This window comes from Kordia aestuariivivens (assembly GCF_014397005.1).
In the GTDB taxonomy this organism is placed as follows: Bacteria; Bacteroidota; Bacteroidia; order Flavobacteriales; family Flavobacteriaceae; genus Kordia; species Kordia aestuariivivens.
Map to the genome: position 1 here is coordinate 1 of NZ_JACGWS010000023.1, position 54277 is coordinate 54277.

Genomic DNA, 54277 nt, shown 5'->3' on the forward strand with positions numbered 1-54277 from the left:
AACTTACAACATTGCGTGCGTCTTGCAGACTTCTCAATGTTGAGTTAGAACTATTGATTCTTGAGATCCCGTTATGCAACGGGATTAATTCAACTTACAACATTGCGTGCGTCTTGCAGACTTCTCAATGTTGAGTTAGAACTATTGATTCTTGAGATCCCGTTATGCAACGGGATTAATTCAACTTACAACATTGCGTGCGTCTTGCAGACTTCTCACTATTGAGTTAGAACTATTGATTCTTGAGATCCCGTTATGCAACGGGATTAATTCAACTTACAACATTGCGTGCGTCTTGCAGACTTCTCAATGTTGAGTTTCATTAAGGTAAAAGAGGAGTTTTGCAACTCCTCTTTTGAATAGTCTAAATGCAAGATTACCTAAACCTAATTTAAACTATAGGTTAGTCCGGAATGTGTTTTGAGTATTGTATTTCTGATAAATTTATATCGTAGATACTATTTTCTATAACTGTCATTTTTAAAGCAATTCCAGACATTCCATTTGTATATAGTGTTCCACTATATCCAGAGGTTAATGCTGCTGAATATGAAGTTCCGTTTACATATAGTATTTCATTGTTATAAGTGAAAGGAATATTTTCGCCTGGTGCGGCAATATCTACAGAAATGGTTCCTCTGTTAGAGAAAGCTGCCAAGCCAGAATTACTGTTTGGCGAATTAGCTACATCCCACACAGATGCATTGGGATTGTTATATCCAGAATTTCCATTTCTTAATGCGGCAATTGCCAAGATATTTTCACTTTCATAGGAAGAAGGAAAGTGTGGTGTTGTATCATTATTAAACCCTTTGTTTCCTGCAGATGTTACTACCAATATATCTACTGCTTCGTCTATGAACTTTTCTAGCAATTCACGATTATGATGATCCCAACCAAAACTCATGTTGATTATATTTACATCTGGTTTATTTGCTGCAAATTGGAATCCGCATAAGGCATCAAAATAGCGAATGTTTCCTGTTTCGTCTGCCACTTTTACGGGTAATATTTGGTAATTTATAGTTGCTTGTTCAAATTTAGAAGCAATTAGTTTTGAAACAATCGTTCCATGCCTTCCCTGATGATCATCGTATGGATTGTTATTATCTCTCACAAAATTCCAACCAAACAGTTCGGTGTATCCATTATTGTTACAACCATTTTGATCACTATTGTATAAAAAAGGTTGTGTAAAACCTTCGTAATCATACATGATCCCTGTATCTAAGACTGCCACGGTTACGCCTTGATTGGTTGCAACACGTTTGAGTAATCCATCATCAGTACTTGCGATACCTGCAAAATCGACAAACATAGTTTCACTTATTTTAATGTTTGGATTAAGTTCTGCACCTTCAATTTCTTCATCTGATTTAGCTGTTGCCTTTTTCTCTTCCAAACCGCCACCACTAGACTGTTGTTTACTAAAAACCCAAAGTTCTAAGTTTGGATCAGCGCATTCGCATTTTTTATATTCTAAAATATTGTATTGGGCTCTTTTTATTATTTTTTCAGCTTCCGTAGTTCCTTCTGGATATAAGATAACCAGTTCGTTCCCTACTTCGTTTGCACTTGACGCGCCTCCTTTTTGTGTAATTTCTTCTTTTGCAATTTCAGTTTCTTCGGTATTGATTGCTTCTTTTTGACAACTAACAAACGTCATCAATAGCAATGCAAAACAGTATACTACTACTTTTTTCATAATTCTTTACGTTTAAATTAATTAATGTAATAATGGTTTAGGTATGATAAAAATTCCAGCCAACCGAAATTGGCTGGAATTCTCTTGCATTATTTATATATGTTTACTCTATAATAACTTTCTTAGTGATGGTTTCTTTGTCTGTAGTGATCACGAAGAAATACATTCCTTTGCTTAATACAGATTTACCATTCCAAGATATTGTAATTGATTGATTTTCAATACGATTTTCATTGAAAGTTTTGATTAGTACTCCATCAAAACGATATACTTTTACAGTAAATGGCGTTTTGTCGTTTCCTGAAATTTCAATGTTCATATTACCGTCATTTGGATTCGGCGAAATCTTAGCAGACGTTTTCACGCTAGTACCTGGGCCTGGTTCTTGTGGTCTTGTATCACAACTTCCACATGCTAAATCAGACCAAACAATTTCGTCCTTACATTTAACTCCAACTCTCCAGCTAAAGCATCCTGATTGGTTGATGAATGGTAATTGGAACGAAGTTCCTGTAACTTCCCATCGACTTGAAGTCGGGTTAGCACCACCTCTACAACATGCAGGATCGTCCCAATTTACTTCTACAGTATATGTTTGCGTAGCATCACCTGTCCAAGTTAGATTTGCTCTTCTACAGTCGTATTGTAAGTTTGTAGGTACTCCACATGGATCTTCACATTCGTAGAAGAAACAGTCTTGGTACACACATTCTTTTCCATACTCTATATTTGTAGCTGTAAAACAAACTGGTCCAGCCATTGGTAATGGAAATGCTCTCATAGCTCCAAATCCACCATCTGACCAACTGAATGTATCATAAATACTTAAATCAATTGGATCTCCGTTAGCATCTACCAATTCTATGAATACAATTCCTAATTCACACGGATCACAATCTTCACCATCAACACGAGCGTTCATATACGCATGTAAAAGATCTAATTCATCTTGCAACTGACTTACAGCCTTCGATTCTATTGATTTTTCCATTCTTTCTTTTATAGACGCTTCATACGTTAGTAATTGATCATCTGAAGGACATTCTAGTACTTTGATAAAGATATCTTCATCACAGCAATCTTCAAGGTATGTGATTATATACTCACATCCATTTGGATAGGTAATGGTTGCTTGCCAATGTTCTCCTGGAGATGCATAAATCCAATCTGCAAGAATATTTTCATTTACCGCAGTATCTAAATTATCCCAAGAGATAATAACTCCACCAGCTGAGGTAATAGGTGTTCCGTCTGCACTCAGTACATGTATTGGCCACTGATCAGCAGTACATACTACTTCTGGACAGTTTGGATGTTGCCAATATGGAACAATTTCAGGTTCGTCATCACAACAAGTAGAAATTACAATATCATCAATACTCATTTCTGATTGGCTTGTACCATCAGAAGCATTTGCCATGAATGGGAATATCCATAAATGAGTATAATCTGCATCTGGTGTAAATTTAAGTGTTACATTTTGCCAATTGTTTAGATAATCTCCCATAGTATTTTGGAAAATAATTTGTCCATTAGGCGTTGCAGTAACATTTCCTGGGCTATTTGTAGCCACTAAATTTACAGTTGCATTATTTGCTACATTAGGATCTCCTGTATTTCTATCATCTGTAAGAAGTCTGAAACAAATATCATACGTTACACCTTCTTCGAAGTTAAAGTTAGCTTCAATAGCTTCTCCACCGCCGCCATACGACCACATCCAAGCAAAACGATCTACTCCATGTAATGAAGGAGAACCAGCTACTGCTGTCCAATCTACCACACAACCGTCTCCGAATGCTGTACTTCCTGTACAAGATGCGTTATCAAAGTTTCCGTTAGATAATAAGTTATTATCTGCATCACAACAGTTTTCATGTGTACAAGGAGTTACATTAATCGTTACCGTTTCATTAAAAGGATCATCACAAGTATCAATACCTGCGATATCTACAGTAAATGAATTAGTTCCTCCTGGCTGTACACAAAATACACCTGCAGAAGGACTTGTAACATTCCCATTGCTTGTGTAAGTTACAGACGAAACATCGCCATTTGCAGCTACCGTTACACATTGGAAAAGACATTCTTCAATTGTATAAGAACCTGGAGATGTAATTGGTGCTCCGTTAATTGTATAAGAAACTTCTGCTGTACAATTACCTTCACATTCATCTATACAATCTGCATTGGCAACAGTATTTCTGATAACATTTCCTGGTTGCGTTCCAAATCCATTACTCATAGGAAAAGTACCATGCCCATAGCTATCAAAATAACTCATAATAGTTGGTGTCACGTTTGTGATTCCTGGCGCTGTAAAACAAGGTTGTGGATTGTTTGGCGTTCCACTTGGTAAAACACTTCCGTAATCATCAATCTGTGTACTGTTTCCATTCCAAACACAATCATGTGTATGTCTTGATCCTAGATTGTGACCAATTTCATGTGTTACTACTTTTACTTGACGAGAGTACGTTGGGTAACTCGCAAAAGATGGAAATAATGAAGTATGTCCATACGATGCATTTTCACTACATAATCCGTTAACAAACGCTACTCCACCTGCAGAACTACTTCTGTAAGTTAGTAAATGAGCCAAGTCGCCATTATAAGCCGGTCTCGTTGTTCTAAATGTAAATAAATTTGTCACAGAAGATGAACTTGTATATGGATCTTGTGTATCCCATACAAAGATTTCAGAAATTTCAACATTGACACTTTCATTTAGATAGATGGTTGCTGTTTGATTGAACAATCCTATTACAAAATTTTCAACATCAGCTGTATTACTACTAAAGTGCTGATAAATATCATAATCTACTTCAAAGTATATTTTAATACACTTATCCATAGAGTCACTTGGGTTAGAAGTCATTATATCTCCAACAGTATATGGTAAAGCATCTCCACCACCAGCATCTACTTCATCACAAGCAAACGATTCGTTTTGTACATTTTCTGAATTGAAAATGATATGCGAATCTTTATTTCTTAATTTTCCAATGTTGTAAGATCCTTTTCCTTCTATGGAAACAGTTCCCATCATTTGAGAATTAAAAAAACTAACTGCAACAATACTTGTACTTTCTTTCCCTCTAACAATTCCTCGATAATGCTTTGCAATATCATTTTTAGAATGCTCTTTTCCAGAAAGTGTGGTAACTGTGTAATCGTAAAAAGATTGAGAAACTTCTACAAGATCAACAACCACTGAGAAGTTTGTCTCTAATGGAAGTGTCATTGAAATCGCTCTCTTTTTCTGATTGGCTAAGGAATTTTGGAAAAAATCCTGATTGTACATAAATAAGGAAACTTTTGAAGCGTCCTTGAGACCTGTTAATTGCTCTTTGTTTTCCTGTAGTTGTATAAGACTACTAACATCTGTAAATGATGTTCCTTTTGCCTTAGTATTGACTACTTCTGCAGCCACAGGTTTTAACGTTTGAGCAACCATGAATGTCATTCCAAATAATAGGAGCAACATTGAAACATAAACTTTTTTCATAATTAAAATGTTTGGTTTTTGGTTATCCCTACTCTATTTTGGTTAAAGGCTTTTCGGGTTTCCGCCCATGAAATGAATTAATTCATGAGATAGTTCCGCCCAAGATGTTTTGTTACCCGATTTATTTCATTAAATTTAGAACTGCCTTTTGCAAACCCTATTTTTATGTCAAATGATGCTTATTTTATTGAAGGTCTTCGCTCTGGAAAAGAGACTGTATTGCAAGAAATATATGATCAGTTTTTTTCAAAGGTTAAAACGTTTGTTTTACAAAACAAAGGGACTATTACTGATGCCGAAGATGTTTTTCACAACGCCCTAATACAATTGTATATCCGTCTAAAAAACAGGCAACTAGTAATTAAATCTTCTTTTGAAGCGTATCTTTTTACTACTTGCAAAAACCTTTGGCGAAGAGAATTAAATAAAAAACGGGTAACAAAATCCAATGTTGTTGAACTTGAAGACAAAGAAACAGAAAATGCTTATGCATTGCTAGAGCAAGAACAGTGGGAATTGTATATTGAAAAGTTTCAATTACTCTCTGAAAATTGCAGAAAAGTATTGACATTATTGTTTGGTGGTACTTCGTATGAAGAAATCGTGGAAACGTTTTCGTATGCATCAAAAGTAGTTGCTAGACAACGTGTTTTTAAATGTAAAGCTAAATTAACCAAGCTAATTAAGGAAGACACTAAGTTTTCCAAAATAAAGAAATTATGAGTTTTGATGACCAAACCTATTCCCGAATTGCGTCATATTTGAACAATGAGATGAATGAAGCTGAAAAAGCTGCCTTTGAAGTCCAACTTGAAAATGACGCCGAACTTGCTTCGTTTGTTGATACGTTTTCGACACTAGAAGGTGTGTACAACGAAGACAAATGGACTGTAAAAAGTAATGCAACAATTGCAGAAGTGAAAGCACTTGCCAATGCGTTTAGAGCCGATGATGTTGCTGATGTATCTAAAAAGATTCGTGCTATTCAGCAACACACAACAAATCAAGAAACAACTTCAAGAAGCAGAAAGTCTTACTTCTATTATATTTCATCTGCTGTTGCGATCGCCGCAGTATGTACGTTGTTTTATTTCTCGTTTATGCAATCTATCACCGCAGATGATGCGTTTGAGCAATACCACGATTGGGCGAGTTTACCTTCGTTTCAAACAAAAAGTGACACCAACAACAATCTAGCGAAAGCGAGCACTTTATTTCAAGAAGAAAAATACCAAGAAGCTTTATCAATTTTTACAACATACGCACAAGAAAGTGCCACTTACAATCCGCAAATACAATTGTATATCGGAGTTTCACACATGGAACTTGAGAATTATCAAGAAGCTCTTCAAACATTTAACCAATTACAAAACAGTAATACCGTAGATGATCATAAAGCATATTGGTACACAGCTTTGACGTATTTGAAACAAAATGATGCTGAAAATGCTAAAAAAGTATTGAAGACTTTAGTTGAAAATCCAAGCAATTATAATTACGAAAAAGCCAAAGAATTGCTCAAAAAGTTAAAATAATACAAAAATCTTCCTCATTTTTATAAATTTCGATAACATATTCGGTTTTTTATAGGTGATACTCATCCATACACTTGTAAGAAAATAAAAAAAGCCTTTAATTTGAGTAGACCAAAACTTGAATTACTTAAAAATTATGAATAAAGAGCTCTTAGAAAAAAAGTTAAAAGAAATTGATCAAATTATTAAATCGAAATATAAAGAAGAAACGCAAATAGGAGTTTTAGCAGGACTCGCTGGTGTTTCGTTATTTCAGTTTTATTATTCCAAATATCTTGATATTGACGATCACGCTGATATTGGTGTAGAAATGTTAACCGATTGTATTGATAAAATTAATGAAGGATATAGTTATCCAACATTCTGTACAGGAATTGCAGGAGCAGGTTGGGTTTTAGATCATTTGGAGCAAGAAGAATTTATGGATGCTGATAATGACGATTTACTTCCTGAGTTAGACCAGTATATTCACACATTTATGGTGACTGATATGAAAAATGGAAATTACGATTTCCTTCATGGTGCCATTGGATATGCTTTTTACTTCTTAAATCGATACCGAAATACAAAATCAGACGAATTAAAAGCTAAATACGTCACGTTCCTTAATGAATTTATGGAATTGCTAGAAGGCTTGTCTGAAGATGATGGCGATGGAAAAACTAAATGGGAATCTGAATTAAGCATCGAAACCAAAGAAAGAGGATACAATTTGAGTCTTTCTCATGGAATGTCGAGCATTGTCGGAATCTTAACAAAACTCCATGTATACGACGATTTCAAAGCGAAAGCTGAGCCAATGTTAAAAGGCGCTATCAAATACATCATGAGTCATAAAAGTCCTGAAGAAAAGCCATACTCTATCTTTCCAAGTTGGGTAACTGATGAAAAAGAAGCTGAAAACGGGCAAAGCCGTTTGGCATGGTGTTATGGTGATCTTGGTGTTGGGATGCGTTTTTGGTATGCTTCAAAAACATTAAATGATAAAGAATTAGGAGCTACTGCACTTGAAGTACTAAAACATTCTGCTGCAAGAATCAAGCAAGAAGATAGTTTGGTAAGAGATGCGGGAGTTTGTCATGGTTCGTACGGAAATGCACAAATGTTCTTACGTATGTACCGAGAAACTGGTGAACAAGAATTTAAAGATGCTTTTGAATTTTGGATGCAGGACGGAATCGACAGAGGAATCCATGAAGATGGATATGCAGGATACATGCAATGGAAAGGTGTTGATAAAAGTTGGGCGCCAGAAACATCACTGCTCGAAGGAATTGCAGGAATTGGACTTTCCATCCTTGATTATTTAGCAGATTACAATACAAATTGGGATGAATGTTTAATGATAAGTTAACAAGAAACAGATGAGTAAAAATCCATATAAGAATTTTTCAAAATATATATTACGAACACCGCTTTTCTCATTCACTTCCTATCAAGAATTGACAGCCAAAAAAGAAATCTCAGAAGAAGATTTTAGAACGGTTTGTACAAATCCTATTGTGAGAGAAGCATTATTTTTAGCTTCGCCTTCTTTATTTGAAGAAATAGACAGATGGCTCAACGGCGAAATGGACGATGCTAAAAAAGAACAAAAACTACGTTATTCTATCTTAAAATATATCTCAAGAATGTCTTCCAGGTGTACACCATTTGGATTATTTGCAGGATGTTCGGTAGGTGAATTTGGCGAAGAAACAGATATCAAACTCAAAGGTTCGGATCAAAATAAGCGTCATACGCGACTAGATATGAATTATTTGGTAGCACTTTCGCAAGATTTGATAACGAATAAAAAAATTAGAGAGCAATTATTATTCTTTCCAAACTCAAGTATTTATAAAGCCGGACCGCAATTACGTTATATAGAATATAAATATTTTAACAGTAGAAGACATCACCATATTGTTGCGGTTGATGATACGGAATACTTAGCCATCGTTTTAGAGAAAGCTTCTCATGGAGCTTCTTTATCACAACTAGCAGCTTTATTAGTTGATGATGAAATTTCAATGGAAGAAGCTACAGAGTTCATTGAAGAATTAGTATCAAGTCAGTTGCTAATTAGTGAACTAGAACCTTCGGTTTCTGGTCCTGAATTCTTAGATCAAATTTGTAATGTATTGGAACGCTTGCAAGGTGTTGAAGATATATTGGCAGCGTTGAAAGAAGCCGATAAAAAAATTACTAAAATTGATCAATCTATTGGGAATAATCCAAAAGTATACTTAGAATTAAGTGAATTTTTACAGCAATTAGATACTGATTTTGAGTTGAAGTTTATGTTCCAAACCGATATGGTGTTGGAAAACACAAAAAATACACTAAGTCAAACTGTTGTTGATGACATTCAAAAAGGATATGCATTATTAAACCGATTGACGTTTCCACAATCAACAACAACGCTTACGAAATTTAGAGATGCTTTTCACGAACGTTTTGAAGAACGTGAAGTTCCGCTTTCGACGGCTTTAGATGTTGAAATTGGAATTGGCTACAAGCAAGATCAAGGTGCTGGAGACGTAAATCCGTTAGTAGATAACATTATGATTCCAGGAAGGCAATCTAAAAATCCTGTCATGGAAATTCGTTGGTCTTCTATCAATTCATACTTTCAAGATAAACTGATTGAAGCTTTTAAAAACGACGATTATATTATTAAGATTGATGCAGCCGATTTTAAAGATTACGACCTCAACTGGAACGATCTTCCAGATACAATGTCGTGCATGATTGAAATTTTAGAAGATAAAGACGGCGCACAGAAAATTAAGTTTAGCGGTGGTGGCGGATCTAGTGCAGCAAACTTATTAGGTCGTTTCTGTCATGGTGATCCTGAACTTTTCAAGTATACACAAGAAATGGTGGATATGGAAGCAGAGATGAACAAAGACAAAATCTTAGCCGAAATTGTGCATCTTCCAGAATCGAGAGTTGGAAATATTTTAATGCGTCCAGATTTACGTAAATACGAAATTCCGTATTTGGCAAAATCGATCAAAGACGAAGAAGATCAATTGCCAATTGACGATTTAATGGTTTCTGTAAAAAACCACAGCAAAGTATTATTGCGTTCTAAAAAAAATAACAAAGAAATCGTTCCGCATTTAACCAATGCACATAACTATTCTGCAAATTCATTGCCTATTTACCACTTCTTATCAGACATGCAAACGCAAGGAATTAGAAGTGGCGTTGGTTTCGGATTAGGACCTTTTGCCAATGAATATCCGTTTTTGCCACGTGTTGAGTTTAATAACTTAATCTTACACGATGCTACTTGGAACTTAAAGAAAAGTCACATAGAGCCATTAATAAAAAGTAAAAATGACAATGATAAACTAACGGAAGCGATACAAGCATTGCGCGATAGCTTAAAAATTCCGCAATATGTAATGCTTGCCGATGGTGATAATGAATTGCTTATCAACTTTGGAAACCTTACTTCTACACGCATGTTACTAGACACTGTAAGCAAGCGAGGCTCGTTTAAACTTACCGAATTCCTATTTAGCGAACGCGGTGTTGTAAAAGAAGGAGATGAATATTACACAAACCAAGTAGTAGTTTCATTTTATAATGAAGAAAAATTAACTCAAAGCAAGCAGCCCAATGAATAACGAAATACAAAGAAATTTTATTTTAGGAGATAGTTGGCTGTATTATAAAATTTATACAGGACCAAAAACCTCAGATGCTGTGCTAACGGAAATTATAAAACCCATAGCAGAGCAGCTTATAGAACACGGAATTATTGACAAATGGTTCTTTATACGATATGCCGATCCAAAACATCATGTGAGAGTTCGTTTTCACTATACAAAGCCTGAAAATATTGGAATGATCATTAACGGATTGTATCCAAAATTTAAAGAATTTATCGATCAAGATTTAATTTATAAAATTCAGATTGATACGTATCAACGAGAAATTGAACGTTACGGAATCAACACCATGGAATTGGGTGAAGATTTGTTTTACCATGATAGTAAAATGATGGTAGACTTCATTGACATGATTGAAGGTGATGAAGGTGAAGAATTGCGTTGGTTATTTTCTATCAGAGCCATGGACTCACATTTATCAAGTTATAAATATACCGATGATGAGAAGTTGGAGCTCATGGATCGTTTAAAAACTGGATTCGGAAATGAATTTGGAATGTCGCGCCCGTTAAAAAAGCAGTTAGATGATAAATTTAGAGCGGAGCGTAAAAAAATTGAAGAATTTATGGTATTTACCGCTGAGGAAAATCCAGATTACGAACCAATTTTAGACGTTTTAACCGAGAAAGAAGAAGGAATTGTAGATATTGCTGCTGCCATTTTAAAGCACAACGAAGACGGAACGTTAGTTATGCCGCTTAACGACCTTATGGGGAGTTACATGCACATGCTCATGAATCGTTTATTCAAGTCTAAAAACCGTATTCACGAAATGGTGTGTTACGATTTCTTATATCGCTATTACAAATCAATGATTGCGCGTAAAAAGCACATGAATAAAGCCAAGAAGAAATAGTATTCTTAACATATAATTATAAGAAAAGCAACAATATCCTAGTTTTAAATTACGTTATATGAGTGTATAAATTAAAACTTTATAAATTATGAAAAAACAACATTCAAAACTACGTTTAGCAAAAAAAGTAATTTCTACTTTGAAGACACAATCAATTAAAGGTGGTACTAACACAGGTACATTAAGAACTGTAGGGGTTAATGATTCAAACGATAATTGTTAATATTAATTTTTAATAATCACAAAAAAGTCTAGCAAATTGCTAGACTTTTTTTTGTTACAACCCTTTTGTACTAAAGGAATCGTCTTTTACCGCGCATATTTTTTTTCTACACATAAAACCGTTATACTTGTATAAACCGATTCGCCCAAACATTTCAATAATGCGTCTTAAAAAACCATCTTTTTCAACATTTTATTTTACATCAGTTGCGATTCTATTTTTATTTTCGCTTTCGCTGAATGCACAAACCGATTCTTTACAAGGAAAATCGTATAAAGAGTTGATTAAATTATATCAAACTGTTTTATTTTCAAATCCATCTGATGCAACAGTATACGCAACAGAAGCAAAACGTGTTGCCCAACAAAAAAACGATCAAGGAAAAGTAGCAGAAAGTTTATATTGCATTGCATTTTCAACCTATTACCTTGCTGAATACGATGCGTCTTTACATGCTATCGAGCAATCCATACAGATTTCAAAAAAGCGAAACAACTACTATTTGCTATTTGAAAATTATAATCTTAAAGGAAATATTCTTTCCGATTTGGAAAAAGAATTTGAAGCTCTTGACGAATATCTTTTAGCTAAAAAATATGCGGATTTAACAGGCAAACCTATTCACTCCATTACCGTATCTGTTAATATTGCTCACCTTAAAAAATCGCATAATAATCCCCAAGAAGCACTTGTTATTTTAAAAGAAAGCTTAGCACTACTTGAAAAAGTAGCTGATGGAAATAGAGAAAAATTGAGGTACAAGCGGATTATATTAATGAACATTGCAGATACGTATCTAAGAATGAAAAACATTACTGATGCGGAGAACTACAATAATTTAGCAATGGAATCGTGTGTTGGAGCACAAACTAATCTCGCTTGCCTAATTATCTTAATGAATGATGGCATTATAAATTATCAAAAGAAAAACTACGATAAAACGATTATCATTTCTAAAAAAGTAGAAAAAGGTTTTATAGAGCTTAAAAATGAAAATCAACTTGTAACACCTTATTTTTACTTGGGAAAAAGCTATTTTCAGAAAGAGGAATATACAGAAACCATTACCTATCTTGAAAAAGCGTTGGCTATTGTCAGTGAAAATAAAATGGCCTTTTCTGATCAAAAAGAAGTGCATCAACTATTACGTAAATCATATATCAAAGTTGGTGATGAAAAGAAGGCAGAAGAACATTTTAACTATTATGACCAAATTGACCGCAAAGATGACAGTATTAATACTCAACTAAATAATACGATTTATAAAAAATATGAAATTGACCCACTAAAAGAAGAAATAACTTCTTTAGGAAATGACAATCTTAAACAACAAAAACGAGCAAAATACCTATATGCTTTATTAGGTGTATTGGCGATCACTTTTATAGGATTTTTTATCTGGTTTAAACAAAAGCAAAAACAGAATAAAAAACGTTTTCAAGAATTATTAGTAACTATTGAAAAGCTAGAACAACCTAAAGAAAAAATAACTTCAGATGTGTTGGCAAAAGAAAATTCCAATCCTGTAACGGATAAAAATGCACTACAAATTTTAAAAGATTTAGAAATTTTTGAAGAAAAAGAATTGTATTTACGACAAGATTGCACGTTGAGTTATGTTGCCAAAAAACTAAAAACAAACACTTCCTATTTATCAAACGTAATTAATACCTATAAAGAAAAATCATTTAAAGCATACCTATCAGAATTGCGTATCAATGCAGCATTAATTAAACTTAAAAATGACAGTAAATTACGTTCATATACTATCAAAGCGATTGCGAAAGAATTTGGTTTTAAGCGTTCAGAAACCTTTTCAAGAGCATTTAAATCCCAAACAAGCATGTACCCGTCATATTACATCAAAAACCTTCAAAATCAGAAAGATACATAAGTGATGTTTTATAAAATGTCACAAGCATCGTTAAGAAGTTAGCTATTTTTTTTAGATATTTAGATTGTTAAACTAAAACAAATAATTATTATGAAATCACTAAAATTAAAAAAAGTAAAAATTTCAAAAATAAATAATCTTCATACAATATTTGGAGGAGGAGATACAGTAGGAGCAAACCCTCAAAGGACTGTAACAATTGACGCTGCTTGTCTCAAGACAAGAGATGCTGATGATACAGATTGTAACACGGTAACCAATAATGGGACATTAAAAACCGCTGGCACACCTACTAATACTGGAATTGAGTAATTAAAACAATCAAGCCAATATACTGAAAAGCCCTCATATTATAAATGAAGGCTTTTTTTTGTTAATTGTCCCGTCCTGAAATAAGTCGATTTTGTGTCAACTTATTTCAGAACGACACATGCAGCCCTTTTATACTAGATGAATTGTCTTTTACCGCGCTTATTTTTTTTCTACACATAAAACCGCTATACTTGTATAAACCGATTCGCCCAAACATTTCAATAATGCGTCTTAAAAAACCATTTTTTTCAACATTTTATTTTACATCCGTTGCGATTCTATTTTTATGTTCACTTTCGCTAAATGCACAAACCGATTCTTTACAGGGGAAATCGTATGAGGAGTTAGTGACGCTTTTCGATGCAACCATACGTGAAGATGCTTCTGAGTCTAGATCGTATGCCACAAAAGCATACCAACTAGCCAAACAGGAAAATGATTTAGAAAAAATGATGCGAGCAAAATACAATATTGCGCGCTCCAATTATGCTATGGCTGAGTATACAACATCTATTAAAAATCTTGATGAGGTTATTCATATTGCCACAGGGCTAAAAAATAATTTATTACTATTCAGAAGTTATAACTTAAAAGGAAACAATCTATGTGAGCTAAATAAAAACAATGAAGCTTTTGACGAATATTTGGAAGCTAGAGAATATGCTAAACTTACAAAAAATCCTATACACATATCTTCGGTTGCTATTAATATTGTACTCATAAAAAAAATACACAAAGATTATCAAGAATGCATTGATATCTTATTAGAAAATTTACAGCTTTTAAAAAATTTAGATGATCCGAGTGAAGAAAAAATATATAATGAACGAATTATTTTATTGCAGCTTGCTGACACATATCTTAGAATTAAACAACCTCAAAAAGCTGAAGATTACAATAAACTAGCCTTAGCAATAACTCCTAAGGAAGAATTTCCAAATACTTACTACTTTATTTTAATGAATGATGCCATTATTCAATATCAAATAAAGAACCACCAACAAAGTATAGACATCTGTAGAGAAATAGAAGGTTATTATATTAGCACAAATGAAACTTCTAGATTAATGACACCTTATCAATACATAGGAAAAAATTATTATGAGCTAAAAGAATTTCCCAAAGCAACTAACTATTTAGAAAAAACTATTGCTATTTCTGATCAGTTCAAATTAGATTTTTCCGAACGAAAAGAAATATATCATTTTTTACAGTTGTCACATACACAAATAGGAAATAAAGAAAAAGCATCAGAATATTCAATTAAACAGTATGAATTAGATGAAAAAAATGACAGCCTTGATATTTCATTAAATAACAGAATCAATAAAGAGCATGATATTATTCCGCTTCAAGAAGAAATAACTTCTTTAGGGGATGACAATCAAAAACAAAAAAAACGAGCAAAATATTTATATGCAATATTAGGCGTGTTGGGTATTACTTTGATAGGATTTTTCATTTGGTTTAAGCAAAAACAAAAACTGAATAAAAAGCGTTTTCAAGAATTATTAGTAACGATTAAAAAGTTAGAACAACCGAAAGAAAAAACAATGCTTGAAGTAATTGCAACAGAATCTTCCAATCCTATAACCGACGAAAATGCCTTGCAAATTTTAAAAGATTTGGGGAAATTTGAAGAAAAAAAATTATACTTACGACAAGACTGCACACTAGGGTATGTTGCCAAAAAACTAAAAACAAATACTTCTTATTTATCAAACGTCATCAACACCTACAAAGAAAAATCATTCAAAACATACCTTTCAGAGTTGCGCATCAATGCAGCATTGATTCAACTTAAAAATGATTCTAAATTACGTTCGTATACCATTAAAGCCATTGCAGAAGAGTTTGGTTTTAAGCGCTCAGAAACCTTTTCAAGAGCCTTTAAATCACAAACAGATATGTACCCATCACATTACATCAAAAGACTTGAAAATCAGAAAGATACATAAGTGACGTTTTATAAAATATCAGTAGTATCTTTTAAATATTCGCTTTTTTTTTCAGACATTTATATTGTTAAATTAAAACAAGAATTATTATGAAATCACTAAAACTGAGAAAAGTAAAAATTTCTAAAATAGGAAATCCCCATATCCTATTTGGAGGAGCAACCAATGGTTGCCCAACGACGACCCCACCGCCTATATCGGTGGATGAAGAATGTATCAAGTCATTACGTAATGAATGTGATACCGTAACTAATACACTCCCTACTCAACGAACGAGTGCTATTGGAGGTGATAATACTGACAGTGGTGATTAAACAACATCACCAATATAATTTTAAAAAGTCTTCTGCTAACTACGGAGGACTTTTTTGTTAATTAACATTTTATTTATAAAGTCGCTGCGGTTTCTTCTTATCTTTATAAGTGTATAAAGTTTCCCAAATGCCTAATGTTGTATTTTTTATTAACTAAAAAAAATAGATCATGAAAAAACAAAAATTAGGATTGAACAAATTAAGCTTGACCAAGTCAAGAATTGCAGAATTAAACACATCAAATGTAGTTGGTGGAACCAGAAGAAGAGAAACTACCAATCCACAATGTATTATTACAGGTATTTATGATGGTTGCGAAGTAACGGCAAACGAATGCCAAACAAACATTGCTTGTACAAATAATAACTGTGGCGGCGGTTCTGGAACAACAACAGATCAAACACAACAATTTATTTCTTGCTATGAAGCATGTTAATCTAGTATAATTTCCCCTAAATTCTTTGAACTGTATTTTTTATTAACCGAAAAATATAGATCATGAAAAAACAAAAATTAGGATTGAACAAATTAAGCTTGACCAAGTCACGAGTTGCAGAATTAAACAAATCAAATGTAGTTGGTGGTGGTGAATCTACAAATCCACAATGTATCTTTACAGGATATTTAGATGGATGTGATGTTACCGCAAATACTTGTACTGGCGGCGGTGGCGGAACTAACAATTGTGGCACTAATGACCCAACATGTAATACGCAAGCTATTTTATCTTGTTTATTTGCTTGTTAAACAGCAAAATACTTTAAAACAAAAGCCTCAAACAGTAAGGTGTTTGAGGCTTTTTTTAACTAATATAATTATATAATCATGAATTTATTTTCTGCTGAATACTTCTCGCAATTGATAGAAAATTCGTTGCATTACGGTTAATTCTTCCACCACAATTTCTGCGGTTCCTTCCATTTCTTGTTTAAAATCGATCGGTTTTTCAAAAGAACTATTTAAAGAATCTACTTTTAAATAGGCAACATACATTGCAGGTCCACCTTGTGTACTCAACTGCGGAACACCCGATATATTGATGATTTCTCCTGATAAACTTCCCCATTCTTGATACGGATAACTATCAAGCTTGATCAATACACTTTGTCCTATTTTTATTTTTCCCGAATTCTGTACTGGAAATGATACTCTTCCTATAATTCCTTGTATTTCATCTGGAATTACGGTAAACAAATCTTGTCCAATCGTTACATTTTGGTATTGTGACCAAATATCAAATACAGTAACTTCTCCTTTGATAGGCGATTTCAATAAAAATTGTTGTTCCCACTGTAAAATTTGATTTTCTAAATCTTGCTTGGCTTGTTCTAAGTTTTGATCGGTTGATATTGCCGAACTTTTATCACCTACAGAAGCTTGACGCAAACTGTTTTGTAACCCAAGTATTGAGTTACGATCATTTTCTATACTAGATAGTAAACCTTCATACGCACGTTGTGAACTTAAGTATAAATTTTCCTGATCTTTATATTCACGTTCAGAAACACTTTGGTTGGCAAACAATCGCTTAAACTTTTCGTATCTCTTTTTTGAGTTTGCTAATTCTGTTTTGTAAAACCCTAGTTGATTTTGACTGTTTTGTAATCGATTCCGAACTCTACTTAATTGCAAACGTATGTTTGTTGCTTGATTTTTGTCTTCGTTGAAGATTGCATAATTCAAATACGTTAAGTATTGTGCTCTAAACGCATTGTAAACCGATTGTACTTGCCCCAATTTTAATTTTGAAGGGAATGTGTCATTCAACGAATCAAAGTCGTTTTTATTAGGTATAAAATCGGCTAACTTTTTTTTGAGTAATTGTACATCGTCAAAGTTGGCTGTATTTTCAATAACCGCCAACACTTGATCTGCTTCTACTTTTTGACCCGCTTCTACAAAAATACTCGTCAGTTTCCCAGAAGCTTTCGCCGTTAAATGTGCTGGTGGATTTTCAGAAGTAATAGTCACTCGCGCTGGAATGATATCATTGTAACTAAGCATAGCCGAACCCGCAATGAAAATAACAATAATTATTAATACTACTGAGATTCCCCATTGGATTACCCAATTTGGTGCCTGCCCCAAGATTTCCTTCACCTGATCCGATCTTTCGTCGAGATCATTGATCTTTCTGCGTAGTTCTTGCGCTTTCTTCTCCTTCTTCTCTTCCTTTTTTCCCTTTTTTTCTTCTTCTTTCTTCGCCATATTAGTTTCCTAGCTCTAATTGATTCTTTACTAATGTATAATATGCTCCACGTTTAGCGGTCAATTCTTCGTGACTTCCTAGTTCAATGATTTTACCTTTGTCTAGTACAATAATTTGATCTGCATTTTTTACCGTACTCAAACGGTGTGCTACCACAACTACTGTTTTCCCTTTATAGAATTCCTTTAGGTTTTCCATAATTACTTTTTCATTATTTGCATCTAAAGCACTCGTTGCTTCATCAAAGAAAATATACTTTGGATCTTTGTATACCGAACGTGCAATTAAAATACGTTGCTTCTGTCCTCCAGAAACATTTACACCACTTGACCCAATTTTTGTATTGTACCCTGAAGGTAATTCTTCAATGAAATCTTCAATATTGGCAACTTTCACCGCATGAATCAAACGTTGCTTGTCTATAATTCCTTCAGAATCAGATTCCGTTATGTTTCTGGCAATTGTATCTCCAAATAAGAAACCATCTTGCATTACTGATCCACACGATTTACGCCAAACTTTGGTACTGATATCTTTTAAATTGCTACTTTTTCCAATAGAAATTGAACCTTCGTTAAAGTCATAGAATTTAAGTAATAACTTAATTAACGTCGTTTTTCCACTACCACTGGCACCAACAATGGCGGTTACTTTTCCTTCCGGAATGTCCACATTCAAATCGTCTAAGATTAATGGCGAACTTTTTCCTCCATAACGGAAACTTGCATTGGTTAATGTAATTGTTTTGTCTTCTGGAAGTTCTTTAATATTATCTTCAAAACGATCTTCTTCATCATCTTTATTGTGAATTTCAGATAAACGCTCTAAACTAATTTTTGCATCTTGTCCAGATTGAATGAACGTAATAAAGTTGTTGATTGGTAAGTTTAACTGCCCAATGATATATTGCACCGAAAGCATCATCCCCAACGTAAATAATGGATCGTCAATTACAGCAGTTGCCGCGATAAAGGTTATTAAGATATTTTTTAATTCGTTAATAAATCGTCCACCTGTATTTTGTGTTTGCGAAAGTGTCAATCCTTTAATGGAGATTTTGAACAATCGTACTTGAATTGCTTCCCATTCCCAACGTCTTCTACGTTCCGAACCGTTTAGTTTAATTTCCTGCATTCCAGAAATTAATTGGTATAAACTACTTTGGTTGTCCGAAGACTGATCGAATCGTTTGTAATCGAGTTCGGCTCTCTTTTTCATGAACAGTAACGTCCAACCGATATATAAGGCAGATCCAATAAAGAATACTGCGAATATTTGCATGTTGTAGTAGGCTAATACAGCTCCAAAAATAACCATGTTAAAAGCAGAAAACAGTGTATTTAATGTTGTAGACGACAAGAAACTCTGAATTCTGTTGTGATCGTAAATACGCTGAATAATATCTCCTGTATTTTTAGAATCGAAAAATGCAATAGGCAATCGCATCAACTTGATTAAGAAATCGGAAATCAGGTTGATGTTTATTCGACTCGTCATGTGGAGCAGAATCCAACCTCGAATCAATTCTACGGTAGTTTGCGATATAAATAGCGTTAATTGGGCAATTAATATCAAGAATACAAAGTTTTTATTCTCATAATTAATACCATAATCGACCACGGACTGCGTTAAGAACGGAAATATAAGTTGCAGCAAACTCCCGACCAGTAGTCCTAATATTAACTGAACTATATATTTTTTATACGGTTTGAAATACCAGAATAGGAACTTAAAGCCATATTCTTTCTTTTCTTCTTTCTCTAGTTCATAAAACTCTGGCGTTGGCTCTAATAATAATAAATAGCCTTCTGCATTTTCAGGATCGGCACTACTACCTATCCAACCTTTTATGAAATCTGCTTTTGAATATTTTACAAGTCCGTGCGCAGGATCTGCAACGTATACTGTGTTTCTTCTTATTTTATAGACTACAACGAAGTGACGCTGTCTCCAGTGTGCAATACATGGATATGGAACTTCATCTACCAAGGTTTTAAAATCAACACTCACGGCTAGTGTGTGCAATCCTATATCTTCAGCAGCTTCGGCAATTCCTCCTAAAGAAACTCCTTCCCTGGTAATGTTTGCTTTCTTTCGTAGAAAGTCAATTGTATATGCACGTCCAAAATGTTTTGCAACCATACGTAAACATGTAGGCCCGCAATCCATTTGATCTAATTGTCTATAAAAAGGAAATTCTCTTTTTACCATTAACTTTTTTTCTGGTGTGATTTATATTAAAACAAACTCATACAGAGGATGTTATTTTTTTGAGATTTGAATTGTAATTCTTCATAGTAAAGAGCAATTTTGACTCATTTAGTACGATATTTACGATTATTTCGCTCAAATCTTTCGTTTTCTCTTCAAAAAAATGTCTTTTATGAGAAGAATACGTACAAATATATACTTTTATTTTTCTCAACCAAAACTTATTTGCCTTTTCGTACGATATTTTCGTATATATTGCTATATTTGTATTGAGAAACATCAAAAATTAACCTAAATGCTCGTAAAATTCACAGTAGAAAACTATTTATCTTTAAAAAATAGAACTTCTATTGATTTAACCGCTACTTCTTTGACTGAACTACGAAGCAGCAATCTTCATGCAACTCCATTGAAAAATTTGTCGTTGTTGAAGAGTATGGTTATTTATGGAGCAAACTCAAACGGGAAGAGTAATTTATTTAAAGCCATTAATTTTGCACGAAAGTTTATTATAAATTCCTCGAAAGATTCACAATCAGATGAACCGATAGAGATTCAACCTTTTTGTTTGTCAACAGAAACGATGGATCAACCTAGTTTTTTTGAATTGGTGTTTATTCATGATACCATTAAATATAGATATGGTTTTGAAGTAGATGACGAACAGATACAGAAAGAATGGTTGTATGTCACTACCAAAAATAAAGAGCAGCTTTTATTTGAACGCGATTTTCAAGAGATTACGATTACAAAAAAGTTTGATGCTGCGAGTTCTAATTTAACAACTATCACACGAAAGAATGCCTTGTTTATTTCTGTGTGCGCACAATTTAATATTCCTACCGGAATGGCTATTCTGAAAGCCTTGAATGGGATTCAATATGTTTCTGGATTGCAAGATCGATTTACGGTGAACTTCACCATTGATATGATGGACGATCCTGTAAAGAAAAAATACATTGATAATTTTATTGCAGGTGCTGATTTAGGTTTTACCGAAACAAAAGTGGAGCGATTTAAACTTACCGAAGAAATTTTAGAGAAAGGAAAAGTTCCAAAGGAAATTAGAAAACTCATTTTGGAATCTGACGAAGAGAATGTTGTGGTCAGCACAAAACATATTGTGTATGATGAAAATAATGAAGAAGTAGATAATATTTACTTTAATTTATTTGTGAATGAATCTTTGGGAACAGGGAAATATGTAGCACTTTCGGGTCCTATTATTGACACGCTATTGCATGGAAAGACATTGATTATTGATGAATTTGACGCGCAATTGCATCCGCATTTGAGTAAATCTATTATAGAATTGTTTAACTCCAAAGAGAACAATCCGCATGGCGCACAACTTATTTTTGCGTCGCACAATTCTGCTTTAATCAATCCGAAACGAAAGTTATTTAGAAGAGATCAAATCATCATTGCTGAGAAAGACAAATACGGTGTGACTACTGTAGAATCGTTGTACGATAAGAAGGTCCGCAAAGATGCTTCCTTTGAAAAAGATTATTTGGAAGGAAAATACGATGGACTTCCAGATTTAGAGATTGGAAAAGAGTTAAGGTTGTTTGGTGATGGTGAATGAGGTTTTGGTTTATCGGTTTAATTAAATTGCAGAAACTTTTGTATTAGTTACGTTGGCTGACACACATAATTTTATCAATTTACAATCCATTAATTTAGCAGGATTGTTCGGGTCTTTTAGTTGTTTATTTTCAATACTAAAACCTATTTCACTCATACCTTCAAGTTTAATTCTACTTTCATTAGGAAAACTATTGTATTTATCAGTTGGAATGATACAAACTAACTCAAAATCTTTGCCAGTCGGTTCGTGTAAATAATTGAAAACTTTTCTTGGATTTTCAATTTGCCACATTCCTCTAATTCTCAGATTTGTTATTCCTAAAGGGTCGACTTGATTAACTCTTCCTAATTCTTTAGTGTCAGCGAAAACAACATCTGGAATAGTTTTTATTCCATCCGAAATTGTTGTTTTAATTCTTTGATATGTTTCGTGTTTAGCTGCATAAGAATTACCATAAACCATCCACAATGATTTTATATTTGTATCAGTTGTATGTCCAACGCAATAAATTAAATCTTTGACTGTCCAATTTTCACATTCCTTACATTCCTTTGTGATCATTGGACTCGTTTGTCTTAAATCAGTTTTTGGATAGCTACTGTTTAAAGCTAAGCTTGTATTTGCACTTTGCGTTTTTTTTACTTCAATCGCATCTCCTCCTTTTATCATAATATCAGGTGGATTATTTTGAGAACCCAACCAAGAAAATTTTTGATTAAAAGTCTGCATCTTCTGTAATTCATCCGTTATTCCGAAGGTTCCAGCAAAAGCATCTTTAATATAACTTTCAAGAGCTTCACCCATATTATTTGTTCTATTTTTAATATCCGATTAACAAAATTCCTTTTAAAGGAAGATGCAATCTACTTGAAATATAAAGTGTTTCAAGAAATGTATAGACTATATTGAAATCTTTGTGACCACGATACGTATTCCTAACTGCGACTATAAGATATTCTACTTCGAACATCATACAAGCTTGAAAGATATCTTTCATATATTGATTGTTTTCGGTGGCTCTTCCTGCCTCAACTTCAATAACAATTTTCCCATCTTCACTTAAAGCATCTGCATTATAACTCTTGTCTATTTGATTTCCTAAACCGAACAAAACAGGAACATTAATTTTATCATCTTTTGCTTTACTTGTCTCTACTGAATAGCGGATTCTTTTCAAAGGTTTATACAACTCTTTTAGAACTTCGTTACTTTTCAAGTTATGATTTTCAGAATTTATTTTATCTTCGACTTCTATGAAACAATCTATTACTTTTTTTATTTCAGAAGTTATACCTTGTGACCTTGGAAAGAACTGATAATTAATTTTACCCATAATTCGTTATTTCAAATTCTATTTCTTCTATCCAATTTTCAATATCAATTCTTTTTTCTTCAAACTTGTTAGATAATTCTTGTCCTACATTTGAGTATAGCAAAAGTGAAAGTTCTTCTAATATAGACTTTACTTCTTCACATTTATCTAAAGTTTTAGGGTAATTTACATTCATTCTACCTTCTGTTTTATTTTAATGTATGTATATGAATCGTCACCTGCTCCTGCAAAAAACGATACTATTTTCATGTTGTTTTTAATTTCTTCGATTTTTTATTAATTTCTCTACGATATTCCGCTTTTTCTTCTGCAAGCTCTAGAAGTTGCTTTGAACAATTTGTCTCATAAATTTTTTTGGCAATTTGATCGGTTATGTATTCATTTCGTAGTTCGTTCAGGTTCAAGTCAAATATTTTGGCTAATATAATTAGTCGTTTTTCATCGAAATCACGTTTTCCGTTCTCAATTTTACTCAGATTAGCAGAATCTAAATTTAATTTAGCCGCAAGTTGTGTTAGAGTAAATGCTTTTTCAGTTCTCAAAAATCTTATATATTCTCCAAATGTAGTTTTCATTTGACTTGTCATTTTTTGACAAATTTATAAATTTTAATTGAGATATTCAATATAAGTATAATGAAATTTTAACCCTTTTGAATATAAAAAACTAAACTTCAAAAAAAATCACAGAAAAACAAAAAGCCGCTACATACATAGCGACTTTTTTAAGAACATTTTTTTCGTGATTTTTAATTATAGCAACACGAGCTACAAACAAGTTTAGTCAAATAATAATACTATAGCCGATTCATTTACTAGAAAAAAATGTTATTCTACAAGCAATCTTTTTGTTGCTGTTCCTTCGTTAGAAATTATCTTCACTAAGTATAAAGCTTTTGATAATTCTGAAATATCAAACGTTTGTCCCGCAGTAAATCCGCCTTCAAACGCTTTGATTTGTTTTCCTGTGATATCGTAAATTAATACTTCTTCTACTCTTTTGTCAAGTTTGAAACTGTCCGAAGCAGGGTTTGGATATAACGAAATGGTGTTTGCTACATTTTGGAATTCCTCTGTACTTAATACGGTTTGTTGATTTCCGAAAATTCTAAATTGTCCCGCAGGAATCAAAATTGGATCTGCCGTATTGGTTACATTGATATTTGTCGTTCCTGTTTCGTCCATTAAATCATACCAAGTTCCTGTGTATGGAAAATCGGGAACAATGTTTAAATCTGCCACAGAGAAATTACACAAAACCACCACATTTTTTAATGAGGTTGAAGGTATGTTATCATCCCAGATGTAAATACGTTGACGAATATCATTGATGTATGGACTGATTGAATAGTTCCCTTCAAATACAGGTTCTTGTACTTTTAGATCGATGATTCGTGCCCAATCATTATAGATTTTAGCTCTGTTTGCATCGCCCAACCAATTGTTTGTCCATTGTGGTTGCGGTTTTGTGTCTAACTTACAATCGCCCGGAGTTGGGTCACTTGGTGTATTTACACTTCCGTTGTTACAGGTGAAAATTGAATTTTCCATTCCTAATGCGCCAAAGTGCCAAATCATTTTTGGTCCTGGAATCGTTAGTGAAGCCGCGCCTAACGCAGACATTCTTGACAATGCCGTATTTAAGTCTTGTACATTGTGAGAAGATAATGCTGTATTTCCAAATTCCAAGTTTCTATACATTAATCGTTCTTCATCATGACTTTCTGCATAGCCCATTAATCGTGGTCCGTTAAAACCTCTACTAGTATGTCCCATACGAGAAATATCTGCATTTGAAGCAAATCCCATCGTTAGTTGGTTGTATTCGTTGGTCATTTTTCCCCACATCATAATTCCTTTTCCTTCGCCTAAACGATAATCTGCCCATTCTTTTTCTTCGTTGTCTTGACCTAAATGTTCAAAGATTACATAATGATCTGCATCTAAACTCCAAGAATAATCAGCATATTGCTTTAATATTGCTACACGATCATTTCTGTAGCCATTGGTACAACCATCATCACCTGAAGTACATTCTTGAGTGAATCCTTTGGTTAAATCCCAACGGAAACCATCAATATTGTATTCTTCAATCCAATGTTTTACTACGCGTTCTGTATAGTATTGTGTGCGTGATTGCTGGTGATTGAAATCAGATCCAACACTGTAACTGTGTGTTGCAACTTGATTGAAGTATGGGTTTTCCGAACTAGGCTCTCCCCAACCGTCATTGTCTGGATCGTTCATCCACATACGCACCATTGGGTTTCTTCCAAATGCATGGTTTAAGGCAACATCCAAAATTACCGCAATTCCATTTTGATGGCATAAGTCAACAAATTCTTTGAATTTATCAGCTGTTCCATAGTATTTGTCTAATGCTAAGTGGAAAGATGTGTTGTATCCCCAGCTTTCATTGCCTTCAAATTCCATGATTGGCATTAACTGAATTGCATTTACGTTTAGGTTTTTAAAGTAATCAATACGATCAATTAAGTTTTGATAATTTCTATCAGCATCAAAATCACGAATTAATACTTCGTATACAATTAAGTCTTCTTCGTTTGGCTTTGCAAAGTTGGTTACTTGCCAAGGATATGGCGTTTGTCCTGTTTGCAATACGGTAACTTCTCGTTCTTGTCCCGCAGGATATGTTGGAAGGTTTGGATACGTAGTTGCTGGAATGAAAGGATCATCAAACGGAGATAATACAAGTGTTGAGTATGGATCAGCCGTTTTTACTAATGATGGTGAGTTTGCAATCGGAGTTTGATCTACTACCCAATATTGATAGGTATAGTTTTGTCCTGGCGTTAATCCTGAGATTTCTAACCAAAATTTACCTGTAGTACCATCTTTTTTCATTGCATACGTTCCATCTGGTTGCCAGTTATTGAAACTTCCCGCTAGGTATACAAAATCTTTGTTTGGTGCATCTAATACTAAGGTTGCTTTAGATGTATCTGCATCGTAGTTGATACCATCTTCCATTCCTGCTGGCAATGCTTGCGTAGCTGTTCCTGGATTGATGATTACATTGAAATTTTTGGTAATGGTGGTTCCACTTAGGGTAACTTCAAGTACATAGTTTTTGTTTGCAGTGATGTTCATATCTGTGTATGCATATGAAGTTCCACTGTTTGAGTTTATGGTTGCTCCGTTTGCTTTTAAAACATACGCAGCGCTTCCACCTGTATTGTTTGCTGTAATGGCTAGGTTTGATCCAGAAGCTAAGATTGTTGTGCTTCCATCACCTGGTGTTACTAGTGTTGATTGGAATGCTCCTACATCAAAGAAGAAATCTGAACAGCCAGTTGCTTTTAGTTCTTGGCTTCCTGTTTCATTTCGGAATACCATTCCCATTTTGGTAATGGTTGCGGCTTGTGCTGTTGTTAATCCATAATGAGTTTCGGGAATAATTTGGATTTGCCATAATCCGCCACCCATATCTGTCATTTCTCCAACGCCATCATCTTGTCCCCAATTTCCTGTAACATACGTCCAAGGATTGCTATCGGTTCCAGCTCCTGAGTGCATGTATACTTTGTTAGGATTTGACATTCCGTTACAATCCGTTGCCGAACTGTTGATGTCTACTGTTATTGTAATCATATTACTAACTTCAAAAGGAGTTGGTGTTATGGTTACTTGACTGTATGCAATACTAGCAAACAGTAAGAATAATAAGTGTAATTTTTTTTTCATCTGTTTTCTTTTTTGTGTCAGATGGAACTTGTTATGCAACGTACGGTTTTGAATGTGTAGTGTATCATAACGCATTTCATAGCTATTACTTTGTGTACTCTTATTTGAAAAGATAAAAAAGGCTGTAATGATATCATTACAGCCTTTTTAAGTGATCGTTGTTTAGTTAAGTGTCAGTGTATATGTATACGCTCTAGGGTTGCTAAAGTCTAATACAACTGTATAGTTTCCTGCTGCTGGCACTGCAATGTTGTCTCCTCCATTGTCTAAAGATCCATCAGCTCCTGTATCTCCATAGTTCCAGTCCCAACCATCATTTGCTCTAAATTTGATTTCTTCTGCAGTTAAATCAATTGTGATTGAAAAAGTTTGCGTTGCTGGATCATACGTCATGTCGTTATCACTATCCCAACCTGTTGGTGTTCCTGATCCGATGAGTCCCCAATTGGTATATTGAGAAGCGCTGTATGTTAGGTTTTCAGTATCTACTTGTACGTAGTAGTACCCTGGTGTAGCTGGCACATTAGATTCTCCATCGTCTGTTAATACTCCAGAGAAACTTCCGTCATCTCCCCAATCTAAATTTCCCCAAGCAAAGTTTCCTGTTTCGTCTGGTGCTACAAATTTGTATTCAGTTTCTAACCAAAGGTATCCTTCATAGTCAGAAGCTCCAAATTCAGAAGAAGCTAATCTTGGTGCTGTTCCTGGATCCCACCCTTGGTGATCTCCTGGTACTGCAATTTTAGGTAATGAAGTTGTATATGGTGTAATGTTTAGTGTAATTGGTGCTGAGATTTGTTGTTGCGCATCTTGTGTTCCAATTGAAGAAACTACACGAAAGTCTAAATCACCTGCTACAAATGGACTTAATCCTGCTCCGATAGAAGCATCATTTAGTTGTTGATTTGTCCAAGAAATGAAACGTTCATTAGTTGATCCGGCTGAAATTGGTGTTGCAAAATCTGTTCCTGATAAAGCAATTTGCACATCATAGTTAATGGCAACACTTGCGTCATAATCTGCATCATTCCAAACAAGTGTTGTTGCTAGGTTTTGTTCATTTGCTGCACTAAGAACGATTGCTGTTCCTGTTGCTGGTGTAACTAATTCTGGTCCGCCTTGAGCTGAAGCAATGATTAAATTATCATCATCACTACATGCGTTGAATCCAACGAACGCGACTACTGCTAAAAAGCCTGCTGATATTTTATTTAGTTTTTTCATCTGTTTTTTTCTATTTTATTAATTCGGTCAGATGGAATTCGCCAATAACTCTATTCGTTAATAACAAGTGATTGTTATGGCTCATTTCATCTTTTTTTTAGTAACCTGGGTTTTGAGTTAAGTTAGGGTTTGCGGTAATATCCGTAGATGGTATAGGAAATAAGTCTCTAAAAGCTTCTGTTGTGGTTCCACTTTCTACATTTCCTTTCCAAGGCCAAATACCTTGGTCAGAGAATTGTCCGAAACGAATTAAATCTGTTCTTCTATGTGCTTCCCAGTGTAATTCTTTTGAACGTTCTGCTAATAAGAAAGCATCTGTGATGTCTCCGAAACCACCAATTGGTGTTGCGTTTGAACGCTGTCTTACTAAGTTTACATATTGTACAGCCAATCCTTGATCGCCAGTTGCACTTCTTTTTACAGCTTCCGCATACATTAAGTACGCATCTGCTAATCTGAATACAGGGAAATCTGTATCGATGAAGTCTCCTGAAGCGTCAGATCCTGGAACTCCGTTACTTGTTACGTTTCTGAATTTTTCAACCGCATATCCATCATTAAAATTGAATACATCTGCAATTTCTAATTCTTGTCCGTCAGTAAAAAAGTTTGCTCTTTCGTCAGTAATAAGTTCTGATGCTGAGAATTTGTTTACGAACGCGCTTGTCGTTCTGATTCCGCCCCAACCTCCGTTGATACCGAAGTCAGCTGCACTCATGTTTCCTCCAACTGGTGCATGTACTAGGAACGTCATTGCTCCAAATCCTTGTGTGTTTAATCCATCAGAATTAAATGTAAAGATAAATTCGTTTTGCGCACCGTTCGTATTATTGTCTGCTAAGAATAATTCATCATAGTCATCATGAAGTGTATAACCTGCTCCAATAACGTTTTCTAAATATGGAATTGCTTGTGCACTTTGATCTGTTCCAGTGTATACTTCAGCATTTAAGTAAAGTTTAGCTAGTAACATCCAAACCGCAGCTTTGTCTGATCTTCCGTATACATTTTGGCGAGCATCAATCATTATTGGTTCAATTTCTGTTAATTCAGAAATAATGAAGTCAAAAACTTCTTGTCTACTTCCTTGTACTGGTAAGAAAGCTCCAATTGGATCAGCGTCTGTTACAAAAGGAACATTTCCAAACATATCAATGGCATGCCAGTAGCTTAATGCTCTTAAGAAACGTACCTCAGCTTTGTAAGCTGCTGGTAAGAATTCTGATTCAGGAACATCTGCTGTTGCTCTTAAGAATTCATTAGAGATCGAAATCTGAAAATAAATTCTGTTATACATTGCTGTGATAAACTCGTTTGCTGGCGTCCATACTTGCCAGTTAAGGTCGTGAATTGTACCATCATTCCAAGCAATTAACGCTTCGTCAGTAGTTAATTGTTGGTGTTTCCAGTATTGTCTTAAGTAGTTTGAGAATCCTTCGTCAATTCCTGTAATATCAGGATTTCCCGCAGGACCTTGTTGTCCACTCACTACAAAACCTGCATAGATTCTTGCAAGAAATTGTTCGTACGCCGCAGGATCGTCGAATACATCCGCTGCCGACTGCTCTACTATTGGCTCTAAGTCAAGCTCGCTTTCGCAAGACGTAAATCCGATGCTTGCTATGAGCAATAGCAGTACAATACCTATACGATTTGATTGTTTTCTAATTGTTTTCATCATTGTGTGTATTTGGTATTACTTTTATTATAAGTTCAAGTTAAGTCCCATCAATATGTTTCTCGATCTTGGGTAGAAGTTGTTGTCAATTCCACCGTTGATTTCAGGATCTAATCCATCGTAATCTGTAATTACAAATAAGTTTTGTCCAGTTGCGTACACTCTTATTCGCACATCTTTAAAGATATTGTCTAAGTTGTAACCTATCGTTAAGTTGTCTAATTTTAAGAAAGAAGCATCTTGCACATAGTAATCAGAGAATAATTGTTGATTTTGAAATCCTGTGTCTAATATTGATGAATTCACGTTGTTGATTGTGTTTGCACCAAATAATGCCTGTACGTTTCCTGTGTTAGACGCTACGTTATTATATGCAAAGTTACCTAAACTTGCGCGGAATGTAAATCCGAAGTCAAAATTTCCGTATTGCATGTTTGATGTAAAACCAAATACAGCATCTGGATTTGGACTCTTGTATCTGTATCTGTCATCTGTATCAACAACTCCATCTCCGTTAATATCTACATACGCTCCTTCAATTGGCGCACCTTGTGCATCGTATACTTGTTTGAATACGTAGAAAGAGTTTGCTTCAAATCCTACAGAGTTGATTTGGATTGTGTTACCAACTCCTCCTGCAACTCCTCCTGTTGGAGAACCTGGCGATGTTGGATCGTCCGTTAAGAATAGTTTCGTGATTTTATTCTCGAAGAAAGAAACATTAAAGTTTGTGTTCCAAGAGAATTTATCATTTTCAACAATGGTAGCGTTTAAGTTTATTTCTAAACCTCTGTTTTCTAAGTTACCAACGTTTGTAAATAATGCGTTTGATAAGTTGGTTCCTGCTGGTACTGGAATAAAGTTGATTAAGTCTTCTACTTTACGTTCGTATACTTCCACAGAACCTGTTAAACGATCGTTGAAAAATCCGAAGTCTAAACCAATGTTGAATGTTTTAGAACGTTCCCAACGTAAGTTTTCGTCATATTCTTCTGGACGAATTGTGGTTACAAAACGTGGTGATCCGTCAGTATTGTATCCAAATTGATATTGTACTTGTCCGTCTCCTGTTGTATAACGTGGAATGTATCCGTAATCTTGTCCAAATTCTTGTTGTCCAGTTTCACCGTATCCAGCTCTAAGTTTTAATTGAGAGAATACTTTAGAATCTTTCATGAAGTTTTCATCGATAATGTTCCATCCTATTGAAAGTCCTCCAAAAAAGTCAGAACGATCATCCGGGTTTAAACGTGATGAACTATCGTTTCTTAAGTTGAACGTTAGTAAGTATTTATCATCATACGAAAAGTTTAATCTACCAAAGTAAGATTCTAATGCATTTTCAGTTTTGAAAACATTTCCTGTAGCTTGCCCAACACCTGTTAGGTTATTAAATCTATTAGATCTGTAAAAGTTTTGGAAAGAATGCCCAACTGTTAAGTCAATTGTACTTTTAATACTTTCAATATCTTTCTTATAGTTAGCATACAAGTCTATTAATTTACTTCTGTTTAATGTACTATAAGTTCCAACTAAACCTTCATCGTTAAAGTTTGATGCTGCTTCTCGTGGAATATTTAAGTTTCCATCTACTTCAAAATAGTCGTATCCACCTTTTGCTGTTAATTTTATATCTCTAAAGAAAGGAAGTGTATAATCAAACTTGATACTTCCTGTACTTCTTTTTGTATCAGCTGTGTTGCTGTATAATTCTAATAATGCAACTGGATTACGTACCGCAATGGTATTGATTGTACCATCATTGTTTACATTTTCAGTATATCCACCAAAAGGACTTGTTGGATCGAATACTGATTGTGTTGGATCAAAAGAAACGGCTGCTCCAATAGCGCCAGTGTTTCCAAAAGTATCATCTAACAAAGCACCTAATACGTTTGCTTCAATTTTAAGATCATCATTTAATAGGCGTTGGATGAACTTTACAGAACCTGTCCAACGTTGTACTTGTGAATTTCTCAATGTTCCTTCTTGACTTACATATCCGATGGACGCTCTGTAATTAGAATTATCAAATCCTCCAGAAAGCGTTACGTTTGTATCCGTTGTTAATGAACCTCTGTAAATTTGATCTTGCCAGTTTGTACTTGTATTTCCTAATTGTGAAATTTGATTTGCATTTCCATTAGCCAATACTAAATCTCTAAATTGAGTTGATGACAATACATCTACTTCATTTACATTACTTCCAACAGATGTGTAATGGTTTACACTTACATTAAGTGGTTGATTTGATTTTCCAGTTTTTGTTGTAATTAAGATAACTCCACCTGTTGCTCTTGAACCATAAATAGAAGCTGCAGAAGCATCTTTTAATACTGTAAATGATTCAATGTCATTTGCGTTGATGTAGTTAAGTCCACTATTTCCTTGATCTAATGGAACACCGTCTACTACAATTAATGGACTTGAACTTGCAGATAACGAAGAAACTCCACCTCTAATCTTAATGGCAGAACCAGAACCTGGCGCTCCACTTGGTGGCGTTACTTGTACTCCGGCAGTTTTACCAGAAATTAATTGTTCGGGAGAAACAATAGCTCCACCGTTAAAGTCATCAGACGTTACAGACTCAACAGCTCCTGTTACATCTTTCTTTACAGCAGAACCATATCCTACTACGACTACTTCATCAAGTGTAGACGCATCTTCTTCAAGTGCTACATTAATAGTAGCTTGTCCACTATATAAAATCTCTTGGCTTTTGTATCCTACATAGGTAAATTCCATGGTTTGTCCATTACTTACCTTTAATTGATACTTACCATCAAAGTCTGTTGTGGTTCCAGTTGTTGTCCCTTTTATGATCACATTCACTCCTAACAATGGAGTTCCTGTACCTTTTTCAGTAACAACACCTGTCACATTTGTTTGGGCAAGCATTCCAAGTGGAATCAAAAAAGCCAAAAACAAAATAAATTTTTGCATTTTCTTCATTTGTTTAATTTTTTGTTTTCAAAATTGTCGTAAAAAAACTACCTGATTTTCAAACATTTTGTAAAATTTTTGCCTGATTTTTTGTAATTTTTTCTGTTTAAATACTTTATATTTTTACCTCTCGATGTTAAAACTATGTAAATTTTAGGTAAATCAAAATATCGGCATAAGTTTTGCAGCTACGCAAACGTTTTCGTGTTGACAACTTTTATAAACATTGGGTTTTATCTAATTAAAACAGTGTATTTTTATCAAAAAAATAGAAAATCACAGCTTTAATTATTGATCTTATAATGAACCCTCATGAAACGAAAAGTAACTCTTAAACAAATAGCGAGAGAATTAGATGTTTCTGTCTCAACAGTTTCGAAAGCATTACGAAATAGTAAAGAGATAAGTTTGGATACCAGAACCAAAGTTCAGGCATTTGCAAAACTCTATAATTACCGCCCAAATAATATCGCGTTAAGCTTAAAAAACAAGCGAACAAAAACCATCGGTGTTATTATTCCTGAAATTGTGCATCATTTTTTCTCTAAAGTAATTAGCGGAATTGAAAAAGAAGCGAATAGCAGAGGTTATAATGTGATTATTGGATTATCGAATGAATCGTTTGACAAAGAAGTCATCAACATTGAAATGCTTGCCAACGGAAGTATTGACGGATTTATCTTGTCAGTTTCCAAAGAAACCTTGCTTTTACAAGATTATCATCACTTTTACGAAACCATCAATCAAGGAATGCCAATTGTAATGTTTGATAGAGTTGTAAACGAAATTGCGTGTGATAAAGTAGTCGTTGATGATAAACTAGGTTCTAAAAAAGCAGTCACTAAACTATTGGATAGCGGTTGTAAAAACATTGCGCTCATCACTACAAAAGATTATGTAAATGTTGGAAAACTTCGTACGCAAGGTTATTTGGAAGCCTTAGAAGAACATAAAATCTATCCAAAATCTTCATTAATTATAAAAGTAGAAGAAAATAAAGACAAAGAAGTTGAAATTGAAACCTTAGAAGAAGAAATTTCTGCGTTGCTTGATAAAGAAAAAACAATCGACGGAATTTTTGCAGTCAACGAACTCTATGCAATTACCGCAATGAAAATTGCCATTAGCAAAGGATATAAAATTCCTGATGATATTTCTATCATTGCCTTTACAGACGGTGTTTTATCCAAACATTCCATTCCATCATTAAGCACCATAAGTCAACATGCAGTGGAAATGGGCGAGAAATCAGCAACGATGTTAATTGACAAATTAGAAGAACTCGTAGAAGAAGAAAAATACCATACGGAAGTTATAAACACCACATTAATAGAACGCGATACCACGCGTTAAACAACTGATTTTCAGACAGAAAATCATCATTTATTCAAGAAATTAATTAGCAGATTAATAATTTTATAGTGGCTGTTTCAAAAAAACTACTATATTTACAGCATAAAAATCGAAACTTATATTTTTATCTCTCAAATTAAAAATAAGTTTTGATAAGTCATCGCGCTTATCGTAGTATTAACTAATTACTATACGATAATGGAAAAGCGTAAGTTAAGTTTTTGGGAAATTTGGAACATGAGTTTCGGTTTCTTAGGAATACAATTCGGGTTTGCCTTGCAAGGTGGATTCATGTCTAGAATATTTCAAACTCTTGGTGCCGCTAAAGATGACATTCCGATGTTATGGATTGCTGCTCCGCTAACAGGTTTAATAGTTCAACCTATTATTGGATATCTGAGTGATCGTACTTGGCATTCCAGACTGGGAAGAAGGAGACCTTATTTCCTCATTGGAGCTATTCTGAGTTCACTCGCATTATTCTTTGTTCCACATTCACCAGCTTTATGGATGGCAGCAGGTTTCCTTTGGATTCTTGATGCTTCTATTAATATTTCAATGGAACCTTTTAGAGCATTAGTTGCCGATAAATTAACTGAATCACAACGATCGTATGGTTTTGTCGTGCAAACACTAATTATCGGAATTGGAACTTGGGTTGCTAGTAACTTACCTTGGATGATTTCTAAGCTTGGTGTCAGTGATGCAGCAGCAACAGGAGTTGTTCCTATGTCTGTAAAAGTAGCGTTTGCTATTGGAGCTTTTGTATTTATGATCAGTATTCTGTACACCATTTTTACAACAACAGAATATCCTCCTGAAGATATGGAGGAATTTGAAAGAGAGAAAAAGCAAAAAAACAGATTCATTCCCGATATTCTTGAAAATATTGGAAGCATGCCCACAACGATGAAACGTTTAGGTGTCATTCAATTTTTTAGTTGGTTTGCTTTCTTTACGATGTGGAGTATGGCAAATCCTGCACTAACGGAACATGTATTCAATACGCCAAATCCAACAGCAGAAGTCTACGAAAAAGCAGAAAAAAACAATCGCTTCAAAAATACAAACACAAGTGCTTTTTTAGCAATTGCTGCAAAAGACAGTGTATTTGTAAAAAATGCGATCAAAGACACATTAATTGCAGATGCTACCATAGCTAAAGAAGTTCTTACTTCGTATAGTGCATTAAAAAGTGAATCTGAAAAGCTAAATTACTTAAAAACCAGAGCAACTTCTTTTCAAAGTAAAAAAGTATGGTATTGGGTAAGCAATGATAAATTTCAAAAATCATCAAACTTAGTCGGTTCTTACATGGGAACGTATGGATTATCATCTATGGTTTTTGCTTTAGTACTTGTCCTCTACACTTCAAGAAGGCGAATCAATAGAAAATTTGTACATATGGGTTCCTTAATTCTTGGTGGAATCGGATTCATCATGATGTATTTTGTTCCTTCTCCCGATTACCTTTTCATTAGTTTCATACTTATTGGTTTTGCTTGGGGAAGTATTCTATCTATGCCGTATGCAATGCTATCAAGTTCGGTTGATCCAAAGAAAATGGGTGTTATCATGGGAATCTTCAATATGTTTATTGTCATTCCTCAAATTATTGCCGCTTTGGGTGGAATCAACTTTATCACAGGACTTTTTGGTGAAGGCGCTATCAATGCGATGATCTTAGCTGGAGTCAGTTTAATCATTGCTGGACTCTGCAATTTCTTAATCACCAACAAAAACGCTATTAGTTACCAATCAGAAGAATCATAAATAGAATGATGAACAAAAAAGGATTTATATTTGATTTAGATGGTGTCATTGTTGATACTGCAAAATATCATTACCTATCGTGGAAATCACTTGCCAACGAATTAGGTTTTGACATCACGCTAGAACAAAACGAACAACTCAAAGGAGTCAGTAGAGTCCGTTCCCTAGAAATTATATTAGGCTGGGGAAACAAAACACTCACCGAAGAAGCGTTCGCAAAATACATGGCAGAGAAAAACGATAACTACTTATCACATATTGCACAAATGGACGCAGGAGAAATTCTTCCTGATATCCCAAAAACACTCAACTATTTACAAGAAACACAGCAAGGAATTGCTTTAGGATCTGCAAGTAAAAACGCGCGTAAAATTTTACAAAAAGTAAACTTATACGAAACGTTTCAAGCTATTGTTGACGGAAATGATGTCAGCAAAGCAAAACCCGATCCGGAAGTATTTCTCATTGCTGCACAACAACTAAACACAGTACCAACGGATTGTATTGTATTTGAAGATTCTGTCGCTGGCGTTACTGCCGCAAATGCCGCAGGAATGATTTCTATCGGAATTGGTTCCGACGAAACACTCGGTCATGCAGACTATGTCTTCAACGATTTTACCGAAATACAAACCCGTTTTATAGAAGAATTAATAAATAGATAATAGAAAAGGTGAACGCTTAGCGAGAAAAGTCTAAAAGCGCAGCGATCTAGATTCTAATATCTTACATCTCAAAAAAGAAATGAATCAGAATTATATACAACCAGATAACTGGTCTATCATCGAAGAAGGATTTGATACCGAAAGTGTCAAATCTTCCGAAAGTCTCTTTAGCATCGGAAACGGCGCTATGGGACAACGAGCTAATTTTGAAGAATACTACTCTGGATCAACATTTCAGGGAAGTTATATAGCAGGCGTATACTATCCAGACAAAACAAAAGTTGGTTGGTGGAAAAACGGGTATCCCGAATACTTTGCCAAAGTACTAAACGCACCCAATTGGATCGGAATCAACGTAACCATCAATGATGAAATCTTAGATTTAAACACGTGTAAAAAAGTAGCAAACTTTCGCCGTGAACTCAACATGAAAGAAGGTTGGTACGAGCGTACATTTACTGCAACCTTACAAAACGACATAGAAATAGAAATTGCTTCAAAACGATTTCTAAGTTTGGACATTGACGAAGTTGGTGCCATTGCATACAGTGTCAAACTAATCAATAGTAATGCAACTATAAAATATACACCGTATTTAGATGCCGGAATCGAAAATGAAGATACCAACTGGGAAGAAAAATTCTGGGAAACTATTCAAGTAAAAGAAGATGAAAATCAAGCATTTATAGTTGCCAAAACACTAAAAACAGACTTTCACGCGTGTACATTCATGCAAACAGAAGTAAATCTCAACGGAAAGTCACTAGATGTACCAACGAATGTTTCTGAAAAATCTGCTGAAATTGCATTTCACTATACACAAGAAGTCAAAGCAAACGAAACCTATACCATTTACAAATACGGAGGCTATACGGTTTGTACAAATCACGATAAAAACGAACTCATTACTGCTGCCCAAAAAGCGTTACAAAATGCTACTTCACTAGGATTTAATGCGCTACTTGAAAAGCAAAAAGAAGCTTGGGCAAAAATCTGGGAAATGGCAGACATTACCATTGAAGGTGATGTAAAAGCACAACAAGGAATTCGTTTCAACATCTTTCAACTCAATCAAACCTACTTAGGAAAAGATTCGCGACTCAACATTGGTCCAAAAGGATTCACTGGCGAAAAATATGGCGGAAGCACCTATTGGGACACGGAAGCGTATTGCATTCCGTTTTACATGACCACGAAAGATCAGCAAGTAGCCCGAAACCTATTGCAATATCGCTACAATCACTTAGAAAAAGCGATTGAAAACGCGCAAAAACTTGGATTCAACAATGGTGCAGCACTCTATCCAATGGTAACGATGAATGGCGAAGAATGTCATAATGAGTGGGAAATCACCTTTGAAGAAATTCACCGAAACGGCGCCATCGCATTTGCAATTTACAACTACACACGCTACACGGGCGACTACAGCTACATTCCAGAAATGGGCTTAGAAGTCATGATCGGAATTGCACGTTTTTGGCATCAAAGAGCTACGTTTTCCACAGCAAAAGACAAATACGTAATACTTGGAGTTACAGGTCCAAACGAATACGAAAACAACGTCAACAATAATTGGTACACTAACTACATTGCACAATGGTGTATCAAATTTGCACAAGAAAACATTCAAAAAGTAAAACAAAAATACGCTTCTGATTACGATCGCATCATGCAAAAAGTACGCTTGTCCGAGCAAGAAATCTCATCGTGGATGGAAGTTGCCGAAAACATGTACTTTCCATACAGCGAACAATACGGCGTGTACTTACAACAAGATGGTTTTCTAGACAAAGACTTGGTTAGTGTTGCCGATTTAGATCAATCACAGCGACCAATCAATCAAAAATGGAGTTGGGATCGCATCCTACGTTCACCATACATCAAACAAGCCGATACATTGCAAGGTTTCTACTTCTTTGAAGATCATTTCACCAAAGAAGCACTCGAAAAACATTTCGATTTCTACGAACCATTTACGGTACATGAATCGTCACTTTCGCCTTGTGTACATAGCGTTCAAGCGGCAAAACTAGACAAAATGGATCTCGCATATACGTTCTATCTCAGAACATCGCGACTCGATTTAGACGATTACAACAAAGAAGTGGAAGAAGGTTTACACATTACCTCTATGGCAGGAACTTGGATGAGTATTGTTGAAGGATTTGGCGGCATGCGAATGAAAAACGACACACTTTCCTTTGAACCACGAATTCCATGGCAATGGAAAGGCTATTCGTTCAAAGTAAACTTTAGAAATCACATTCTAAAAATAAACGTTACACACAAAGGCACTTCCTTCGAACTCGAAAAAGGCGATGATTTAATCATTCTTGTCGATGGAAAAAAAGTAGCCGTTTCACCAAACGATTTGGTTACGGTGTAATCTGAATTATTTGGAGTTATTCCCTGCTTTCCGCTGTATCTTTTTTTGCCATATAGCAAAGCAAAAAAAGGATGCCGCTGCAATCAGGACTAGGGCGTTGATAGTATTGAGTAATTAGATATTAGTATTGAGATATTTCATATTTTCATTCCGCACTTAATGCGGAATCCACTTAGATTTTCAGTAGATTCCTGCCTGCGCAGGAATGACATCTAGAATTTAAGTTTCACTAAAAAATAAATTTCGATGAAAAAAATAATCATAGTTACACTACTTACGTTTTTCTTCTCTTGCAATACAAAAGAAGAAAAAACAGCTATAAACTCAACTAAAATTTCATCATCAGAAGCGATAACAGTTGCAAATGAAATTGAACGTATAGAGCCACCACATTGGTGGGTTGGTTTCAAAAACACCAAACTGCAACTGCTTATAAAACATCCTGAGATTTCAAAAGCAACACCCAAAATTTCATACGAAGGTGTTTCCATTGAAAAAATTACCAAAGGAGAAAGTCCTAACTATCTATTCATTGACCTAACAATTGCTGAAAATACCGCAGCAGGAAAATTCAATATCGTTTTTGAACAAAAGGACGGTTCAACATTGACACAAACCTACGAACTCAAAACACGCACAAAACCAGCAGAAAACTATATTGGTTTTGACAGTTCGGATGTATTGTACTTAATCACGCCCGATCGTTTTGCAAATGGAGATACTACAAATGACATTCCGCGAAAACGTTCAAGAATTACGGAATCTGGAGAAAAAGTAACCATGCTCAAAGAAGCAACGATCAATCGTAAAGACGATTATGCGCGTCATGGCGGCGATATCAAAGGAATCACACAACATCTCAATTACATTGACGATATGGGATTTACAGCAATTTGGTCGTGTCCGTTACTCACGAACGATATGCCACAATCTTCCTATCACGGCTACGCAATCACAGATTATTACGAAGTAGATCCGCGTTTTGGAACATTTGCCGAATACAAAGAATTGGCAGACAAATCCAACGATCGCGGTATAAAACTCATCATGGATCAAGTGGCAAATCATTGCGGCTTGGAACATTGGTGGATGAAAGATTTACCGTTTAAGGATTGGGTAAACTTTCAAAAAGAATTTGAAAATGGCGAAAAACTAAACCATTCAAATCACCGAAGAACATCCAATCAAGATGGTTACGCTTCCAAAAGTGACAAAGCAGGAATGGCAAACGGTTGGTTTGTACAAGCAATGCCCGATCTCAATCAGCGAAATCCATTCATGGCAACGTACATTATTCAAAACAGTATTTGGTGGATTGAATCCATAGGATTAAGTGGCATTCGCCAAGATACCTATCCGTATCCTGACAAAGAATTTATGAGCAAATGGGCAGGTGCCATCATGACGGAATATCCTAACTTTTCAATTGTTGGCGAAGAATGGAGTTACAATCCGTTACTCATTGGATATTGGCAAACAGGCGCAAACAACAAAGATGGTTATGAAAGTAATCTAAAATCTACGATGGATTTTGCCATGCAACGCAAAACGGTGGAAGCGCTATCGGAAGAAGAATCGTGGGACAAAGGTTTGGTGAAAATCTATGAAGGTTTGGCAAACGACTTTCATTATGCAAGTCCAAAAGACATCATGATATTTCCAGACAATCACGATATGAGTCGCATCTTTACACAATTCAACGGCGATGTAGCAAACACAAAAATGGCGCTGAGTTATCAATTAGTATTACCTAGAATTCCACAACTCTATTACGGAACGGAAATCTTAATGAACGACTTTGCAAAACCGGGCGATCACGGATTAATTAGAACCGATTTCCCTGGCGGTTGGCAAGGTGATACGGCAAATGCATTTACTGGTGAAGGTTTAACTGCCGAGCAAAAAGACATGCAAAACTATCTCAAAAAAGTATTGAACTTTCGTAAAACCAGCAAAGCCATTCACGAAGGGAAAACAACACATTTTGCACCTTTCATGGGAACATATTTTCTATTCAGAACGTTAGGCGATAAAACAGTGGTGCATATCATCAACAAAAACGAAAAAGAAATTACAATTGATCTCAAGCGCTATGCAGAAATGAATTTAAAAGGAAAAACGCTGACAAATATCATCACAGGCAAAACATTCACATGGAATGATGCCATTCTATTAAAGGAAAAAGGAAGTTTGATACTAACAACGAAATAAATATACAGTATTGAGAATTGAGATATTAGTAATGAGATTTACTTATTAATTCAATTAAAATGCTCAACACGTCACTTCGAGTGATTTTTTGAAGAAAAATAGTATAACAAATAGATTCCCGCCTGCGCGGGAATGACAAAAATGTCATGAAAACAAAACTCACAATCATATTACTTTCGCTACTTTTCCTTTCCTGCAAAGGACAACAAAAAGATGACCATACTGATGGAAAAAAGTCTGTCACGCTGGTTATAACTAATTTTCCAAGCGATCATGATTTTTCAAAAGACATCTATATTTCAGGCGATTTTGAAGGTTGGTCTGGCGGAAAATCAGAGTTCAAACTAGAAAAAAAGGATAGCACCTACTACAAAATAACACTTCCAAACCATCTGGAAACAATCAATTTCAAATTTACATTGGGAAGTTGGGAAACTGTTGAACTCAATAAACAACAGGAAAATATTGAAAACAGAACGTATAGTTTTAAAGAACATCCAGAAATGATACAAGTTTCTATTGGTGCTTGGTCAAACGGAAATACAAACAAAACAGCTGCTACCAAACAACAAAATGTACAAACATTTTCGGAAGATTTCAAAATTCCACAACTTGATCGAAATAGAAATATCTTAGTCTATTTGCCACCAAACTATGAAAGTTCCAACGATTCATATCCTGTATTGTACATTCATGATGGACAAAATATATTTGACAAAGCAACTTCGTATGCAGGCGAATGGGAAGTAGATGAAACCTTAAACAAACTTCATCAAACACACGGTTTGGATCTTATTGTGGTTGCGGTTGACAATAGCGAAAAACGCATGCAAGAATATTCGCCTTGGGAACACAAAAAACATGGAAAACCAGAAGGAAAACAATATATAGATTTTATTGCAAATACACTAAAACCTGCAATTGACAAAACATACAGAACCAAAAAAGATTCACAAAATACCGCAATCATGGGAAGTTCTATGGGCGGATTGATCTCGCATTATGCCGCTTTTAAATATCCGAATGTATTTGGAAAAGCGGGCGTTTTCTCGCCGTCGTTTTGGTTTTCAGATAAAATTATTCCGTTCACTAAGGAACATCTGGCAGAAGCCAAAAAATCCAAACTCTACTATTTAATGGGCGGAAAAGAAGGCGGAAATATGGTGAAAGACTTAAAAAACGTCATAAATTCAATGCAAACAAACGGTTTTCCAAATGATCATTTTTATGTGAAACTTGTGCCAAGTGGTTCGCACGGTGAAGCATTTTGGCGCTCCGAATTTAAAGAAGCTGTGCTTTGGTTATTTTCAGAAAATGTAAAGATTCAACCGAGCGAAAAACCTGTGGCAAAAGAAGTCAAAACAGCAAAACTCGCTGGCGGAAAACTCATGCGTGTTGTCGATTTTCCATCAAACTATATCAAACCAAGAAATGTAGATGTTTGGTTGCCCGAAAACTATTCCGCAACCAAAAAATACAGCGTTTTATACATGCACGATGGACAAAATCTGTTCGACGAAACCACTACTTGGAACAAACAAGAATGGAAAGTAGATGAAGTGGCTTCAAAATTGATGCTAGCAGGAAAAGTTCAAGATTTTATCGTAGTTGCGCCGTACAATATTCCTGCAATTCGTTGGCAAGATTATTTCCCACAAAAAGCATTTGACTACTTAAATGTCGAAACACAAAAGGACATTCACGCGAAAGCAAAAGAAAACAAATTCAGTTTAGCATTTAACGCGGATAACTATTTAAAGTTCCTTACGGAAGAACTGAAACCGTATATTGACCAAACCTACGCAACCAAAACCGATCGCGAACATACGTTTGTGGCTGGTTCAAGTATGGGCGGATTAATTTCGATGTACGCCATGTGTGAATATCCAGAAATTTTTAGTGCAGCAGCGTGCATTTCTACACATTGGGTTGGTTTAATGCCGATGGAAGACAATCCAATTCCGGATACATTTTTTGCATATATGAGTGAAAACTTGCCTTCGCCAGAAACACACAAATTCTATTTTGATTACGGAACAAAAACGCTCGATCAGTATTATCCACAATATGCCGAAACGGTGGATATAATTTTTAAGAAAAAAGGATATACAGATACGAATTATAAAAATCTATTGTTTGAAGGTGCCGATCATTCGGAAAATTCTTGGCAAAAACGATTGGATATTCCGTTTACATTCTTATTAAAGAAATAACTTATGAAATCATTTAAAATTCTATTCATATCACTTTTATGCTGGCAATTTTCTATTGCGCAGAATGCAGATCGAACGTTTATTGACTTTAAAGAAGGTGGAAATATACATCTCGTTAGTGTCTCTGATGGCGTATATTTCTTTCGCTTGGTAAGTGATGATATTATTGGAACAACTTTTATTCCTAAGGGACAAAAAATCAACTCTCCAAGTCATGCAGTTGTTTTAAAAACTGCTGAAAAATGGAATTCTGCTGTTGAAACCGATACCGCTATAGATTTAGTTTCTGATGGAATTTCAGTGCATATACAAAAATCACCATTTCAGATTTCATACAGCTACAAAGGAAAACCCATCATTTCTGAGAAAAACGGTTATCAAAAAGTGGAAGGCGGTGAAGCTATTGATTTTAATTTGACAAACGATGAAATTCTCATGGGCGGCGGTGCAAGAGCGTTAGGAATGAATCGACGTGGAAATCGATTGAAACTCTACAACAGAGCACATTATGGCTACGAAACACGTTCGGAGTTGATGAATTTTACCTTGCCAATTGTGATGTCTTCCAATATGTACATGGTTCATTTTGACAATGCGCCAATTGGCTATTTGGATTTAGACAGCAAAAAAGACAATACTTTGACCTACGAAACCATTTCTGGACGCAAAACCTATCAAGTTATTGCGGGCGATTCTTGGGAAAATATTATTGATAATTATACAAATTTGACAGGAAAACAGCCGTTGCCACCACGTTGGGCGTTTGGAAACTTTTCAAGTCGATTTGGATATCATTCACAAGCAGAAACCGAAGCTACTATTAAAGCTTTTAAAGATGAAAAAATTCCAGTGGATGCAGTGATTTTAGATTTGTATTGGTTTGGAAAAGACATCAAAGGAACGATGGGAAATCTGAAAGCGCATAAAGATTCTTTTCCTGATGCGAAGCAAATGATTAAAGATTTTAACGATCAAGGTGTAAAAACAATTTTCATAACCGAACCATTTGTGTTGACGACTTCCAAACGTTGGTATGAAGCTTCTAACTTAGGAGTTTTAGCGAAAGATTCTGTTGGGAATCCATTTAAATTCGACTTCTATTTTGGGAATACAGGCTTGATTGATATTTACAATCCGAAAGGTGAAAAATGGTTTTGGGGAATTTACAAAGAACTCGCAGATTTGGGCGTAGCTGGAATTTGGGGCGATTTAGGTGAACCTGAAGTCCATCCCGAAAAGTTATTGCATCACACAGGAACGGCAAACGAAAAACACAATATTTACGGACACGATTGGGCACGATTAATAAAAGAAGGTTATGATAGAGATTTTCCAGATACACGACCGTTTATTTTAATGCGTGCAGGCTATTCAGGTTCGCAACGTTACGGACTCATTCCGTGGTCGGGCGACGTAAATAGAACTTGGGGCGGATTGCAATCGCAACCAGAAATTGCCCTGCAAATGGCAATGCAAGGTTTGGGCTATATGCATTCGGATTTAGGTGGTTTTGCTGGCGCGAATTTGGACGATAATTTATACATCCGTTGGTTGCAATACGGCGTTTTTCAACCAATTTACCGTCCGCATGCGCAAGAAGAAGTTCCTAGTGAGCCTGTGTTTCGTTCCGCAAGAGCGAAAAAATTAGCGAAACAAGCCATTGAATTGCGTTATCAATTATTGCCGTATAATTACACGATCGCTTTTGAAAATAACCAAAAAGGAACGCCGTTAATGCGTCCGCTATTTTTTGAAGAAACCGACAATAAAGTTTTGTATACAAATGCTTCCACCTATTTATGGGGAAATGATTTCTTGGTGACACCAATTGTAAAAGATAGCGTGGAAACAAAAGAAATCTATTTTCCGAAAGATGTCGTTTGGTTTGACTTGTATACGGATGAAAAAGTGCTTGGTGGACAAACAAAAATAGTTTCAACACAAGAAGCTTCCATTCCTACATACATTCGCGGCGGCGCGTTTATTCCGATGGCGAAACCGATGCAAACGACTGCAAATTATGACCAGAATGCTTTCGATTTACATTATTATCATGATAAAACTATCCTAAAAAGTACGGGGAAAATGTATACTGATAATGGCGAAACAAAACATGCTTTTGAAAAAGGAAACTACGAATTGTTAGCCTTTGAAAGTGAGTTTGAAAAAGGTGAATTGGAAATTGATTTGGAAGCAGAAACTGGCTCAAATTTTTCAACGAGCACAAAAGAAATCACAGTAGTAATTCACAATATTGACAAGAAACCTAGAAAAGTGAAATTTCGCGGAAAGCGCATTCATTTTGATTGGAATGCGACTAAAAACACGCTCACATTTTCTGTTGTTTGGAATACCAAAAAAGAACGAGAAATTACCATTAAACTATAAAATACTATTCAATTTAAAAACTATTCGTAAACTAATTTATAATGAAAAAAACCGCTTTATTTTTAATGACCATACTTCTTTTTGTTTCGTGTAAGACGGAAAAGAAAGAAGCTGAGAAAACTCCTGATGTAAAAAAAGTTACGATCGCTGATGTGTCGGACGCGATGCTGGAAAACGCAGTTATTTACGAAGCAAACATTCGTCAATATTCAAAAGAAGGTTCTTTTGATGCGTTCACGAAAGATATTCCACAGTTGAAACAATTGGGCGTAAAAATCATCTGGCTGATGCCAATTTTCCCTATTTCAGAAACAAAACGTAAAGCTACAGGTGGCGATTTCGCAAGTAAGATTGAAGATCCTGAAGAACGTAAAAAGCATTTAGGAAGTTATTACGCAGTGTCAGATTTCACCAAAATTAATCCTGAGTTTGGAACGATTGAAGATTTCCGCGAACTGATACAAACGGCACACGATAATGATATTTATGTCATTTTGGATTGGGTTCCAAATCATACAGGTTGGGATCATACATGGTTAAAAACAAATCCTGAATTCTACACCAAAAATGCAAAAGGTGAAATTACAGATCCGTTAAATGAAGACGGGATTCCTGTAGGTTGGGCTGATGTTGCCGATTTGAATTATGACAATCAGGAATTGCGCAAAGCAATGGTAAAAGACATGAAATACTGGTTAACCGATGAAGATGTTGATGGTTTCCGTTGTGATGTTGCTGGTTCTGTTCCCACAGATTTTTGGCAAGAAGCCATTCCGCAATTGCGTGCAAAGAAATCTATTTTTATGCTTGCCGAAGCTTGGGAACCTGAATTGTTGAAAGGTGAATTGTTTGATATGGCGTACGGATGGGACACACATCACCGCATGAATCATATTGCAAAAGGAGAAGAAACAGTTGCTGATTGGGACAAACGCATGCAACAGGTAGATTCTTTGTATGAACCTGATGATATTTTAATGAATTTTGTCACCAATCATGATGAGAATTCTTGGAATGGATCGATTGAAGAACGCATGGGCGACGGCGCAGAAGCATTTACTGCATTGAGTTATGTTGCACCAGGAATGCCATTGATTTATTCGGGACAAGAATACGATATGAAACATCGCTTGAAGTTCTTTGAGAAAGACGAAATTCCGAAAGAGAAAGGAAAAACATGGCCTATTTTAGAAAAACTAGGCGCTTTAAAGAATTCACACGTTGCATTACACGGTGGAAAAAATGCCGCTTCGTACACAAAAGTTTCAACAAGTGACGCGAACGTTTTAGCATTTAAACGTGAAAAAGATGGAAAAGCAGTGTATTACATTGCAAACCTTTCAAAAGAAGCAGCACTCACAAAAATTGAACTTACAGGAAGTTTTTCAAATTATATGAACGATGGAAATGTGACTTTTAGAGAAGGACAAGATGTTGCATTACAACCTTGGCAATATATGATTTTGGTTGCTGAGTAAGTTATAACAGAAATATATAAATTTAGACTCCGCTGCATGGCGGAGTTTTTTTATTGAAAAATTTTTAAAGTTTGCTCTTTATACTAAAACAACGTGAGTTCGACATAAGTTTCATTCAAATCAAATTTAGCAAACACTTATTGTATAAGCTTTAAAATTCTGAAAAATTAGATTTCTATTTTAGTTCGTATCATTTTTATTTCAAATTACGGAACTCATGAAATGAATCATTTGCTTGCCAAATGTGAATTCGGCGAAGCCAATCTTCGATTTCGTTTTCTTTGCTCGCACAAAGAAAAGAAACAAAAGAAAGTGCGCTTTTCCAGAGGTATTTTTAGTTTTTCTCTTATTGAAAAACTAAAACCGCATGAATTTTTCTAAATTTTTTCCAAGGCTTCAAAAATTCTTAACGAAAAATTCCTGCTATACTGCGGAAAAGAAGAAATCGGCTTTCAGATTTTATATCGAACTAAGGTTAGAAACTAGCTGGAAAAGATAATGATATTCCCATATACAGGGGAATTAGTTCAACTACACTTTTGAATGCGCTTTAGCAAGCTTTTCAAAATAGTTGCTTCAAAGGAAGATTCATTCTCTAAAAACTAACTGGAAATGGACTATAAGATTCCCCTTTACAGGGGAATTAGTTCAACTACACTTTTGAATGCGCTTTAGCAAGCTTTTCAAAAGTTAGTTTCACTAATCAAAAAGAGCCTCCTTACGGAAGCTCTTTTTTTTACCAAAATTGGTTATTATTATTTGGGGTCTTAGGGTAATAAGGGAAATAATTTATAACCAATAAATTACTTTAACCATGAAAAAAAGTTAAGTCCAAATATAATATCTCTATCTCATAAAACCCTATATATTAGACAATAACTACTAAACCTTCGATGAATGAATGAATTTTGTAGGTGAATGTTATTTGTACTGACGATTTGCTGCTGAAATACTTGATTTTATTGGGTTAAAGATGTAATAATAATCATGTTAATACCACTGAAATGTCCTTACGTAAGTTTTTTTTGAGATTACGACTACTTTGATGCAGCAACTATAAAAAACGAAACGTAAAATAATAGGTTTTATAAGTATCTTTGCAGTGCTATTATTAAGAACAAACTATGAAAATGAATAATATACAAACCGCAACTATTGGTGGCGGATGTTTTTGGTGTACAGAAGCCGTTTTTCAGGAAGTAAAAGGTGTAGAAACGATCGTTTCAGGATATACTGGCGGAACAGTTCCGGGAAGACCAACATATAGAGAGATTTGCTCAGGACGTACAGGACATGCAGAAGTGATTCAGTTGACGTTTGATGCAGATATTGTTTCGTTTGAAGAAATTCTAATCATGTTTATGGCAACACACGATCCAACTGCTTTAAATCGTCAAGGTGCAGATGTTGGAACGCAATATCGTTCTGTTATTTTTTATCATGATGAAACTCAGAAGTTAGTTGCAGAAACTGTGATTAAAGAACTTGCTGAATATTACGACGAACCTATTGTCACGGAAGTTACTGCCACAGAAACGTTTTATGAAGCGGAAGCAGAACATCAAAATTATTATAAAGAAAATACACAACAAGGATATTGCAGTTATGTGATTACACCAAAGTTGACAAAGCTTCGCAAGTTGTTTGCTGATAAGTTGAAGTAGTGGCTTTCTAATATTAACTTAAACTTCTAATTTTCATTTTCTTTGCTCGCACAAAGAAAACAGAAACAAAAGAAAGTGCGCTTTTAGAGGTATTTTTAGTTTTTCTATCGAAAACTAAAACCGCAGCCATTTTTCTGAATTTTAGCTAATTAAACCCTATTTTCTATAAAAAAGATTATTGATGATTTCTCGAAAACTTCGTGAATATCAAACGAAAACATGTCTGCTATACTGCGGAAAAAGACTTTGTCACCCTTTAATCTTTGTCACTTGGGTTTGGGTCGTCGCTTGAAGGAATTGAATTTCCAATCGAGAGAAAGCATCACAAAACGCCTTAATACCAAACTTTGTGTATTTTGAATGAAATCAGTACTTACAATCCGCCGCGTGTTAATGTTTTGATTGAGCAAATCGTATACTTTCAACGATAAATTGGCACTGTCATTTAAGAAACTAAAGGTCAACGAACTGTTCCACGACCACGCGTATTTGTCAAAACCGTTGGAAACATTCGGATTGTAGATGTAGCGGACTTTATTTTCCCAACTCAGATTCCTAAAAAGCTGTGTTGCTGTATAAAAATTTAGTTCGTGCGTAATGATTTCTTCATCGTTAAAACCTTCAATGGAAGCATTGGTTCGTATGTAATTCCAATTGTAATCCATGTTGAAATCGAATGCATTTTCCCACTCAAAATCAAATCCTAAAGAAGGACTATAGTTTGTCGTTTTCACATCGTAACGGATGTCATTATTAAAATTAATTCGTTTGGTTGTACTTATGGAACTATTCAGATTGATCCGCATGACGCGTACTTCATCAAACTTTATTTTTTTGTATATATTGAAATAACTGTGATAGCCATAATTTCCATCTACGTTTACATAAGTCGTTTCTCGGACTAAATCGTCATTGATTGTATATCTTGATACAACTCGATTGTTATCAAAATCAGCTTTGAGTCTGCTATACAATCCAAATCCTTTTTGGAAATTATTGGTTCTAAAATCTACATGAATGCTGTATCGATTCTGCGGTTTTAAGTTTGGGTTTCCCCGAATAATATTCAGCGGATCGGAAACATTGGTAAACGATTGCAATTGCGATAGTGACGGAATCATGTTTGTGAGACCAATTCCCGAATTTACCACTGTTTTTTTACTGAATCTATAACGAAACCCTGCGGAATACGTCGCGATTTCAAAACGTCTTTTAATGTCCAATTCGGGTCGCAATCGATCTTGATTTTCCAAGGTTCGGAACGCATAATCGAAATTGAAAAACGCTTTTATTTTTTTGTTTTTATAATTAATTCGTAGACTCGGAATCATCGCGTTGTTTCTGTATGTAAAGTCAGAACTCAATATTGTATTGAGTTCATCGAAGGTTTGCTGGCCTGTATCAAAATCAAAAACAGCTTTGTCACTTTCTTCTTTTCGGTTGTAGCTATCGTATTTAAAGTCTATAAATAGTTTTTTTGCTAAAATGGGCAATCGAAAGGTCAATCCGGCATTCATGGTATTCGATTGATCATCTGTATTTGTAAATTGATTTCGAATGATATCTTCTGTGGACGAATTGAGAAATAGTAATTCCGAAGTTGTAAAATCATCACTTTCAAAATCAGTTGAACTTTGATTGAGCCTTAGCTTTAAGAATGCGCCTTTGTCACCTATTTTTTTGGTTAGATTTAAAGCGTTTGTAAATTCTTTTTGTGTCTCTGTACTGTTAGAGTTAATACTTGATGTATTGGTCAATTCTTGAAATTCATCTAAGGTTTCTGAAGCGCTGCTAAAACTACTTTCACCAGGCAAATAGGTGAAGTTTGAAATTAAATCAATATGAAATGTAGTTCCAATTGTTGCTTCATATTGCAGGTCTACGGCGTGTTGTTTGTCATCAACCTGAGAGTTTGATGTTGCATTGGAAAAGTACGGTGCATCGGGCACAATGTATTCTGTTTCTTGTATTCGTCTGTTTTCAAATTGCGTTTCAGAATACAAGTAATTTACCGATAATGATTGATTTTTAAAGAGTTCGTCTGCATACGTAATTCCACCTTTTCGAGAGGTTCGAATTCCTTTGGTGCCAAAACCAACTCTTGGCGCATTGATATTATTACCAGTTCCTATTAAACTGACATTTCTATTGTTGTTGAATTTATTGTAGTTTCCTGAAAATTCATACCGATCGTTGTCGCCAACTCCTGTTGATAGTTTTCCAAACGAACCTTTGTTGTTTTCTTCTTTAATGACCAAATTGATCGTTTTGTAATTGCTATCGCCTGTTTCTCCAGTAAACGCTTCTGAGTTTGTCTTTGAATCGGTAATTTGGAGTTTTTCTATGATTTCTTTGGTCAAATTGTGTGTTGCAATCGTAGGATCATTTGCAAAAAATGGTTTTCCATTGACCAGTATTTTATCTACTTTTTTTCCATTGACTGTAATATTTCCATCATTGTCAACTTGCGCACCAGGTAGTTTCTTGATAAAGTCTTCCACCGTAGCATTCCGCTTCGTTTTGAACGAATTAGGATCAAACTCCAACGTGTCTTGTTTTATCGTAACTGGCGCTCTCGATTCAATCATAACGGCATCTAACATAGAACTGTTTTCTAAATAGATTGATTTTAGATTTATTTTTGCTTGTAGCGTAATTTTTTTGGAATAGGTTTTACTTCCAACGTAAGAAATAAAAAGTGTGGCATTTTTTTGAGATGTTTTTCCGCTTAACGAAAACTCTCCTTTTCGATTGGAAGTTGTATAGGTTATTAGTGAATTGTCTTTGCTGTTTTGCAAGTATATTGTTGCTGATTCTAAAGGAATACTGTCCATGACACCGCTAACCATACCTTTGATTTCGTACGATGTGTTTTGCCCAACAGCAATCGTTACGAAAAATAATAAGTATAATATGAGTATCATCCTTTTCATGGAAAACAGTGTTGTTTTTTGTGTTATCTGAACAGTTTTTAGATCAAATTAACGTGTACAAGTCCTCGAAAATGAGCGTTTGCTATTTTTTTAATTTGATTGAACTTCTGTTGAAAATGTTATTCTTTATAGAAAGAAGTGTTCTTCTTCTTTAGATATTAGCCTGCAATGTTGCCGTGCTAATTTGTACCTGTATTTTGATACGATCGTATACAGAAAGTCAGTAATGAATGTTGGAATGATTTGCAAATACCGTAAGTACTTCCATGGACTTCCAAGTTGTTTCATGAGTTTAAAAATCGCGGTGGATTTTTTGTAATATTGATCGTTTTGTACGACAATTATGGAGGTCGCATATCCTTGAATGTTGAGCAGATTGATCAGTTGTTGTCCTGCTTCTGATTGTGACGAAACAAATTTTAGTTGCTGCGAGGGATTTCGATCCAAAATAAATTGAATGTATTCGTTGCAAAATCCGCAGGTTCCATCATACATTACAATTGTATGGTTTTTTAGTTCCGTCCACATGATCATTTGTTGTGTTTAAATTTCTTCTACTTTTAGTTTTCTTGGTAGTATGTTTCTTCTTTTGAAGAATGACGTAAAATACGTTGACAAGTCTAGTTCTGGCATTGGCTTTGAGATGTAGAATACCGTTACGTTCCAAAACATCATAAAGGAAGCAAAGAAGTATAGATCTAAGAATAATCCTATTCCGACGTGCATTGCTAAGGTGCTAAACAACCATATTTTTCTGGTTTTCGGAATCCATATAAAGATTGGATATAAGGTTTCTATGAGTAATACGCTCCAACCCATAATCATTAGTATGTATGAATTTTCTGCAAAGAATGTATAGTCAATATCAAAAATGCTGTTTGCGCTCCATAAGTGAACAGATTTCCATATTGCTTCTCCGTTCCACCAGGTAATTCCCATCATTTTAGAAAGTCCTGCATAAAAGTATACCATGCATACATTGAATTGTAAGAGTCTTTTAAATAAGGTTACATTTAGGTTGTTTCGATTTCTGTTTTTAAAGATGATATTGTCTATGGAATGAAAATATCCTGAAGGAAATATTATTAAGTAGAATAATGATGTCACCATGAAACCATCAATCCCATAAATATATGTTCCTGAGTATATTGCTTTGTATAAGAGTAAGGTCATTATAGCAGAGAATCGTGTACACAATCCAAACATTAACGCCAATAGAAAGAAAATAAACGTACCTATAAAGCCATTTGTTGTAACGCTTTCTGGAATTCCGTAACCTTCAAAAAAGGTAATGATTTGCGTAAATGAAATCATTTGATTCGACATTAAGAATTCGCGAATATCAGAAGGAATGATTCCTTGTTTTCCAAATAGTTTACTGAAATCCAAAATGATACTCATTAAGTGGATAAGAATAAAGGCGCTTGTTCCTATTCTGAAAAAGGCGATAAAGGAACCTTTCGTATTGTCTTCCTTGAAGAAAAATGTCTGTATTTTTGATTTGATTAACTGCAAAGTATTCATGGTGTAGTAGTTTTTTTAGAATCTAAATGTGTAACGCTCTAATAGCGCAAGTTTTTCGGTTTTACCATCTAAAGCTTCTTGAATTTGAGCAGGTTGGTGAATGTATATTTCTGAGACCACCTTATTTCCTGTTTCATAAGAATCATTGATGTTTTTTGCAATTTGATGCATCATGACTTCAAAATACTTGTCGTAAATTTCGTTTGGTTCTCCTAACATGATTCTTTCCATCATTGGAAATGTACAGAGATTAAAACGTGCTTTACTTTCTTTTTGTCGTAAGCTAATCGGAGCTTGATGTTCTCCTAATAGTTTACCGTCACAATCAACAACTGCAAAGGACATTACAAATTCGCTACCTACATTTGGAGAGTAAAAACCGTAACCGGCATCTGTTCCCGTGTAGTTCGCATACGTTTTAAAAATAGGGCTGCCTTCTATGGCATGCCCTATTTTTAATACCTCAACATCTTTCACATCTGGATTTGTCAGTGTGTAATAGTCTCTTATTAGTCCATACGTATTGATAAACAATAGGCAAAACAATTGGATGACAATTAGTGTGATACATACGAAGGTATTTTTGAAAGGATTCATCGTTCTATAGTTTTTAGATCCGTTGATTATCTTTGCATGTAACGTTGCATCATTTCGTTGATTTCACCTTGAGCTTGTTCAACAACTTGTAAGTCTTCACCAGTTAATTCTGCACTGATAGAACTTCCGATGAATGTTTTTTGTGTAAACTTAGTATCATCATGTGTTTTGTTTCTGAAAATCCAGATTCCACGTGCTGCAGTTTCTTCATTAATATGACCGCTAA

General features: G+C 34.9%; 39 protein-coding genes. 22 read left to right on the forward strand and 17 right to left on the reverse strand.

Translation table 11 applies throughout. The features are described from left to right. Positions 1 to 403: 403 nt before the first annotated feature. The gene (locus H2O64_RS23205; protein WP_187564636.1) at positions 404 to 1705 is read right to left on the reverse strand and encodes a S8 family serine peptidase; all 1302 of its coding nucleotides are present in this window, start codon (positions 1703 to 1705) and stop codon (positions 404 to 406) included. Between the two features lie 103 nt (positions 1706 to 1808). Continuing rightward, on the reverse strand, positions 1809 to 5213 hold the full coding sequence (locus tag H2O64_RS23210; protein WP_187564637.1) for a zinc-dependent metalloprotease: 3405 nt from the start codon (positions 5211 to 5213) through the stop codon (positions 1809 to 1811). Between the two features lie 165 nt (positions 5214 to 5378). Between H2O64_RS23210 and H2O64_RS23215 the strand changes: the two genes are divergently transcribed. The 12 genes from H2O64_RS23215 (at position 5379) to H2O64_RS23265 (ending at position 16717) form a co-directional block, all read left to right on the forward strand. Continuing rightward, positions 5379 to 5936 (forward strand): RNA polymerase sigma factor, encoded by a 558-nt coding sequence (locus H2O64_RS23215; RefSeq protein ID WP_187564638.1) that lies wholly within the window; start codon positions 5379 to 5381, stop codon positions 5934 to 5936. Continuing rightward, entirely contained in the window at positions 5933 to 6748 is an 816-nt protein-coding gene (locus H2O64_RS23220) for a tetratricopeptide repeat protein (RefSeq protein ID WP_187564639.1), read from the forward strand. The genes H2O64_RS23215 and H2O64_RS23220 overlap by 4 nt, the downstream gene beginning before the upstream one ends. 136 nt (positions 6749 to 6884) lie before the next feature. After that, entirely contained in the window at positions 6885 to 8102 is a 1218-nt protein-coding gene (locus H2O64_RS23225) for a lanthionine synthetase LanC family protein (protein WP_187564640.1), read from the forward strand. A 10-nt stretch (positions 8103 to 8112) separates the two neighbouring features. Next, on the forward strand, positions 8113 to 10368 hold the full coding sequence (locus H2O64_RS23230; RefSeq protein ID WP_187564641.1) for a lantibiotic dehydratase family protein: 2256 nt from the start codon (positions 8113 to 8115) through the stop codon (positions 10366 to 10368). Next, positions 10361 to 11269 (forward strand): thiopeptide-type bacteriocin biosynthesis protein, encoded by a 909-nt coding sequence (locus H2O64_RS23235; protein ID WP_187564642.1) that lies wholly within the window; start codon positions 10361 to 10363, stop codon positions 11267 to 11269. The genes H2O64_RS23230 and H2O64_RS23235 overlap by 8 nt, the downstream gene beginning before the upstream one ends. 88 nt (positions 11270 to 11357) lie before the next feature. After that, complete coding sequence (locus H2O64_RS24265; protein ID WP_262890660.1) at positions 11358 to 11492, forward strand: hypothetical protein; 135 nt, start codon at positions 11358 to 11360, stop codon at positions 11490 to 11492. A 160-nt stretch (positions 11493 to 11652) separates the two neighbouring features. After that, entirely contained in the window at positions 11653 to 13386 is a 1734-nt protein-coding gene (locus H2O64_RS23240; protein WP_187564643.1) for an AraC family transcriptional regulator, read from the forward strand. 90 nt (positions 13387 to 13476) lie between these two features. Beyond that, a complete protein-coding gene (locus H2O64_RS23245) occupies positions 13477 to 13698 on the forward strand; it encodes a hypothetical protein (protein ID WP_187564644.1) in 222 nt (73 codons plus the stop codon). 224 nt (positions 13699 to 13922) lie between these two features. After that, positions 13923 to 15656 carry an AraC family transcriptional regulator gene (locus tag H2O64_RS23250; protein WP_187564645.1) on the forward strand — a complete coding sequence of 578 codons (1734 nt, stop codon included), beginning with the start codon at positions 13923 to 13925 and terminating at the stop codon, positions 15654 to 15656. Between the two features lie 89 nt (positions 15657 to 15745). Continuing rightward, the gene (locus H2O64_RS23255; protein WP_187564646.1) at positions 15746 to 15970 is read left to right on the forward strand and encodes a hypothetical protein; all 225 of its coding nucleotides are present in this window, start codon (positions 15746 to 15748) and stop codon (positions 15968 to 15970) included. A 169-nt stretch (positions 15971 to 16139) separates the two neighbouring features. Further along, complete coding sequence (locus H2O64_RS23260; RefSeq protein ID WP_187564647.1) at positions 16140 to 16406, forward strand: class I lanthipeptide; 267 nt, start codon at positions 16140 to 16142, stop codon at positions 16404 to 16406. Positions 16407 to 16468: 62 nt separating this feature from the next. Continuing rightward, positions 16469 to 16717 carry a hypothetical protein gene (locus H2O64_RS23265; RefSeq protein ID WP_187564648.1) on the forward strand — a complete coding sequence of 83 codons (249 nt, stop codon included), beginning with the start codon at positions 16469 to 16471 and terminating at the stop codon, positions 16715 to 16717. An 84-nt stretch (positions 16718 to 16801) separates the two neighbouring features. Here the strand turns inward: H2O64_RS23265 and H2O64_RS23270 are convergent, their stop codons facing one another. Then, a complete protein-coding gene (locus tag H2O64_RS23270; protein ID WP_187564649.1) occupies positions 16802 to 18178 on the reverse strand; it encodes an HlyD family secretion protein in 1377 nt (458 codons plus the stop codon). 1 nt (position 18179) lies between these two features. Beyond that, positions 18180 to 20390, reverse strand: coding sequence for a peptidase domain-containing ABC transporter (locus tag H2O64_RS23275; RefSeq protein ID WP_187564650.1), 2211 nt, complete (start codon positions 20388 to 20390; stop codon positions 18180 to 18182). 295 nt (positions 20391 to 20685) lie between these two features. Between H2O64_RS23275 and H2O64_RS23280 the strand changes: the two genes are divergently transcribed. After that, positions 20686 to 21978, forward strand: coding sequence for an AAA family ATPase (locus H2O64_RS23280; protein WP_187564651.1), 1293 nt, complete (start codon positions 20686 to 20688; stop codon positions 21976 to 21978). A gap of 21 nt (positions 21979 to 21999) precedes the next feature. On the opposite strand, the gene H2O64_RS23285 is transcribed toward H2O64_RS23280, so the two are convergent. From H2O64_RS23285 to H2O64_RS23320, 8 genes are all read right to left on the reverse strand, one after another. After that, the gene (locus tag H2O64_RS23285) at positions 22000 to 22806 is read right to left on the reverse strand and encodes an NgoPII family restriction endonuclease (protein ID WP_317173854.1); all 807 of its coding nucleotides are present in this window, start codon (positions 22804 to 22806) and stop codon (positions 22000 to 22002) included. Continuing rightward, complete coding sequence (locus H2O64_RS23290) at positions 22802 to 23314, reverse strand: hypothetical protein (protein WP_187564653.1); 513 nt, start codon at positions 23312 to 23314, stop codon at positions 22802 to 22804. The genes H2O64_RS23285 and H2O64_RS23290 overlap by 5 nt, the downstream gene beginning before the upstream one ends. After that, positions 23307 to 23489: a hypothetical protein gene (locus tag H2O64_RS23295; protein WP_187564654.1), complete on the reverse strand. Its 183-nt coding sequence runs from the start codon at positions 23487 to 23489 to the stop codon at positions 23307 to 23309. The genes H2O64_RS23290 and H2O64_RS23295 overlap by 8 nt, the downstream gene beginning before the upstream one ends. A gap of 70 nt (positions 23490 to 23559) precedes the next feature. Continuing rightward, the gene (locus tag H2O64_RS23300; protein ID WP_187564655.1) at positions 23560 to 23889 is read right to left on the reverse strand and encodes a helix-turn-helix domain-containing protein; all 330 of its coding nucleotides are present in this window, start codon (positions 23887 to 23889) and stop codon (positions 23560 to 23562) included. A gap of 252 nt (positions 23890 to 24141) precedes the next feature. Further along, the gene (locus tag H2O64_RS23305; RefSeq protein ID WP_187564656.1) at positions 24142 to 27018 is read right to left on the reverse strand and encodes an alpha-amylase family glycosyl hydrolase; all 2877 of its coding nucleotides are present in this window, start codon (positions 27016 to 27018) and stop codon (positions 24142 to 24144) included. 162 nt (positions 27019 to 27180) lie between these two features. Then, on the reverse strand, positions 27181 to 28242 hold the full coding sequence (locus H2O64_RS23310) for a SusE domain-containing protein (RefSeq protein WP_187564657.1): 1062 nt from the start codon (positions 28240 to 28242) through the stop codon (positions 27181 to 27183). A 97-nt stretch (positions 28243 to 28339) separates the two neighbouring features. Then, positions 28340 to 29920 (reverse strand): RagB/SusD family nutrient uptake outer membrane protein, encoded by a 1581-nt coding sequence (locus H2O64_RS23315; RefSeq protein WP_187564671.1) that lies wholly within the window; start codon positions 29918 to 29920, stop codon positions 28340 to 28342. Positions 29921 to 29947: 27 nt separating this feature from the next. Continuing rightward, positions 29948 to 32866 carry a SusC/RagA family TonB-linked outer membrane protein gene (locus H2O64_RS23320; protein ID WP_187564658.1) on the reverse strand — a complete coding sequence of 973 codons (2919 nt, stop codon included), beginning with the start codon at positions 32864 to 32866 and terminating at the stop codon, positions 29948 to 29950. Between the two features lie 312 nt (positions 32867 to 33178). Between H2O64_RS23320 and H2O64_RS23325 the strand changes: the two genes are divergently transcribed. From H2O64_RS23325 to msrA, 9 genes are all read left to right on the forward strand, one after another. After that, entirely contained in the window at positions 33179 to 34219 is a 1041-nt protein-coding gene (locus H2O64_RS23325; protein WP_187564659.1) for a LacI family DNA-binding transcriptional regulator, read from the forward strand. Positions 34220 to 34417: 198 nt separating this feature from the next. Continuing rightward, positions 34418 to 35992 carry an MFS transporter gene (locus H2O64_RS23330; protein ID WP_187564660.1) on the forward strand — a complete coding sequence of 525 codons (1575 nt, stop codon included), beginning with the start codon at positions 34418 to 34420 and terminating at the stop codon, positions 35990 to 35992. Between the two features lie 8 nt (positions 35993 to 36000). Then, positions 36001 to 36657, forward strand: coding sequence for a beta-phosphoglucomutase (pgmB, locus tag H2O64_RS23335; protein WP_187564672.1), 657 nt, complete (start codon positions 36001 to 36003; stop codon positions 36655 to 36657). Positions 36658 to 36736: 79 nt separating this feature from the next. After that, positions 36737 to 39043, forward strand: a complete 2307-nt coding sequence (locus H2O64_RS23340; RefSeq protein ID WP_187564661.1) for a glycoside hydrolase family 65 protein — start codon at positions 36737 to 36739, stop codon at positions 39041 to 39043. Positions 39044 to 39289: 246 nt separating this feature from the next. Continuing rightward, positions 39290 to 41254 (forward strand): glycoside hydrolase family 13 protein, encoded by a 1965-nt coding sequence (locus H2O64_RS23345; protein ID WP_187564662.1) that lies wholly within the window; start codon positions 39290 to 39292, stop codon positions 41252 to 41254. Between the two features lie 146 nt (positions 41255 to 41400). Then, positions 41401 to 43467, forward strand: coding sequence for an alpha/beta hydrolase (locus tag H2O64_RS24135; protein WP_235983017.1), 2067 nt, complete (start codon positions 41401 to 41403; stop codon positions 43465 to 43467). A gap of 3 nt (positions 43468 to 43470) precedes the next feature. After that, positions 43471 to 45855, forward strand: a complete 2385-nt coding sequence (locus H2O64_RS23355; RefSeq protein WP_187564663.1) for a TIM-barrel domain-containing protein — start codon at positions 43471 to 43473, stop codon at positions 45853 to 45855. A 41-nt stretch (positions 45856 to 45896) separates the two neighbouring features. Further along, a complete protein-coding gene (locus H2O64_RS23360) occupies positions 45897 to 47333 on the forward strand; it encodes an alpha-amylase family glycosyl hydrolase (protein WP_187564664.1) in 1437 nt (478 codons plus the stop codon). 1124 nt (positions 47334 to 48457) lie between these two features. Continuing rightward, positions 48458 to 48997 carry a peptide-methionine (S)-S-oxide reductase MsrA gene (gene msrA / locus H2O64_RS23365; RefSeq protein ID WP_187564665.1) on the forward strand — a complete coding sequence of 180 codons (540 nt, stop codon included), beginning with the start codon at positions 48458 to 48460 and terminating at the stop codon, positions 48995 to 48997. Positions 48998 to 49263: 266 nt separating this feature from the next. Here msrA and H2O64_RS23370 read toward each other — a convergent pair whose 3' ends face one another. From H2O64_RS23370 to H2O64_RS23390, 5 genes are all read right to left on the reverse strand, one after another. Beyond that, complete coding sequence (locus tag H2O64_RS23370; RefSeq protein WP_187564666.1) at positions 49264 to 51921, reverse strand: outer membrane beta-barrel protein; 2658 nt, start codon at positions 51919 to 51921, stop codon at positions 49264 to 49266. A gap of 135 nt (positions 51922 to 52056) precedes the next feature. Next, complete coding sequence (locus H2O64_RS23375) at positions 52057 to 52458, reverse strand: thiol-disulfide oxidoreductase DCC family protein (RefSeq protein ID WP_187564667.1); 402 nt, start codon at positions 52456 to 52458, stop codon at positions 52057 to 52059. Positions 52459 to 52473: 15 nt separating this feature from the next. Further along, positions 52474 to 53454, reverse strand: coding sequence for an HTTM domain-containing protein (locus tag H2O64_RS23380; protein ID WP_187564668.1), 981 nt, complete (start codon positions 53452 to 53454; stop codon positions 52474 to 52476). 15 nt (positions 53455 to 53469) lie between these two features. Continuing rightward, the gene (locus tag H2O64_RS23385) at positions 53470 to 54051 is read right to left on the reverse strand and encodes a hypothetical protein (protein ID WP_187564669.1); all 582 of its coding nucleotides are present in this window, start codon (positions 54049 to 54051) and stop codon (positions 53470 to 53472) included. Between the two features lie 26 nt (positions 54052 to 54077). Beyond that, positions 54078 to 54277: hypothetical protein (locus H2O64_RS23390; protein ID WP_187564670.1), on the reverse strand; the 200-nt coding region annotated here is incomplete at its 5' end.

What these genes read in the sequence shown, in the direction of transcription:
- H2O64_RS23205 (WP_187564636.1), bottom strand. Translation starts at nt 1,705, where the DNA reads ATGAAAAAAGTAGTAGTATACTGTTTTGCATTGCTATTGATGACGTTT.
- H2O64_RS23210 (WP_187564637.1), bottom strand. Translation starts at nt 5,213, where the DNA reads ATGAAAAAAGTTTATGTTTCAATGTTGCTCCTATTATTTGGAATGACA.
- H2O64_RS23215 (WP_187564638.1), top strand. Translation starts at nt 5,379, where the DNA reads ATGTCAAATGATGCTTATTTTATTGAAGGTCTTCGCTCTGGAAAAGAG.
- H2O64_RS23220 (WP_187564639.1), top strand. Translation starts at nt 5,933, where the DNA reads ATGAGTTTTGATGACCAAACCTATTCCCGAATTGCGTCATATTTGAAC.
- H2O64_RS23225 (WP_187564640.1), top strand. Translation starts at nt 6,885, where the DNA reads ATGAATAAAGAGCTCTTAGAAAAAAAGTTAAAAGAAATTGATCAAATT.
- H2O64_RS23230 (WP_187564641.1), top strand. Translation starts at nt 8,113, where the DNA reads ATGAGTAAAAATCCATATAAGAATTTTTCAAAATATATATTACGAACA.
- H2O64_RS23235 (WP_187564642.1), top strand. Translation starts at nt 10,361, where the DNA reads ATGAATAACGAAATACAAAGAAATTTTATTTTAGGAGATAGTTGGCTG.
- H2O64_RS24265 (WP_262890660.1), top strand. Translation starts at nt 11,358, where the DNA reads ATGAAAAAACAACATTCAAAACTACGTTTAGCAAAAAAAGTAATTTCT.
- H2O64_RS23240 (WP_187564643.1), top strand. Translation starts at nt 11,653, where the DNA reads ATGCGTCTTAAAAAACCATCTTTTTCAACATTTTATTTTACATCAGTT.
- H2O64_RS23245 (WP_187564644.1), top strand. Translation starts at nt 13,477, where the DNA reads ATGAAATCACTAAAATTAAAAAAAGTAAAAATTTCAAAAATAAATAAT.
- H2O64_RS23250 (WP_187564645.1), top strand. Translation starts at nt 13,923, where the DNA reads ATGCGTCTTAAAAAACCATTTTTTTCAACATTTTATTTTACATCCGTT.
- H2O64_RS23255 (WP_187564646.1), top strand. Translation starts at nt 15,746, where the DNA reads ATGAAATCACTAAAACTGAGAAAAGTAAAAATTTCTAAAATAGGAAAT.
- H2O64_RS23260 (WP_187564647.1), top strand. Translation starts at nt 16,140, where the DNA reads ATGAAAAAACAAAAATTAGGATTGAACAAATTAAGCTTGACCAAGTCA.
- H2O64_RS23265 (WP_187564648.1), top strand. Translation starts at nt 16,469, where the DNA reads ATGAAAAAACAAAAATTAGGATTGAACAAATTAAGCTTGACCAAGTCA.
- H2O64_RS23270 (WP_187564649.1), bottom strand. Translation starts at nt 18,178, where the DNA reads ATGGCGAAGAAAGAAGAAGAAAAAAAGGGAAAAAAGGAAGAGAAGAAG.
- H2O64_RS23275 (WP_187564650.1), bottom strand. Translation starts at nt 20,390, where the DNA reads ATGGTAAAAAGAGAATTTCCTTTTTATAGACAATTAGATCAAATGGAT.
- H2O64_RS23280 (WP_187564651.1), top strand. Translation starts at nt 20,686, where the DNA reads ATGCTCGTAAAATTCACAGTAGAAAACTATTTATCTTTAAAAAATAGA.
- H2O64_RS23290 (WP_187564653.1), bottom strand. Translation starts at nt 23,314, where the DNA reads ATGGGTAAAATTAATTATCAGTTCTTTCCAAGGTCACAAGGTATAACT.
- H2O64_RS23295 (WP_187564654.1), bottom strand. Translation starts at nt 23,489, where the DNA reads ATGAATGTAAATTACCCTAAAACTTTAGATAAATGTGAAGAAGTAAAG.
- H2O64_RS23300 (WP_187564655.1), bottom strand. Translation starts at nt 23,889, where the DNA reads ATGAAAACTACATTTGGAGAATATATAAGATTTTTGAGAACTGAAAAA.
- H2O64_RS23305 (WP_187564656.1), bottom strand. Translation starts at nt 27,018, where the DNA reads ATGAAAAAAAAATTACACTTATTATTCTTACTGTTTGCTAGTATTGCA.
- H2O64_RS23310 (WP_187564657.1), bottom strand. Translation starts at nt 28,242, where the DNA reads ATGAAAAAACTAAATAAAATATCAGCAGGCTTTTTAGCAGTAGTCGCG.
- H2O64_RS23315 (WP_187564671.1), bottom strand. Translation starts at nt 29,920, where the DNA reads ATGAAAACAATTAGAAAACAATCAAATCGTATAGGTATTGTACTGCTA.
- H2O64_RS23320 (WP_187564658.1), bottom strand. Translation starts at nt 32,866, where the DNA reads ATGCAAAAATTTATTTTGTTTTTGGCTTTTTTGATTCCACTTGGAATG.
- H2O64_RS23325 (WP_187564659.1), top strand. Translation starts at nt 33,179, where the DNA reads ATGAAACGAAAAGTAACTCTTAAACAAATAGCGAGAGAATTAGATGTT.
- H2O64_RS23330 (WP_187564660.1), top strand. Translation starts at nt 34,418, where the DNA reads ATGGAAAAGCGTAAGTTAAGTTTTTGGGAAATTTGGAACATGAGTTTC.
- pgmB (WP_187564672.1), top strand. Translation starts at nt 36,001, where the DNA reads ATGAACAAAAAAGGATTTATATTTGATTTAGATGGTGTCATTGTTGAT.
- H2O64_RS23340 (WP_187564661.1), top strand. Translation starts at nt 36,737, where the DNA reads ATGAATCAGAATTATATACAACCAGATAACTGGTCTATCATCGAAGAA.
- H2O64_RS23345 (WP_187564662.1), top strand. Translation starts at nt 39,290, where the DNA reads ATGAAAAAAATAATCATAGTTACACTACTTACGTTTTTCTTCTCTTGC.
- H2O64_RS24135 (WP_235983017.1), top strand. Translation starts at nt 41,401, where the DNA reads ATGAAAACAAAACTCACAATCATATTACTTTCGCTACTTTTCCTTTCC.
- H2O64_RS23355 (WP_187564663.1), top strand. Translation starts at nt 43,471, where the DNA reads ATGAAATCATTTAAAATTCTATTCATATCACTTTTATGCTGGCAATTT.
- H2O64_RS23360 (WP_187564664.1), top strand. Translation starts at nt 45,897, where the DNA reads ATGAAAAAAACCGCTTTATTTTTAATGACCATACTTCTTTTTGTTTCG.
- msrA (WP_187564665.1), top strand. Translation starts at nt 48,458, where the DNA reads ATGAAAATGAATAATATACAAACCGCAACTATTGGTGGCGGATGTTTT.
- H2O64_RS23370 (WP_187564666.1), bottom strand. Translation starts at nt 51,921, where the DNA reads ATGATACTCATATTATACTTATTATTTTTCGTAACGATTGCTGTTGGG.
- H2O64_RS23375 (WP_187564667.1), bottom strand. Translation starts at nt 52,458, where the DNA reads ATGTGGACGGAACTAAAAAACCATACAATTGTAATGTATGATGGAACC.
- H2O64_RS23380 (WP_187564668.1), bottom strand. Translation starts at nt 53,454, where the DNA reads ATGAATACTTTGCAGTTAATCAAATCAAAAATACAGACATTTTTCTTC.
- H2O64_RS23385 (WP_187564669.1), bottom strand. Translation starts at nt 54,051, where the DNA reads ATGAATCCTTTCAAAAATACCTTCGTATGTATCACACTAATTGTCATC.